We start from the raw sequence: 56,489 nt of genomic DNA on the forward strand, positions 1-56,489 counted from the left end.
GCGCCAAGCCCGCACCCTCCAGGTGATCCATGAAACGCGCCCCTCGCAGCCGTCAACGCCATGATTTATATGCGAAATATCACGATTACGACAGCGAAATCAGCGACTTACTTGGAGAATGTGGGATGAGGTGTCCTGGTGCCACGGCGAGCGCCCGGCCTTGCCGCCTTTCTTGATGAACAGCTCCTCGCCGACGAACCAGACGTGCTCGGTATCCCACAGGGACGCGACGAACTCGGCGAGACCAAGGTCCTTGATCGCCGCCAGATGGACATCGCGGTTGGCCGGATTGCCATAGTCGTTGAAGTGCTCATCCGGCGTGCCGGCATAGGCCAGGCCGTGCTGGGGGCTGGGATGCGTGACCCCATGGTCGAACGCCTGACGCATCCTCCTCAGGCGTTCGCCTGAAAACAGGCCGCGGACGACGATCGCGCCGTCTTCCGCCAGGTCACGCTTCTGCTGCTCGGTCGCGAACATGGTCACCCTCACGAATTAAAAGAACGATTGTTATGCATAATGGCGTCCAAGGGCGGCGTCCATCCTTTCTGCAGGGGCGCAGCGCCTTACGAAGGTTTGAGGTCGAGAACGCAGAGGCTCATGCCCGCCGTCGCCTCGGGATCGCTGTCGCGGCCGATAACGCCGCGCTCCACCAGGGCGTCATGCACGTCATGATCAATCCATCGATCAAGCCGTTTGAAGCCGCGCGAGAGGTAGGCCTGCTCGCTCTGGCCACCCATGTAGCGCGAGACCCGTTTGTCGGCAGGCACGGCCTTGGCGACGATCGCCTCGAAGCGTTGCGATCGCGCCCAGGCGATCAGCTCGTCGAGCAGGGCCAGACCGAGGCCATGCCCCTGATAGCGAGCGTCACGCGCCATTCCGTCCGTCAACTGGCCGACGTGATAGCAATAGACGCAGAGCGTCTGCACCGGGAGATTCGGGGCCCGGCCCTCGAAGTCGCCCCAATAGTCCGGACTGAACATTCCAGTGGCGGAACGCTGGTTCGGCTGGTGGCGCCTGAACTGCAGCTGAGCGACATGCTGGGCGCCGTCGAAGGCGAGGATCGCAGCCGCCCCAAGAGCGCCTAGCCGCCCGAGCAGCTCGGTCGGCCGGCCGTGGCAGTCGAGCGGCACCGTTCCCAGGTCATCGACCGTCATCGGCCGAAAGCTGATCGGGTTCAGGCCGACGGACTTGTGGCCATCTTGGACGCAGCACTGCATCGGCAAGCTCCGGTGAGCATGGGGGCCTGAAGAGCCCATCGGCCTGGTTCAGAGTTCGAGGTATTCCTCGAGCGGCTTAGATCGGACGCGCAGGAGGAAGCCCGGCGCCTCGTCGCGGAGCGGCGGCGAGTGAAAGCCCAGCATCGCCTGAACCTGGCGGGGATAGGTCCGAACTTCGTCCACGGTGATGATGAACGGCCAAGCTTCCTCGGACACCAGGAACCCGATGGAGAAGGCGGTCGAGATGACGCGCCGCGGCCGGTCCTTGGTGACATTGGCGCCGCCGCCGTGGCTCACGCGCCCGGTAAAGAAGAGAAAGTCGCCCGCCTTCATTGTCGCGGGAATTGTCTGCCCCGGCTGCCCGACATCGCCAAAATCGTCCCACAGGTGACTTCCCGGGATCACACGGGTCGCGCCCATCTCCTCGGTCACGTCGGTCAGGGCCAGAAGCGTATTGCAGACCAGTTCGACGCCGCGCGGCGAGTTGATGCCCAGGGAGTCGGCATAGGCGCCGCCGTCGCGGTGCAGCGGCTGGGCCGCTTCGCCCGGCCAGATTTCGATGGCCTGCGACGAGAACATGGAGTGCGAGCCCAGCCGTCCCGGCAGGATGGCGGCCACGTATTGCGCGAGCAGCGGATGAGCCAGGAAGGCGTCGCGATAGGTGGCGCTGTATTTCACGCAATGCTGGAGGCGCTTGGTGCTTCGGCCGTAGAAATCCTGGATGTAGTTTCCCTCGCCCTCTCCGAAGGTCCCCTGGGGCATCGGCCCCATCTCGGCGTCCAGTTCCGCATTGACCGCCGCGACCTGCTCGCCGGTCAGCGCGCCGGTCAGGATCACGCCGCCGTCACGCTGCAGGACCTTGAGCACCTCTGCCGGATCGGCGCCGAACGGCAGCCTTTGGAAATCGATCGCCTGGGACTGAAGGGTTTGAGCGGTCATGTCGACGCGTCCTTGCGCGAGAAAGGGAGGGATCGCGCCCACGACTGCCGAGCGCCCCTGGACGGAGAGCGAGCGACGACGGGCTGGCCGAGCAGCGCCCCGTCGCCCCCTCGTGGCTTAGTGGCGCCCCAGCAACTCAACGAGCTTGGCGTGGGGCTTGAGGTCGTCGCGCCTGGCCTTGACCGCTGCGAACGCTTCGTCGGTCACGCTCAGGGTGGCGGCGATGTCGTCCAGGGTGTGGGCGCTGGAGACGAACATGTTGTGGTAGGGGTGAAGGAAGACCCCGCGCTTGATCGCCTCCGCCGTCCAGCCATAGCCCAGGCGGAAGTCCGGATCGTCCTCGAAGAAGATCTGCGCCATCTGCACCGGGCCGGTCTGGCGCAGCGTGAAGCCATGACTGGCCGCCTGCTGCTGCAACCCGTCACGCAGCCGCTGGCCGCTCGCGACAAGGCGCTCCAGGTAGTCGGTTTCGCGGATCTGCTTCAGCGTTTCCAGCGCCGCGGCCATCGCCGTGGCGCCGTACCAGAACGACCCAGTCACGAAGATTTCCTCGGCGCCCTTGCGCGTCGAGGCGGAGCCCAGCACCGCAGAGATCGAATAGCCGTTGGCGAAGCACTTGCCCCAAGTCGAGAGGTCCGGGGCCACGCCATAGGCCGCCCAGGTGCAATGGCGGCATCAGCCCCAAGATTGACCGCCGCGCCGCCAAGCCCCCTGATGACATCTGCCTGCCGCTCCCAGACTCCCTCGTCGCCGGCGCACAGTATCAACGCCTCGGCCTGGCCGATCTCGGCCGGGTAGCGTTGCAGCGTGCCGCTGAAGAAACGCCCGCCGACAGCCTCGACCGCCCCCTTCAAGGCGCGAACCTGACGCGGACTCCCGGTCACCAGATTGATGAAATCCACTCTGGCGAGTCGAGCGCCCGAGGCGCCTACGGCGGCCTCGACCTCCGCTGTCGAGGCGGTGATGGCGATCACGACGTCGGCGGCGGCGAACAGAGCCGCTGGCGTCTCCACCCATTCGGCCCCAGCGTCGACAAGCGGCGCGGCCCTGGCGGCCGTGCGGTTCCAGACCACGACCGGGCTTCGCATTTCCAGAAGGCGCGCCGCAATGGCCGAGCCCATGAGGCCAAGCCCCATCACACCGATCGTCTTCGTCATGGTTGCGATTTCCCCAAGCAGGCCGCCAGCAGCGCGGTCGGCCCCTTTGAGCCAGGCGCCGGTCAGGGCATCGCGACGTGAACAGCATCGAGGCGCATCGTCAACGAAATATGATATTTATCGTGTAATTTTGCGCACAAGTCGCGCACCCGACCTGCATTCAGGAAAATTGCCTGTTCTAGATGGATAATTGTCGCCCTACAGTCAGCGTGCCGACCGCTGCGCGACCAGTCGCAACCACCATAGAGCGCCTAAGCCGAAGGACTGCCGCCGTCATGACCGATCCGTTCCGACTGGACGCAGCAGCCGGCCAGTTGCTTCGCGCCGGCAAGCCCGCCGAGGCCCTCGCCCTGCTCCGCTCCCGACCTGCGCCGACCCAGGCGTTCGGATTGTCGAGCGCACTGGAACTCGAAGCGCTGATCGCGCTTGGACGTCGCCGGGAGGCCAGAGCGGCCCTCGACGCCGCCCTGACCGTCAAAGAACCGACACCGGACGCTCTGGACGCCCTCGCCTTCTTCGCACGTCAACTGGAACTGCACGACGTCTCCAACCGGCTCTACCAGCGCACGGTCGAGCTCGCCCCGCTCGATCCCAGATACTGGTTCAACCTCGCCACCAGCGAGCGCAGCCTTGGACGCCTGGAAGCGGCGGCGGACGCCTGCAACCGCGCCCTGGCGCTCGACCCCGATCATCGCGCAGCCCTATTGCTGCGCTCGGAAGTGTCGCGCGCCACAGCGAGCGCCAATCATGTGGACGACCTGAAGGCCCGGCTGGAGCGACGGCTCCCGCCGGGCGACGAGATCGTTTTCGCCTACGCCCTCGGCAAGGAACTCCATGAGCTCGGGCGCTACGATGAGGCCTTCGGAGCTTTCGCCCGCGGCGCGGCCGCCCGGCGCCGCGCTCTCCAGTACGACGTGCGGCAGGACGAGTTGAAGCTGCAGCGCATTGCAGCAGCGTTTTCGCACGCGCCGCCCCAGCCCCCCCCACTGCCCCCCGGCCGGCACATCTTCATCGTCGGCCTGCCACGGTCGGGGACGACCCTGACGGAACGGATTCTGGGCGGCCTGCCGAACGTCCGCTCGAACAACGAGACGGACAACGTCTCGACCGCGTTGATGCGCTGGACGCCTCAAGGACCGGACGACGTGTTCGAGCGCGCCGCCAGGGCCGATTTCGTTCGCATGGGGCAAGACTATGAAGCCTTGGCGGACCTCGACGACTTCAAAGGCAAGATCATCGAGAAGCTGCCGTTCAACTTTCTCTATGTCGGGGCGATCCTGCGGGCGCTGCCCGACGCCTCGGTGGTCTGGTTGCGCCGCCACCCGATCGACAGCTGTTTTGCAATGTTCCGCACACTGTTCGGCGCAGCCTACCCGTTCAGCTACGACTTCGAGGAGCTGGCGAGGTACTTCGCAGCCTACGAACGGCTGATGGCGCATTGGGTGAACCTCCACCCCCACCGCATACTGCCGGTCGAATACGAGCAGTTGGTCGCCGCGCCGGAGGCGATCGCGCCGCAGCTTGCCAAGCACTGCGGGCTGCCATGGGACGCCTCAGCGCTTGAGATCAGCCGCAATCGCTCGGCGTCGTTGACGGCAAGCGCGGCCCAGGTGCGCGGGGGCATCTATCAGTCTTCGTCGGGCATTTGGCGGAGCTACGGAGCGCACCTCCAGCCGCTGGCCGATCTATTGGCGAGGCAGGGCGTCACGCTCTGACCGCGCCGCCATCGCCGATAAGAAAAGCGGCCCGGAACGTGTCCGGACCGCAAGGGCGACGTCGACAATCGACGCGGGGAGAAAGAGGTTCGCCGTGGGCGACCAGAGGCGTTCAGGCCACGCATGATCTGACGCTGGGCGCCCATGAACTGCGAGCCGCTTGAGGTCACCACCAGGTTTGGCACCTGGCGCGACAGATCCTCTACAGTGGCCACGCCGGTGCGCGCGACCTGCGCCGCAGCGACCGCGGTGATGTTGTAGGGGATTTCCGTAACGTCCTGCGCGCGGCGAGCGGCGGTGACGACGACTTCATCGACGGTCGCGCCTTGTCCCGGCGCGGCTTCCGTCTGGGCGGCGGCGTGACCGCTCGCAATGACCATGAACAGGCCGCTCAGCGCCGACGCGCCGAGGAGCTGCCTCATTCGACTTTTGCTGTACTCCCGCACGTTTCCCTCCCGAAACCTACGGCGCTACCGAGTTCGCCCTCGTGGCGGAACCCGCTTTCGCAGCGCCAAGCGACCGCATCGCTAAGCGATTTTTATCAGTTTCACAAAAGATAAATCGAACAAAGATCGATAAAATTTCGCTTTGTGGCGTAGGCGCCTCGCGCACCGCCACTTGCGCGGCACATCGGCGGCGATTTGCACGCAAACTCCTCAGCCAGGAGGGAAAAGGGCAAAATTCCGTGTTTTTCGAGAAAATTCCACTCCAAAAGGTTCGATTGGCCGGGCGCGAGCCGGTGACAGCCGCCCCTTAACCGCTCTTGACGCAGATTTCCGTCAAGGCGATGGTCACGATTGAAATCGAATTTTTTGCAATATGTAACCGATATCGATTGAATCTAGTGCGGTCGACCGCGACCGCCGGATCGCGACACCAAAGGCACCGCCGGCGCGCCCGCGCCGTCCTGGCTCAAAAGACAAGGGGACCAAAACCAATGGCCGATCGAGACACCACGGTCCGGCAAATTCCTGCGCCGCTGCAAGGCAAGACCGCGCTCGTCACCGGCGGCACGCGCGGCATCGGACGGGGGATCGCGCTGTCGATGGCGGCCGCCGGGGCCTATGTGATCATTTCGGGGCGCGACGAAGCGAACGCCCAGTCCGCGGTCGCTGAAATCCGCGACGCGGGCGGCCGGGCCGACTATCTGGTGGCCGACCTCTTCGACGAGGCGGCTGTCGACGCCCTGGTGCCGCGGACGATTTCCGAGTTCGGCGGCCTGGACGTCCTGGTCAACAACGCCGGCATCGACGCGGACGCCCCGGCGCGCGCCTATCCGCTGTCCAGCTGGAAGCGGGTTATGTTCATGAACCTGGAGGCCCCGTTCCGCCTCTGCATGGCGGCCGGCGAACACTTCTTCGAACGGGGCGGCGGCGCGATCGTAAACATCGCCTCCGTTCTCGGTTCGGTCGCGACGGTGGAAGCCGTGGCCTATACGAGCGCCAAGCACGGCTTGCTCGGCCTGACCAAGAACCTCGCCATCGAATGGGCGCGCCATGGAATTCGCGTCAATGCGGTGGCGCCTGGCCTTATCCAGACCGACATGACCAAGGGCCTGTGGGAAAGTCCGGCCGGGGACGGCTATGTCGCCTCCCGCATTCCCGCCGGCCGGATCGGACAGCCGAAGGACATCGGGGCCGCGGTCGTCTTCCTCGCCTCCGACGCCGCCGACTTCATTCATGGCGAGAGCATCACCGTCGACGGCGGCTTCCTGGCCACCTGACTGCGCCCTGGAGCCGCTCGGGTCGCCGCGGCGGCCCGGGCCAACCGTTCTGGAGGTCCCATGCAGGCGCCCGCCCCGATCCCCGAAACAAGCAGGAAGAAGCGGCGCGCCTCACCGCGCCAGCCGTCACGCGGTCGCGGGCTGGCGCGCTATGCTGCGCTTCTGGACGCGGCCCACGACCTCCTCAAGCGGGAGGCGCCCGACGCCATCGGCCTCTATCAGATCGCCGAGCGGGCCGGCGTACCGCCTGCGTCGGCCTATCACTTCTTTCCGACCAAGGAGGCCGCCTATGTCGGCCTGGCGGAACGCTATTGTGACGAGATCGTGCGCATTCACAGCGTGCCGATCCCAGCCCGCGACATTGCGAACTGGCAGGACGTGTTTCGCATCGATCTGAGGCGGGCGATGGCCTATTTCAACAGCGAGCCTTCGGCCATGAAGATCCTCTACGGCGGCTACGGCGGCGTAGAGGCGCGGAACATCGACAAGATCTTCTCTCGCAAGCTCGCCCAAGCGAACTACAGCCGCCTCGACAAAATCTTCCACATGCCGGTCATGCGCGACGCGGAGAAGAAATTCGAGCTCCGCCTGGCGATCCTCGACAGCATCTGGGAGGTGTCTGTTCGCCGGCACGGGCATATCACCGAGGACTACTTCACCGAGGCGCTGGACGCCTGCAACGCCTACATCCGACTGTTTCTGCCAGAACATCTGGAACCACGGGAGATCCTGGTGCGCGCCATGGAGCGCGACGCCGTGGTCCATCTTCATCTTCCCGGCGACCAGATCGAGATTTCACCACGGGACATCGAACTGGAGCATTGGAATGGCGATGACGGGCCGAGCCCGCCACCGCCCTTCGCCTATTCGTAGTCGATGGCGAAGCTGTACTTCGGGTCGTAGTGGGCCTCCCAATAAGACTCCCAGACCTGACGGGTGATCGGCCCGACTTGGCCGCCCCCGACCGGTTGACCGTCGAGTTCTGTGATCGGCATGACCCCGCCTGCGGTCGTGCAGATGAAAATCTCGTCGGCATGGTAGAGCGCGTCCACCGGCACATAGGTCAGCTCGGCCTTGATCCCCTTGGCGGCGGCGATTTCCAGGACCGTGCGGCGGGTGACCCCTTCGAGCACGCCACGCGAAGGCGTCGTGAGCGCCCCGTCCCTGACCACGAAGATGTTGTATCCGCCGCCCTCGGTGATGTTTCCGTCCCCGTCCGGAAGCAGGGAATAGACCGCACCGCGATCCATGGCCTCAAGCCAGCCGCGTACGAAGTCGCCCCACTGCAGGTTCTTGATCGTCGGGTCCATAGCGCCCGGCGGCGTGCGGCGGACCGTCCGCGTGACGACCGCCTTGCCGCCCGTCGGATGAAGCTGCGGCGGCATCGCCCAGACGTAGGGCATGACCATCAGGTACAGGCTGTTTTCATAGCTTTGATACTCGCGAATGAACTTCAGGCCGCGCGTGACGATGAGCTCGACATAGGCGTCGCGGATGCCGCTCTTGACCACCATCTCGATGAGGGTCTTGCGGACGCTCTGGCGATCCAGCGGGATGCGAAGCCGCATCTTTTCGCAGCTTGCTTCGAGGCGATCGAGGTGATCGTCGAGGCGGAAGAAGCGCCCGTCCCAAACCGCGGGAACATCGTAGGTCAGGTCCGAGCGCAGGAAGCCCTGATCAAGGATCGGGATTCGCGCCTCCGCCAGCGGGTAGAGTTCCCCCTGGATCCAGGCCACGCCCCCGGCCAGCGGATTCTCAGACACCTCGAGCGCGCTCCGGCGCGCCTCGTGCGCTCCAAGCACCTTCTCCATCGAGTACATGGCCTTCTCCCGATCGCCCAGAAAATAGTCGTCAAATATCTACGATTATGACGAACGATGGCCAATCAAGGAGAAAATTTCAACACTAAAGTCGTCAATTATCGAATAATTTGGGACTGGCAGCGGGCTGCACCGGCTGCGGGCGCATTCCCTCCCGCAGCCAGCCAACAATCATTGGCTTGCGGGGGTCTGAACGGGCGCGGCCTGACGGCCAGCGGGCAGCGCCAGGCTGCAGATGGCGGCCGGCAGGTAGACAAGCGCCACAAAGACCAGGAAGCCGGAGGGGCCCAGATGGTCGAAGCTCCAGCCCGCGAGGCTTCCGCCCGCCGCGTAGCCGGCCTGCAAGGCGAAGTACCATCCGCCATAGGTCACGGGAAACACCGCGTCCCCGAACTGGCGTCGGGTGAGCGTGATCCAGAGGACCTCGCCGGCGCCGAAGGCGAAGCCGAGAGCGAGCGCGCCGGCCCCTGCGAGGATCACGCTCCGGCTCTCAGGGGCGAGCGCCAGGGCAAAGACGCCAAAGCTGATCGCCGCCACGATCGCCAGCGCGCTCCACCTCGCGTTGAAGCGGTCGAGCATCCAGCCGATCGCGACCGAGCCCGTCGTGCTCCCGCCGGCGGTCATCCCCAGCAGAGTCGCCGCAGCAGCCGGCGAGAAGTGCGCGCGCCGCAACAGCGCCAGCTCCTGGGTCAGGACGGCGATCGAAGCCATGCCGGCGCCGATCACCGCGACGAACATGCAGCCAGCCACCCACGGATTGATGGCTTTCACGTCGCCGGACTGGGTATTGCCCGACTCGCCGCGCGCCGTCCGCGCGCCGTCGATCTCGCGCGCGGCGATCGGGTCGCCGTCCAGGCCCAGCCCCATCTCCGTCGGCGACGATGGACCGCGCGACAGGAGCGAGATGGCCACGGCGACCGCCAGAAGGCCGCCGGCGACGACCAGCGTCGCCGGCCGCCATCCCAGCGTCAGAACCAGCGCCTCAGTGGCCGGTGAGAGGGCCAGTCCGCCGGTCGAACCCCCGGCCCAAACCAGGGCCATGGCTGTGGCAAACCGCCTGGAGAACCAGCGGGCCGTCAGCATCGGGACAGCCGCGATCGCGAGGACCTTGCCGAAACCCATGACGATGCGCAGCAGATAGAGCTGCCAGAATTCCGTGACGAAGATCAGGGAGGCCAGCACCAGCGCTTCGGCGCAGAGACCGAACAGGATCAGGCCCCATGGGCTGAAACGCCGCGTCAACGGGCCATAGAACAGCGCCAATGGAGCGACCAGCCACATCGCCGAAACGAGGCCGCCGGTTTGCGCCGCGCTCCACCCGTGCTCCTGAGCTAGGGGCTGGGCGACCACGATGAACGAATAAATGCTGGAGCCGAAGATCGCGAACGTACAGAGGAAGAGCGCCAGAACGACGCGCCATCCGAAGTAGACGCCACGCCCCAAGGACATCGACGCCGCCGCCGGCGGATATTCCGTCATGCCGCTTTCCTCCCTCAGGGTCGTTCGCCCCGTTTGCGCGACTAGTATCGTCGCGCCACACAGAAAGTCGACAAAATTTGGCTTATTCCGGACATTCGCAGATATTTTGAGCGAATTTGCGCATATATGTCGATTTTTATACAGACCAGGTGCAACCTGGACGAAGGCCTCGCCATGCAGCCCTGACCGCCCCAGGCCCGCATCCTCGGACCCCCAAGGGTTGCCGGGGAACGGCGATGCCGTTTAGCTCAGGCGCGAGGAGAGGAGACCTTGATGCCGAGTCCGACCACCGCTGACGACGGCGCCTCCAAGCGCAAGCGCCGCGAAGGGCCGCGGACGCCGTCGCGCGGCCGAGGGGTCGCGCGGTACGGGGCGCTGCTGGACGCTACGGAGGCCCTGCTTCAGGTCGAGAACCCCGACACCATCGGTCTGTATCAAATCGCCGAACAGGCGGGCGTTCCACCTGCTTCGGTTTACCACTTCTTTCCCACAAAGGAGGCGGCGTATGTCGCCTTGGCTGAGCGCTACCTCGAAGGCCTGATGGAGGTTCACCGCGCGCCGATCGAGGCCCGTCTGCTAGGCGGATGGCAGGACCTGCTGCGGATCGATTTCCGGCGGGCGATGGAGTTCTACAACGCCCGGCCGCCCATGAATAAGATTCTCTATGGCGGCTACGGGGGAATTGAGGCGCGCAACATCGACAAGCTGTTCTCCCTGAAACTGGCGAACGCGCACTACGATCGGCTGGACCGCATCTTCCATATGCCCTTCATGCGCAATCCCGGCGCCTTCTTCGAGAACCGCCTTGGAATCCTGGACGCGCTCTGGTCGATTTCGGTGCGTCGCTACGGCAGCATCACCGAGGAGTATCTCCTCGAAGCGCAGAGAGCCTGCAGCGCCTATACGCTGGTCTACCTCCCGCAATATCTCGAACCGCGCGAGTTGCTGGTCGAGGCCGCCGCGCGCGGCGAGGCGTTGACCCTGGCGTTCGACCTGCCGGCGCAGGACGAACCCGCGGCCTGAACCTGCCGCCAGGATGACTTGCACGTCGCCGCTGTGAGAGGGCGCCCGTCCCCGACGTCGCTCATTCGCCAAACCGCACAAGATGCTGCACGCCAGCGCAATGAGGCCTGCGTGGCCGCATTCAAATTCGATTTATTTCGATTAAATATCGACCTTCACCGCGAAAACCTATTGATGGAGATGAAAAAATAAAATTTCATCGACAAAACTCGGTGCGCCTCGGGGGTCATGGCTGTGCAGCAATCTGTCGATCTGGCCCAGGAGACCGCCCCGTCGCAGCGATCGGTGGACGCGCCGTCCGCCGTCGTTGCAGCGGCATACCTCATCGCCCTCAACCAACTGGTCGCGAACATCCAACCGCTGCTGCTGGGTGCGCTTGCGACGGATTATGGCTTGAGCGACCGACAGCTCGGCCATGTGAGCGCATTCTACGTCGGCGCAGTCACCCTGTGCACCTTGTCGGCTCCATTGTGGATCCGCCGGATCAACTGGCGCCTGGCCACGCTCGTATCCGTCGCAGGCTGCGTCGCGGCCTTCGCCTGGGGCGCGACGCTGAACGGCGTGGGGATGTTCCTCTTGCTGTTCGCCATCCTGGGCTTTGCGAAGGGCTTCTTCGGCGCCCCCGCGTTCGCCAGCCTCGGCGACGGTTCGAATCCTGACCGCGGCTACGGGCTGTCCACCGTGCTGCAAAGCCTGATCGCCGCGGGCGCGGCGGCTCCAGTGGCGAGCTACATCATTCCGACCTACGGTGTCAGGGGCCTCTTCATTTCACTCGCCCTCGTCTACGCTACCGGGATCGTGGCCGCGCGGTGGATGCCAGTCGGCGCGCGCTCGCCGCGTGCGGCAAGCCTGAGCCCCGCCGAACCCGGAGAAGCATTGCTGTCTTGGGCGGCCATTCCGCCCCTGGTCGCGGGGTTCGCCGTCGCGCTGTTCGCCGGAGGGATTCTGGCTTTCTGGTATTTCGTCGAACGGATCGGCGTCGCGCGCGGCGTGCCCGCACAGACCATCGGCCTGACCATCAGCCTGGCCGCTTTCGCTTCAATTCTCACCTCGGCGATCAACACCTGGCTGGGGGGCCGCGTACCGAGCCTTGCGTTCGTCGCCGCCGGGACGGCGCTGCTCCTGGCCTCCTACGCGGTTCTGCTCGTCCCGGGCGATCTGGCCTTTGTCGCCTGCAACCTGCTGTTCGCCCTCGGCTGGGGGTTTGCGCAGCCGGCCTACTGGACGATCGTCCGCAGGGTCGATCATACGGGGCGGCTGTTTGTGGCGGCTCCCGCCGCCTCTGGCGCCGCCGGCGTCGCCATCGGAATCTTCGCCGGGCCGGTGATCGAGTCGGGCGGATACTCCGGACTGATAGGCCTCAGCTCGGCGCTGATCGCGGCGGCCATCCTCTGCATCGTCGGCGTGCTGCGCTTTGCGGCGGCTCGCTGATCGGGTTCGCCGATCAGCGCCGTCGAGGCAGCCTGGCTAGTTCAGCAAAGTGATCGGGTCGACCATCTGCCCGTCCACCTCGACCCAGCCCATGTGATTGACGCCTGACGACCAGCCGAGCAGGCGCTGAATTGTCTCCGGATAGCTGGCCACGACGTCGCGCGACAGCGCCAGGTACATGTTCTCCTCCTGGCGGACATTGGCCGCATCGATCGTGATCGTCAGGCCGGTCCTTAGCTGGTCGGAGGTCGTGTTGGTCCCGCCGGCGTGATAACAGCTGCCGACGAACAGCAGCGCCGACCCGGACTTCATGATCGTGGGGCGGGCCTCCGACATTTTCGGGACGCGCTCGTCATCCCAAAGGTGGCTGCCCGGAATAACCAGCGTGCCGCCGTTCTCGGCGGTGAAGTCGGATATCGCCACCATGACCTGGAGGCGCGCCTCGCGGCCATAGGTCGGATGTCGCCAAAGGAAGGCCGTATCGTCCCGATGCAGCGGCTGGGCTCCCTGGCCGGGCCCGATCTGAATGAGCTGGGTCACGCCGATCCGAATGCCGGGATAGAACTCCCGCCTCTGGTCTCCCGCCCCGTAGACCACCGGCCGATTGATCAGCGCTTCGGCTACCGGAAGATATAGGGGGTGCGTGGCGACGTCGGCCATGCGACGCGAGTGGGCGAAGAGCGCGCTCATCCGCTTGGTCTGAGCGCCCGAAAAGGGATCCCCGCCCGTCGATTTCGCCGCCAGCTTCGGCAGCAGATCCGCTTTCAGTTCGGAGATCGTTTCCGCGGGGAGAAAGTCCTCGATGATGACTCCTCCATCGCGCTCGAGGATCGCCAGGACGTCCTGGGCGGTCGACGCCGCGGTCACCCTCTCGACTTCAGCCATGACAGTTCACTCCCCTACGGGCGGGCCGGCCAGACACGCCAATCAAACATCGTTAGTCGCGCTACCGCGACACATCAGACCGTTTCCGAGGATGCGCGCAGGACCTGCGCAGCAGCCTGGCCGTCATATCGGAAGGCGGGACCGTCCAGGTCGATCGCCGGAAAGGCTTCCTTGTCGGCCAGATAGTCCTGGCTATGGCGCCATTCGGGATGATCCAGGCTGCGCGGAAGTTGCGGTAGCGCGCGGGTCAGGTAGCCCGGATTGAAGTTCTCGGGGTCGATCCACGGTCGCCGCGGCAGACGATCGACGTCCGACGGCGGCGAGACCTCCACCCAATTGGCGCCCCGCGCATCGAGGTGCTCCAGCAGCCGGATCACGAACTGGGCCAACAGGTCCGAACGGAGCGTCCAGCTGGATCGGAAATAGCCGAACACCCAGGCGAGGTTCGGCAGGCCGCTGAACATCATGCCGCGATAGCCGACGCTGCTCGCGATATCGAAAGGCGCCCCGTCGACCGTAAAGGCGATGTCGCCGAAGACATTCATGTTGAAGCCGGTGGCCGCGATCACGACGTCCGCCGCCAGGGTCCGGCCTGACTTCAACAGCACTCCGTCGGGAACGAACCGCTCGATCTCGTCGGTGACCATGGCGGCGCGCCCGGCGCGGATCGCGTGCAGCATGTCGGCGTTCGGCAGGAAGGCCAGGCGCTGGCGCCAGGGCCGGTAGCTGGGCGAGAAGTGCGCCCGCGTGATCTCCGGCCCTACGATGGCTTCGACCGCCGCCAGCAGCTCGGCGCGGACCTCGTCGGGCGTATCGCGGCAACTGTCCGCGAGCGCAGCCTCCTGGGCGAGGATGTCGCGCCGTACGATTTCGTGGATCCAGGCCTCGTCGACTTTCAGCGCCCGCAGCCGATCGGCGAGCTCATTGCTGTTGTCGGCATAGGCGAAATAGGTCGGCGAGCGCTGCAGCAAGGTGGTTTCCGCGCAGGTCTCGGCGATGTTCGGAACGATGGTCGCCGCTGTCGCGCCCGACCCCACCACCACGACCTTCTTGCCGGCCAGATCGAGGTCGTCGGGCCACTCCTGGGCGTGCACCAGCCGGCCCGCGAAGTCGGCTTTACCTGGCCAATCGGGCATATGGCCTTCGCGATGGCGAAAGTATCCCTGGCACATGAACAGGAAGCGGCCGGTGAATACGCGGACGCCGCCATCCGCGGTCTCGGCGATCACCGTCCAGAGGCCCGCCTCGCTGCTCCATCGCGCGTCCGCTACGCGGTGGCCGAAGCGCATGTGGCGGCGCAGATCGTTCTCGTCCACCGCTTCGCTCAGATAGTTCAGGATCTCCGCCCCTGTGGCGATCGGAGGGCCCGACCACGGCTTGAACCCGTAGCCGAAGGTGTAGAGGTCGCTGTCCGACCGGATCCCCGGGAAACGGTTGGTGCGCCAGGTTCCCCCGAACGAGGCCTCCGCATCCAGGATAACGAAGCTCCGTTGCGGCGCATCGCGTCGCAGGTGATAGGCCGCGGCGATCCCGGAGATCCCCGCCCCGACGATCAGGACCTCAAAGTGCTCCGGCTTGGCCGCATCGGCGATCTGCGCGCTCATATTCGACAATTGTCCGCAATGCTGACGAAGCGGCGGCGCCGGCCTGAAAAAAGCCCGCAGGCGCCGCTGCGAGAAGGGTTCTCAGGCGCGCCTACAGCGCCAGATGCTCTTCCAGAGGCCGCGTATGGGCTCGCCACAGGAAGCCGGGCTGCTCGCCCTTGTAGGAGATCGAGCGGAACCCGAGGTAGGACTGCAGGCGCTGCGGGTAGGTCCGCGCCTCGTCCGCCGTGATGACATGCGGCCACGCCTCTTCACCCAGGATGATCCCGGGGCTGAACGCGGTCGACAGCACCCGGCGTCGCCGATCCTTCGTGACGTTGGCGCCGCCGCCGTGCAGCACCTTGCCGCTGATGCAGAGCACGTCGCCGGGGAACATGGTCGCCGGAATGGTCTGGGACTGTTCTCCCGGCGTCTCGTAAGATTCCCAGTGGTTGCTGCCGGGGATCACGCGGGTCGCGCCCATTTCCTCGGTGACGTCGGTCAAGGCCAGCAGGAAGTTGACCTGGAGATTCGGACCGCCGGGGCCGCCGACGCCGAGGACCTCCATCAGGCCGCCGCCATCGCGGTGCAGTTCCTGGGGCCGCTCGCCGGGATAGATCTCGATCCCGTGGCTCGCATACATCGTATGGCTCCCCGCCGGCCCCGGCATCATCGCAGCCAGATACTCCCGGATGATCGGTGCGTCGTAAAAGGCCTCCCGCAGGGTGCGGCTGTATTTGACGCAGTGGGCCAGGCGCTTGGTCTTGTGGCCCATGAAGTCGCCGACGAAGGTCTGTCCGCCATCCGAGAAATTGCCGCCCGCCAACCGATCGAACTCGCGGTCGAGATCGGCGTTGATCGCGGCCACCTCGGCCGCCGAGAGGGCGGCGGTCAGGATGACGCCTCCCTCCAGTTCGACGACGGCGGCGACCTCTTCGGCCGGCGCCCCGAACGGCAGGCGGCGCATGGTGGCCGAGGGGCGCGCGGAGACGGCGTTCTGGGACATGTCATTCAAACTCCATTGGAGATCAGATGGGGGCATGGAGATCGCGCACCGCGCCCGGCACTCGACAAAAATCGTATGGGGAAGCACTCGGCTTCTGACTCGAAAGCCCACGCCGGTCGGGCCGCCCCTTCACGGCCGCGCCGGGGAATCTCACCGTCATAATATTGATCCCAGGGGACAAAATGCCCACCGTCGACGGCCTTTTCATCTCGCGCGTATGGCCGGGACTGCAAGACGCCATGTGAGACCCTCAGCGAGTTTCTCCCGCTCCTGAAACTGATAGAAAATCAATTTAAATCGAATTTCAAGCGGTTCTTGAGCTTTTCAAAGAATAGCGAGCCGCGCCCACGCTCAGCGCCGGGGCGCGGCCCCACGCGGCGCCCAGCGCACGCCGCAGCCAATCCGCCTCACGAAGCACGAGCCGACAGCCCGCAGACGCGACCCAAGGCCTGAATTCTTGCCAAGTTGACGACTTTCCGCCATCTCAGACCGCAGGATAGTTGAATAATATCGAGTGGAGAGACTTGCAGGATGGGGACATCGGACGCCGCCGCGGGGAAGGAGACAAAGCCTCGCCGACGCGAAGGTCCGCGCACGCCGTCCCGCGGCCGGGGCCTGCTTCGGTTCAACGCGCTGCTGGACGCGACTGAGAGCCTGCTGCAGTCGACCAACCCGGACGAGATCGGTCTCTACCAGATCGCCGAGCGAGCCAACGTTCCGCCGCCGTCCGCTTACCACTTCTTTCCGACCAAGGAGGCGGCCTACGACGCCCTGGCCCAGCGCTTCATAGTGCAGTTGCTGGACGTCCACAGGACGCCTATCGAAGCGCGCCGCCTGAACAACTGGACCGACCTGTTCCTGATCGACATCGACCGCGGCCGCGCCTTCTACAATCGCCACCCGCCGGCGCTGAAGATCTTCTACGGCGGCTATGGCGGCGTGAACGCCAAGAACATCGACCGGATCGCGGCCGACAAGATCTCGACCTCGAACTACGACCGCATGAACCGCGTCTTCCACATGCCGATCCTTAGCGACACCCATCGCCTGTTCGAAGTGCGCCTGGGAATCCTCGACGCCATATGGACCCTGTCGGTGCGTCGCCACGGCTACATCACCCAGGACTATCAGGATGAAGCTGTGGAGGCGTGCCTGGCCTATAGCCGCGTCTACCTGCCGGCCCGGATCGAACGACGCGGCTCGTTGATCCAGGCCGCAGAGCGCGGGGAGAGCGTTACACTGCCCTTCGAGCCGAGCGCCGACGAACTGGAAGCCTAACTGCGCCGCACCGCTCATCGCCCATGGGTGAACATCTGAGCGTGGGCCGGCGGGGGCCGGCGCGCTTCGGCCAGCAGATAGGCGCGCAGATCTTCGACATCGGTTTCGTTGAAGTAGCGCCGGAACGAAGCCATGCCCTGGGTCGAGAGCGCGCCCTCCAGGACGATCGCGCGGAACCCTTCAGGCTCCAGAATCGCCGAGGAACGCGCCAGGACCGGGAAGAACTGTTCGGCTCCGTGACACGTCACGCAGAACTGGTCGGCCAGCGCCTTGCCATGCGCGGGGTCCCCCTTCGACGGCGTGGCGGAACTGACGTCGAGGCGCGGCGCCACGAAGGGTTCAGGCAAGGCGGGCGGGCGGCCGTCTCCGCCAAGCTTGAAGACCAGAAGGCGTCCTTGCCTGCGCGGCTCTGGGCCGCCGATCGCGGCCGCGCCTCCATAGCCGACCATCAGAGCGACGAACTGCTCGCGGCCGACCGCGTATGAGATCGGCGGAGCGATGGCGGCCGCGCCCACGTCGACGCGCCACAGCTTTGCGCCGCTCGCCGCATCAAAGGCGATCAGGTCGTGGCCCGCGGCGTGAAACACCAGATCGCCCGCCGTCGCCAGCACCCCGCTGCGCCACGGCTCGGGAAAGTTCACGGTCCAGCGCGCGCGTTGCAGCACCGGATCCCAGGCGACGAGCGCGCCGCTCACGGGAGGTTCCCTGCCGTCCGCCGGCGGCGTCGCCGCCCCCTGCCCCATGTTCCATGCGCCAGGGACATAGGTGAAGCGGGCCGGGTCGCTGTAGCTCATGTGGAGGATCTGCGCCGGGATGTAGACGAGACGCCCCTTCGGATTGAAGGCCATCGGCTGCCAGTTGTGGCCGCCCAGCGCGCCTGGGGTCTGCAGGTTTTCCCTCAGATATCGCGCGTTCGCCGTCTCGACCGGCCGGCCGGTCCGGAGGTCGATGCGTTCGGCCCAATCGGCCGGGACATACTTCTCCGCCGAGAGCAGTCGCCCCGAGGCGGCGTCGAGAACGTAGAAGAAGCCGTTCTTGGGCGCCTGCATGACCACGCGGCGCTCGCGCCCGTCGATCGGCAGGTCCGCCACCATGATGTGCTGGGTCGCCGTGAAGTCCCAGCTTTCGCCCGGCGTGGTCTGGTAGTGCCAGACGTACTGTCCGGTGTCCGGCTTCAGCGCCACGATCGACGAAAGGAAGAGGTTGTCGCCGCGCCCGCCGGACCGGATCTTGTGGTTCCAGGGCGAACCGTTGCCGACGCCGACGAACAGAAGATCGAGCTTCGGATCGTAGGTGATAGCGTCCCACACCGTGCCGCCGCCGCCCGTCTGGCGCCACGCGCCCTCGCTCCAGGTCGAACCGGCTTTCTCGCGCAGGACGGCGTCAGAGGCCGCGCCATCGGCGCGCCCCTGGGGGTTGGGCGTGGTGTAGAAGCGCCAGACGAGCTTACCGCTCGCCGCGTCATAGGCCGAGACGTAGCCGCGGACGCCATACTCCGCGCCGCCGTTGCCGATGATGATCAGGCCCTTCACCGCCCGCGGCGCGCCGGTGATCGTGTAGGGCTGGCCGGTCGGCGTCGTCTGGACGCTCCAGGCCGGCGCGCCGGTCCGGGCGTCGAGCGCGATCAGCCGCCCGTCGAGGGTTCCGACATAGACACGCCCCTTCCACAGCGCCACGCCTCGGTTTACCGCGTCGCAACAGGCGTCGAAGCCCTTGGCGCCCAGGACTTTCGGATCGAAGGCCCAGAGCCGCTTGCCGGTCTTGGCGTCGAACGCCAGCACCTTGGACCAGGCCGTGGTCGTATAGAGGACCCCGTCCGCGACGAGCGGCGTGGCCTCCTGCCCCCGGTCCGTATCGAGATCGGCCCACCAGGCGACGCCCAGACGGACGACGTTGTCGCGCTTGATCGCATCGAGCGGCGAAAACCGCTGCTCGGCGTAGTCGCGGCCATAACTCAACCATTCGCCGGCCTTAGCCGCTTCGATGCGCCTGGCGTCAACGCCCTGACTGCAGGCGCAGAGCAACGACAGCGCCATGAGCGCCGCGCCGCCGATCAACCGTCGGACCTTCAGATTTCCCACCATCGCCAGCCCGATCAGTGCTGGCTTTGCGGAAGACGCACGACCAGGCCGTCCAGCGCATCGACGATCCGGATCTGGCATGAGAGCCGCGAGTTCTCTTCGACGCCCTCGGCGAACTCCAGCATGCTCTCCTCCATGGCCGTGCGGCCGCCGACCTTCGTGAGCCAGGCCGGCTCCACATAGACGTGGCACGTCGCGCAGGCGCAGGCGCCGCCGCAGTCGGCGTCGATGCCGGGGACGTTGTTCTTCACGGCCGCGTCCATGACCGTCAGGCCGGCGTTGGCCTCGACGACGTGCGCATCGCCACTGTGCTCGATGTAGGTGATTTTCGGCATGGAGCGTTTCGCCGCCCTCCAGGGGCGCGCCTCTTCAGTATCTGCAGGAGGTTGAATGGTTGCGGAAGGCGCCTCCCGGCGCCCTCCTGCGGTTCAGGGGCGGCCCGAGGCGAGACGGCGCCCCAGCACCATGAACGCGGCGAGGCTGACCGCCGCCGCGCCCGCGAACAGGGCGTAGAGCGGCATGAAGCCGTGCGCGCCGGTCAGCAGCGAGCCTGCCAGCATCGGCCCGAGCGCGCCGCCGACGGCGAGCGCAGCCGGCATCAGCACCGCCACATTGCCGCGGCCGTCCGACGAGGCGATCATCCCCATCTGATAGGCCATGGGGAAGTTCCACAGCCCCCCGGCCAGCACGACGCCGGCCAGATAGGCGCCGAGGCCCTGGCCCCACTGAAGCGCCGCAACACCGGCGATCGCCAGCAGCATCCCCACCGCCAGAGGCTTCGCACGCCCGAGCTTGTCTCCCAGGAAGGCGGCCGCGAGGCCCGCCACGCCGCTGACCACCAGGGTGGCGGTCAGGACGCCGTCGGCGGCCTGCGGGCTGACGCCGAACGTCGGGGCGAGTTCGGAGATGAACGCCCAGAGCGCGGCCAGGCCTGCGAAGGCGACGAACAGCGCCGACAGCCCGAGCCAAGGCGCCCAATCGCGCAGGACCGGCGAGCGGCCGCCGGCCAGACGCTGCATCGCAAAGCGTCGCTCGGGCGGGGTGAGCGCGCGGCCGGCCGGCATTCCGCGAAGTCCGCAGAGCGTCGCCACGCCAACCATGCCGGCCAGGGTCAGGACCGCGCCGGAGAACCCCCATCGCGCGGTGACGAACGTCGTCAGGGCCAGCAGGGCGACGATGGCGAGCCCCACCTCGCCTGCGAGCTTGAAGCCGAACGCCTGGTCAGGCCGATGATGTTCCGAGACCACGGCGATGCAGACGGTGTAGAGCACCCCCAGGCCGGCCCCGGCGATCACCAGGGCCGCCAGCAGCACCGCGTAGGATCCTACCGCCGCGCAACTCGCCAGGCCCGCCACAGATAGGGCCGAGGCGCCCGCCACCAGGCGGCGCCAGTTGAACCGGTCGATCCATAGGTTCGAGGTCGTTGCGACGAGCGCGAAACCCGCCAGGTAGCTGGAGCCGACCAGTCCGATCTGGTTCTCATGAAGACCGAAGCGGGCCGCAGCGGCGACCAGCAGCGCCGGCATCAGGTTGAAGAGCAGCGCCGCGGCCGCCGATACCGCCGTGGCCGAGGCCAGGACCGTCTTGGACTGCCGATAGAGCGTCGGCCGCTCGACCGGCGGCGGCGCTTCGGCCGGCGCCGAGCGGGCTGGCAGCGCGCTCGAAGCCGGAATGCGGACCGGGAGGCTGGTGTAGCCTTTGACGAATGGCGTGGCCGGGCGAACGGGCTCGCCCATGACCTCGATCACCGGGTAGCGTTTGAGAATCTCTTCCCAGACGATGCGCAACTGCATCTCGGCAAGGCGGTTGCCCACGCAGCGATGGATGCCGAAGCCGAACGACATGTGCTGGCGCGGTCGCTCGCGGTCGATGATGTAGCGGTCGGGGTTCTCGATCACCGTCTCGTCACGGTTGCCCGAGACGTACCACATGACCACCTTGTCGCCCTTCTTGATGGTCTTGCCGCCGAGTTCGGTGTCCCGCGTCGCCGTTCGCCGCATGTGCGCGAGCGGCGTCTGCCAGCGAACCGTCTCGGAGACCATGGACGGGATCAGCTCGGGATGATCGCGCAGCTTCTGGTACTGATCGGGGTTCTGGTTCAGCGCCAGGACGCTGCCGGTCATGGTGTTCCGGGTCGTGTCGTTGCCGCCGACGATCAGGAGAATGACATTCCCCAGATACTCCATCGGCGACATGTTCCGGGTGGCCTCGCCGTGCGCCAGCATGGAGATCAGGTTGAAGGCCGGCTCGGCGTTGACCCGTTCGTTCCACAGGCGGACGAAGTAATCGAGGCACTCCATCAGGACTGCGGTCTGCTCCTCGACCGTCTCCACCAGCGCCCCGGGCGCCGGCAGGGTCGTGGCGACGTCGGACCAGTAGGTGAGCTTGCGTCGGTCCTCGAACGGAAAATCGAACAGGGTTCGCCAGCATCTGGGTCGTCAGCTCGATGGAGACCCTGTCGACCCAGTCAAACGTCTCGCCGATGGGCAGCTCGTCCAGGATCTTCGCTGCGCGTGACCGGATCAGATCTTCCATCCGCGCGAGATTGGCCGGGGCCACGATGGGCGCGACCACCTTGCGCTGGTGATCGTGCTTGGGCGGGTCCATGGCGATGAACATCGGCAAGGCGTCCTTCGACAGGTCGTCGAGGATGGCGATGCCGCCGTAGCGGATGTCGGATGAGAACGCCTCGTGGTTGGTGTCGACCGCCATGATGTCGTTGAACTTCGTCACCGACCAATAAGGACCGAACTGGCTCTTCGGGCAGAAGTGAACCGGGTCCTCGGCCCGCAGCCGCGCGAAGTAGGGCCAGTGGCTGTCGGTCCGCCAAAGCTCCGGATTACTGACGTCGATGTCCTCGAGCGCGATTGCAGCCGCATCCAGGCTCTCGCGGGCGACAGCGCCATCGTCTGCCATGGGTCATGCTCCCTGCTGGCCGGTTATATCCGGCTGCATTGCCTAGGTCATTCGTCCTAGATTGAGTAGGACGACCGTCCTAGACTGTCAAGGAAGTCCTGCTATAGGCTGCCCGAATGAGCGACATCGATTTGGCGAAGGCGAATCCGCGAGCGCGGAGGAGCCATGAGGCGGCGGCGGATTCACGGAGCGTGAGCGAGAAGATCCTCGACAGCGCCGAGATCGTTCTGCGGCGCCACGGCTATGCGGGCTTCTCGACCCGGCGCGTCGCGCAGGAGGCGGCGATTGCGTTGGGCAACCTCACCTATCACTATCCGACCAAGCCTGAGCTCGTCCAAGCGCTGATCAGCCGGCTGATCACGCGCTATCTGGATCGCTTTCAACAAGTCCTCAGGACGCCTGGGCGCGGTGTGGAGGATCTGGTTCGCTGGCTGCTGGAAGAGGCCGTCGCAGAAGAAGCGATGTGGCTGTTTCGCGAACTCTGGGCCATGGCCCTGCATGACGAGATCGTGCGCGAAGCGATCGACGACCTCTACGATGAGCTGATGGGCAAGGTCGCCGCGACGCTGGAGGCCGCCTACCCCTCGGCGGACCCGCAGGCCGTGCGGGACCTCGTCCAATTCATCGCCCTGATCTCGGAGGGCAGCACGGTGCTCTACGGGACGAGACGATCCAGGGTCACGCCTCGCCAACGGATGATCGACCTCGCCGTGCGCCTCACCTCCGTGATCGCGCCCGAACTGGCGCCGGGCGGCGCGTCGTGAGAAAGCGTCGATAGAGACTCGCCGACCCCAAACTGCGCGCACCGCCAGCGCAAAGCCTTATCTGTGTTGGCGCAGGTTTGAACTGGCCACTTCGAAGCTTAAAGCTGGCCCTGGCGGAACCTAGTCCAGCCGCGAATCAGCGTGCGATCTCAATCCGTTAGCCAGGCCTAGAGCCACCGTCCTCGCGAGTTCAACGCAGGTCTCGCGGAGGTTGGCGAAGCCTGGGGCGCAACGCTCGGGCAGCTCGGCCCTATTCGCCCGACAAGTGGGAATTCGGAGCGCCGACCCGCGCCCTTCTCCAGGGACTTGGCGGGAATTCCCGCGCCCGTCTCCGACCGGGAAAGCTGCACCCCGGTTTCCCTGCTTATCAGGGAAGAACAGGGAGTTTCTCAAGGGCACGAAGGATGGCGCTGGCGCGCCGCGCCCGCGACGCCCTAAGCCCTCGCCTCCTTCCGCGGATGCATGGTCTCCATCAGGCGTCGTAGAAGCCCGATCGATTGCTGGACGTCGCCGACGCCGGGCTCCAGCACAGTGGAGATCGACAGGCCCCGGATCGCCCAGACGACCAGCCGCATCTCGGCCACGCTGCTTGCGAACTCGGGCGGGAACCACTTGGTCAGGCTTCGCGCCGCTTTCTTCGAGACCCGCTCGAGCACCGGCGCCAGCCGCGCCGCCATGGCCGGGTCGCTGCGCGAGCCCTGCAGGATCTCCAGCACCGCGACGCCGGCCGGGCGACTGAGAACCTCCCAGACCACCTCGGGGATGGCGTAGACCCGCTCCAACGGATCGGGGATGGCGGCGTAACGCGCGTCGTAGAGCGCCATCTCCTCCTCTGCGACGGCCTCCATCACCGCGGCCATCAGGTCGGCGCGAGTCGGGAACTGGTGCAGCATCGCCCCGCGGCTGCCCGAACGGTCGGCGACCAGCGAGGTGGTCGTCGCCGCATAGCCCAGAGTGTGCAGGCTGGTGATCGCCGTCTCGATCACCCGCGCCCGGGTCCGCGCGCTGCGCTCGGCCTGGGTCAGTCTGGGCGGTCGTTCGGTCATCTGCGATTCCTGGCCGGCTGCCCGATATATCCACGCAGCGCGCAGGCCTTCGCAAGGCTGCGCCGACGACCTCAGATACATGCGGTATTGACCGGATGTAAATTGCCGATCTAGTTTGCGCCCGACTCCGGGGCATCGGGGCGCTTCAGAATTCGAGACAGCCGCCGCGGGCGCGCCGCTTTGCGCCCGCCCCAGTACCCGTTCCTTTCGGCTCCGCCTCCCATTCCGAAGCGCGTCGGCGCGTCATGATATCGATTACACAACCAGGCGGTGAAAAGGCCGCCGAAACAGGGGGAAAGATGAGCATTTCCATTCGCGGGCTGTTGCTGGCCACTTCGGGCCTGGCCCTCGCGGCACTGGCCGCGCCGGCCGCCGCGCAGACCACGCCCGACAATATGTTGGCCGAGCTGGTGGTCACCGCCCAGAAGCGGGCCGAGAACGTCCAGGACATTCCCAAGCCCGTCCAGGTCGTCGGGTCCAACGAACTGGCCCAGAGCAACGTCACCGAGATCTCGGACCTGAAGAAGCTGGTGCCGGCGATTTCCGGGACCGGGCTCAGCATCCGCGGCGTGGCGACCTCGGCCTCCAGCATCGGGGCCGAGAACAAGGTCGGCGTCACGCTGGACGATGTGCCCCAGCCCTCGCGCGCCACCCTCGCCAACAACCTGATCGACATCGAGCGGGTCGAGGTGCTGCCCGGGCCGCAAGGCACCCTGTCGGGTCGCAACGCCACCGGCGGCCTGATCAACCTGGTCACCCGCGCGCCGTCCAAGACCTGGACCGGCTTCGCCACCGCCATGGTCACCGACGACCACGAACGCCAGTTCGGCGCCTATGTCTCGGGCCCGGTCACCGACTGGGCCGCCTTCAGCCTGTCGGCCTATTCGCGCCACACCCGCGGCCTGTTGACCAACCTCACCACCGGCACGGACACCTATTCCGAGGTCAGCGGCCTGCGCGGCAAGCTGGAGCTGACCCCGACCGACGACCTGACCGTCACCCTCACCGCCTTCCATCAGCAGCGCAACGCGGTGGAACAGGGCCTGGGCGCCTTCATCCTCGCCTATTCGTCGATCCCGACCTCGCAGATCTTCACGCCCTACGACTTCAACGGCCCGCGTCGGCCGTTCTCGGAGCTGCGCCCGGCCGCCGTCGGTCCCGGCCAGAACGGCTTCTCCTCGCCGCGCGACTCCAAGAGCCGCACCATGAACGACGGCGGCGTGATCCGGATCGACTACGACCTGGGTGAAAGCACCCTGACCTCGATCACCTCGTACCTGCGCGAGACCAATCCCTCGCGCACCGACCTGACCGCCTCGACCCTGGTCAACATGGCCATGCGGCCGGACTTCGACGGCTTCGCCCACATCTTCAACAAGACCAACTACATGACCCAGGAGGTGCGGCTGACCTCGCCGACCACTACCGCCTTCCAGTACGTGGTCGGCGCCTTCTATTCGAAGACCGAGAACACCTACGACTACACTCGCTTCCTGCTGCCGGTGGACTGGCACCGAGTGTTCGGCCAGGAGGCGGTCGCGATCTTCGCCCACGCCTCCTACGACGTCACCGACAAGCTGACCCTGGCCGGCGGCCTGCGCTACGAGAAGGACGAGATCGACTACGACTGGACCTTCAAGCCGATCGGCGCAACCAGCCGGCGGCTTGAGAACGGCATCACAATCCCCTTCCCGAAGATCAACGACCTGATCGTCAGCCGCGGCTCGGCCTCGGGCGACTATGTCAACTACGACATCTCGGCCCAGTATCACCTTACCGACGCGATCATGGCCTATGTCACCTATGGCAAGGCCTCGCAGGGGCCGGTCTACGACGCCGAGGACAACACCGTGGCCATGGTGCGCCCGCTCACGGCGCTCGAGCCTGAGAAGGTGAAGGCCGTCGAGGCGGGCCTGAAGACCGAATGGTTCGACCGTCGCCTAGTGCTGAACGCCAACTATTTCGACAGCCGCTACGACAACTACCAGCTCCAGACGATCCTTTACGACGCCACCATGGCCAACACGATCCCGGTGCTGAAGCTGGCCTCGGTCGGCCAGGTGCGCACTCGCGGCGTGGAGCTGTCGGCCGCGGCCGTGGTGACCAGCGACTTCCGCCTGAACGCGGCGGTCTCCTACACCGACGCCAAGATCGAATCCTTCCCCTACGCTCCCTGCTACACCGGCCAGACCGTGGCGCTGGGCTGCGAGACCATCGTGGTTCCGGGCGAGACGGCCGCGCGGCCGGTGCAGCGCGACCTGGCGGGCCGCTCGCTGGCCAGCGCGCCCAAGTGGCGGGGCACGTTCAGCGGCGCCTACACCTTCCGCCAGCTCGTCGGCGATTACGACCTGATCCTGAGCGGCACGGTCCGCGCCCAGAGCAAGTCCAACACCGATCTCCTCGGCGACCCAGCCAAGAACCTTGCGGCCACCACCTTCGTCGACGCCGCCGCCAGCCTCACCAACGGGACCTATCGGTTCGATCTGCTGGCCAACAACCTCTTCGAGGAGAGCGCCGAGACCTACGGCACGACCATGGGCATCTATCAGCCGCCCGCCGGCACGGTGATCCGCACCCGCACCGGGATGAGCCGCGACAACACCCGCTACTTCGGGCTGCGCGTCACCGCGACCTACTGATCCCAGATCGGAGCCCCGGCGGACCTTCCTCCGCTGAGGTTTCACAGGGCGGCGAGGTGTTCCCCGCTTCGCCGCCCGCACCTTTCCCGGAGGCTTCCATGTCCCCTGCCCGCTTCGCTCTAGCCGCCTCCTGCGCAGCGGCCGCCCTGGCCCTCGGCCCCCCGGCCTTCGCCACCCCCACGCTCATGCCGCTGCCGCAGACGCTGAATCTCGGGGAGGGCGCGCTGCCGATCGCCGGCGCCTTCGTGGTCGCGTGGGACAAAGGTTGCCGCGACGCCTTTCTCGACCGTGCGCTGACGAGGTTCCAGGCCGATCTGGAGCGTCTCACCGGCGTCGAGCTCAAGCCTGGCGCCGGCCCGCGGCTGGAGATCGCGTGCCGCCCCGATCCAGCGCGGGCGGGGCTGGAGGCGCGAGAAGCCTACCGTTTGTCGATCACGCCGCAGGGCGTGCGCCTGGAGGCCGACGGCCCTCTCGGCGTGCTCCGCGGTCTGGCCACCCTGCGCCAGATCGTCGAGACCTCTCCCGTCGGCGTCAGCGCTCCAACCATGACCGTCGACGACCGGCCTCGTTTCGTCTGGCGCGGGGTGATGATCGACACCGCCCGCCATTTCATGGCCCTGCCGACCCTCAAGCGGCAGATCGACGCCATGGAAGCGGTGAAGCTAAACGTCCTGCATCTGCACCTCAGCGACAACGAGGGCTTCCGCGTCGAGAGCCGCCGATACCCGCGTCTGCACGAGGTCGCCAGCGGCGGCCGCTACTACACCCAGGATCAGATCCGCGAACTGGTCGCCTACGCAGCCGACCGCGGCGTTCGGATCGTTCCCGAGTTCGACGTGCCCGGCCACACCAAGGCGCTGATCGAGGCGTATCCCGAACTCGGCGCCCGGCCGGCCAAGGCCGCCGGCCCGATGGCGATCGGCGGGCCAGCCCTGAGCCCCGCTTGCGAGACGACCTACCGCTTCCTCGACCGGTTGTTCGGCGAGATGGCCGACCTGTTTCCCGACGCCTATTTCCATGCCGGCGGCGACGAGGTGAACGCCGCCTCCTGGGCCGGGGATCCGCAGATCGACGCGCTCAAGGCCAAGCACGGCCTAGCCGACAAGGCAGCCGTCGAGGCCTATTTCCACGGTCGCATTCGCGAAATCCTACGCCGGCACGGCAAGACCATGATCGGCTGGGAAGAGGTCGCCGCCAGCGGCGCCCTGCCCCGCGACGTCGTCGTCCAGGCCTGGCAGACCTCCAACGCCACGGCGCATGCGACGGCCAAGGGCCACCGCACCATCGTCTCGGCCGGCTACTATCTCGATCTGCTGGACCCGGCCGCCCACCACTACGCCATCGACCCGCTGGACACCTCGGCCGCGGGCCTCACGCCGGCCGAGGCCCAGGCCGGTCGTAAGCTGCACCCGCTGGTCGGCCTCATCCTCACCGACGCCCTCGTCGCCAATCCGCTGCCGGCGCTGACGCAGGAACAGGAGGCGCTGGTCCTGGGCGGCGAGGCGCCGGTGTGGGCCGAGTTGGTCACCGACGAGATGCTCGACGCGCGCCTTTGGCCGCGCGCGGCGACCCTGGCCGAGCGCTTCTGGTCGCGCCGCGACGTCCGCGATCCGGCCGACATGTACCGCCGCCTGGCCGTGCAGCAGGACCGCCTGCGGGCCGCCGGTCTGCAGGACCGTGCCAATCGCGCGCGCATGGCCTCGCGCCTGGCGCCGGGGGCGTCCGAGCCGCTGCTCACCCTGCTCGACCTGGTCGGCTCGGTCCGTCACATGGCCCACGACAAGCGGGTCGCGGCCATCCTGCGCGGCGAAAAGGTCGTCCAACACCTCAACGCCGCGGCCGACGCCGCGCCGGTCGACAGCCTGGTCGCCCGCGGCTTCGTCGACCGCGCCCGCCGCTACGCCGGCGGCGAGCGCAGTCTCGCACCCTCCCTGCGCGCCGACTTCGACCTCTGGGACGTCAACCACCGCCGTATGACGGCCATGTCAGCCCAATATCCGTCGCTCGCCGAGGTCCTGCCCGTCTCGGCCGACATCGCCGAGCTCGCCGCCATCGGAACGCTGGCGCTGGACGCCATCGAGACCGGTCGCCCGCTGACGCCGGAGGCGGCGGCCCGCGGCCAGGCGATCCTGGCGCGATGCGAGGCCTTCGAAGAGGCTTCCGCCCGGCCGATCTTTGCTTTCTTCGGCAAGCAGCCGCCCGGCGACCTAATCGTCATGGTCACGCCGGGCGTGCGCGCGCTCCTTGAGAAGGCGGCCGGCCTCAGCGCTAGCGCGGCGATCCCGGGGTGAGGCCGGCCAGGTAGCGCGGTGGTCTTAATATCCTGATCGGACAGCGAGGCCGCGGTAGTATTCATCGCCTCGGTCGGATCTGGCCGCTCGCCGCGTTTGAAGGCCACAAGCTGTGCGACCCAGATAGGCCTCACCTTGCCCAGCCAGGCGCGGGCCGACCGACCGGCCCACGAAGCCCTCGCCATGGCAGCCGGCGCAGGCGTCGGTGGCGACCTGCGCCTTGCCCTCGGGCTTCAGCTACGCATCGACCGCGACCGTATCGTTCGGATCAGGCGTCTGCCGCTCGAAATAGCCGGCCGGAGACTTGATCTGAGGCTCGCTCCAGGCGGTGAGGACAGCAGCCGACTTCCGCGGCCCGTAGGCGCTGCAGTTTGACAAGCCCGCCTTGCGCGCCCCGTCTGAGAACCAGTTGCCGAAGCCCTTGGCGGTGAAGCCCCGAGCTTCCACACGGCTCGGCGGCGCGCCGGGGTAGTGGCGCTTCTGGTCCGCGCCAACAGGAGACGAAGGCTTCTAACCGAAGAGCAGACTCAGTTCGCGGCGAGACCGACCAGCTAAACGCGACGGCGCGCGGCGAAGGCTTCAATGCGAGCGCGGGAGTCTGGACCAACGCCTTCGCAGCGATGAACTTCGTGCGCGAGACCAACGGCGAGCGGCAAGCCGTCCGTGTCCGCCAGCAGGCGTTTATTGGCGGCGTGGCTGAATGGCGAATTCGCTGCGATCTCGGCGCAAAGCGCCGCGACAGCGTCTTCGAAACCAGCGTCCGGCGCCCAGGTGTCGGCCAACCCCATCTCGACGGCCTGACGCCCGTCATAGGTACGGCAGGTGAACATCATCTCGCGCGCCTTGGGCAACCCAGCCTGCAACCCTCCCGACTGACGCACGACGGCCTTCTTCGCGTTGGGGATGGTTCGGCCGTTCGATTGAGACGCTAGGGATTCCGATCTTCTTCGACGGTTCTGGAAACCTCTTGGCCTCGACCTCGTCGCGAAACCTCGTGGCCCTAGATCGTCAGTCGACAGCCGCGACCGCAGCATCCGGCCGGCGGCTGTCGGCGCCGCCTTCGAACACGCCCGCCTCGATGACGATCGACTGGGTCGACCCCATGGTGAGGCTGGATCTGGCCTTGTGGCCCTTGGCCTCCATCAACTTCAGCATATCGATGGGGAAGCCGGGCTCGAACTCCACGGGCGTGTCGCTGGCGGCCTGGAAGATGCGCGGCCGGCTGGTGGCCTCGGCGATGTTGAGCCTGTGATCGACCACATTGCTGATCAGCTGAGCCATCGCGCCGATGACGCGCGTCCCGCCGGGGGTGCCCGACGCCAACCAGGGCTTGCCGTCCTTGAAGGCGATGATCGGGGTGATGGTCGAGATCACCCGCTTGCCCGGCGCCGGCGCATTGGCCGGTTCTGCACCGCTCCACGCGAAGTTGGCCATGGCGTCATTGAGGAAGAAGCCGGTGCCGGGCGCCATCACGTGCGCCCCGAACGAGGATCCCAGGGTGAAGGTGTTGCTGACGACGTTCCCTTCGGCGTCGGCGACGGAATAGTGGGTGGTGTCGCGGCTCTCGAAGGTCAGCGGATCGCCTGGGGCCACGGCCTTGTCCATCGCCTTGTCGAGGTCGATCAGCTTGGCCCGTTCGGCCGCATAGGCCTTGCTGGACAGCCCCCCCACCGGCGGCGTGTACTGGGGCCAGCCGCCCATGAAGCGCGCGCGGTCGGCGAAGACCAGCTTCATCGCCTCGGCCGTGACGTGCAGCGACTGGACGCTGTTCTGGCCGTAGTCCGCCATGGGATAGCGTTCGACGATGTTCATCAGCTCGCAAAGCAGCACGCCGGCGGCCGGCGGCGGCATGTATGCGACCGGGACGCCCCGATAGTCGCACCATAGCGGTTGCTCGATGCGGATCTGGTAGTCGGCCAAGTCCTGCTGCGTCAGCACGCCGCCGCCGGCCTGCACGCCGGCCACGACCCGACGCCCGAGCTCGCCGCGATAGAAGGCGTCGGCGCCGCCATCCCGGATCTGACGCAGCGACCAGGCGAGGTCGGGCTGCTTCAGCCGGTCGCCGGGCGCGTAGGCGCCGCCGCCTGGCCTGTAGAGCGCCTTGGCCGACGGCGCATCGGCGAGCAGCGCCTCGCTGTACACCTGGGTCGCATAGACCATGTCGTCGGTCAGAACGACGCCGCCCGCGGCCAGGTCCAGGGCCGGCTGCACAAGGTCGCGCCATGGCAGGCGGCCGTATTGCCGATGCACTTCGTAGAAGCCTTTCACCGTCCCAGGAACGGCGACGGCGCGGTGGGAGTAGCGCTTGGCTGGGTCGAGCTTGCCGTTGACGCCGACGAGCAGGTCGCCGCGAGTCGCGGCTGGAGCCTGGCCATAGTAGTCGACGGCGAGCGTCTTCTGCGCCTTGGCCAGATGGACGAGCATGAAACCGCCGCCGCCCAGATTGCCGGCCCGCGGCAGGGTGACGGCCAGGGCCAGGCCCGTGGCGACCGCCGCATCCACCGCATTGCCGCCCCTGCGCAGGATGTCCGCGCCGATGCGCGAGGCGATCTCGCTCTGGCTGACCACCATGCCCTTCCGCCCCATCACCGGATGATGGATCGCGTCATAGTCGAGGATGTACTCTGCGGCGCCCTTGGCTGGCGCTTGCGCGAAGGCAAGGTGCGGCGCCGTCAGGCTGGCGGCGGCGAGAAGGGCGGCCAGGGTCGCGGGAAGGCGCATGAAAACTCCGGGAAGGACACGGCCCGCGAGCGGCGATGCGGCGGCTCGCGGGCCTGGTAAAGGCTCTCAGATCAGAAGCTCTTGCTGACCTGCGCGAACCAGTAGCGCCCACGATTGCTGTAGAGCTTGGTGAAATAGCCGAACGTCTCGTCGGCCAGCGGCGGGTCCTTGTCGGCGATATTGTTCACGCCGACCCGGAAGGCGACGCCGGCCAAGGCCCCCTCTTCCGGCGCATAGCCGACGGCCGCGTTGAAGGTCAGCCAATCGTCGCCTTTGTAGAGCAGGGCCGAGGAGTCCTTCACCGCCCCGACATAGCGGGCGTAGCCGGACACTTCCCACGGACCAGACGACCAGGTGACATAGGCTTGGCCGCGGGTGCGGGGATTGTCGTCCTGCTCGATCAGCGAGCCGCCTGCGCTGGCCGGCAGGCCGGCGGCCAGAAGCGCGGCCGCCTCGGCCGAGGGCGTCTGGTCGAACTTCTGCAGCAGGGCGACATCGAGGCCCAGGCGGAAGTCGCCGAAGTCCGTACCGTCGATGCGCCAGGTCGCGCCCAGGTCGATGCCCTCGATGGTGCGGGAGTCGAGATTGAGGAACTGGTTGGCGATGCGGACCGGCTCGCCCAGCGCATTGCGGGTGAGAGCCGGGTTCGGCCCCGAACCGCCGAGCCGGCCGATGGCGTCGAGGTTCAGGTGGTCCTGCGACTCGAACACCCCGACCACGCCCTCCTGCTCGATGCGCCACCAGTCGACGGAGAACAGGAGGTCAGGCGTCGGCGTAAAGACGATGCCGGCGCTGAAGTTTTCGCTGGTCTCGGACTTGAGCGCCCGGTTGCCGGCCCGCACGTCCTCGACATTGAACCGATAGGTCGAACAGGCGGAGCGGTTGAGGTTGGCGAACTGCGTAACGCCCTGGGCCACCGCGCAGGCGTAGTAGTCGGTGAGGTTCTCCTGCACGCGACGGATCTCGGACGCGTTCACCGTCTCGAGGTTCGGCGCGCGGAAGCCCTGGGAATAAGCGGCCCGCACCAGGAGATAGTCGTTCAGCCGCCAACCCAGCGCCGCCTTCGGGCGGACGATCTGCTCGTCGATGTCGGAATAGTCCTCGAAGCGTGCGGCCAGCTGCAGGTCCAGGCTGCGGACGAACGGGATGTCGGCCTCTTCGGGGATCAGCTTTGTCTGAAGTTCCGCATACGCCGAGAACACCTTGCGCGAGCCGGACGTATCGGGCGTCGGGCTGGACCCCATCGCGTCGCTCGTCGGCCCGCCGGAGGTCGCGAAAGTGATCGTGCCATCGATCCGCGGGTCGCGGTCGTCCTTGAAGGTCTCGCGCCGCCATTCAGCGCCGAAGGCCAGACCGACGTCGCGGCCGGCGAGGGTGAAGGCCTGGGGATTGCTGATCTTGGCGTCCCACAGCGCCAGGCTGGTGGTCCCATCGCGGGTGATGCTGACCCGCAGCGGATCGACCACCGCGGCCGGGTTCAGGGTCGCGTCGAAGCCGCCCGGATTGGCCAGGTTCCCGCCGTTGAAGGGATTGTAGGCGCGTGCGGGGTCGCTGCTGTTCAACGCCGCCTGGAGGGCGGTGTTGCTGACGCGGTTGCTTTCGACGTCCTTGGTGCGAGCGTGCGAGTAGAGCAGCGCGCTCTCCCACGCCCAGCCGCCCAGCTTGCCGCGCACGCCGCTCAGCAGGCGGTAGGCGTCGGAGTCCACGTCGATCCGGCGGCGACCGACATCGTCGACGCGCAACCCGACCACGGTGATGGCCTGGGCCGGCCCCGTATATCCCGCCAGTCGCCCAGGGCCGGAGCCGAACGGATTGTAGGGGTTGTTCGCCCCGATGCTCAGCGGCGCGGAGGTCAGATTCGTAGTGCCGCCGCGGACAGAGCTCGACGTCGCGCCATAGTAGAGCGCCTGGCCGAACCACTCGACACCGCCGAAGTCATGGCTGGCCACCGCCATCAGGCTGTAGCGGTCGGAGCTGGGCGACATGGTGCGCTCAGGCCCCTCGTCGGTGCGCAGGGTTCCGTCCAGGGTTGTGGAGCCACCGTCGATACAGACGCTCCCGCCAAGCTGAGCGTCGGAACCGGTGTAGGAACAGGGCTGGATATGAAACGCCGTGAACGACGGTCCAAAGCCGGTCACGGCGGTCCCGACCCGGCCAGTCAGCCAAGGCGTGAGGCTCGATCGGTTGTCGAAGCTGCCGGCGTACTGCGCTGAAACACGGCTGCTGAGGTTGTCGGTCGCCGCATAGTCGCGATCGCTGGCGGGCATGTCGGTGCGGCTGAAGTACTCCCCGAACAGCGCGACGTGCGTGGCGCCGTCGTTGAAGCGTGCGCCCCACTTGGCGCCGAGCGAGGCCTCGGTGAGGTTCGTGCCCTCCGATCCGCCATAACGGGCGACGACCTCGGCGCCGACATAGCCGTCGTCCAGAACGTTGTTCAGCACGCCGGCGACAGCGTCGGAGCCGTAGAGCGCCGCCCCGCCGTCCCGCAGGACCTCCAGGCGCTTCAGGGCCGTGGCCGGGATGGTGTTGAGGTTGACCACCTGGACCGGGACCGAGCCTTCCTGCTGGGTGCCGGGGTGAGCGACCATGCGCCGCCCGTCCAACAGCACCAGCGTGTTGCCAGAACCGAGCCCGCGCAGGTTCGCCGACGCCACGTCGCCGCGAGCCTGATTGGGGCCCTGCTGCTCGTTGTTGAACGCCTGCCCGCCAGACTGCGGCAGAGCGGCGATCATTTCACCCGCCGTGACCGCCCCGCTCATCTCGAGTTCGCTACGATCCACCACCGAGACCGGCAACAGGCCCCGCTCGGTGACGCCGGCGATGTTCGAGCCGACCACCACGATCTCCTCGATCTCGGCGGGCGCGACGTTCTCCACCGTCCCGGAAGGTGCGACCGGCGCAGCCGCTGTCGACACCTTGCTGACCGTAGCCGGCGCCGGCGCGCGTTCGATGACGATGGTGCGGCCGCTTTCGCGCGAGCGAAGAGGCTGGCCGGCCAGCAGCCGTTGGACCGCCGCGGAAACGGCCAGGTCCCCTTGAATCGCCGGCGCACGCCGCCCATCGACCAGGGCAGGATCGAACAGCACCTCGCGTCCGGCCTGTACGCCAAGCGTGCGCAGAGCCGCGCCGAGGTCCTGGGCGGGAATGTCGAACTGCGCGCGCACGGGCGCTTGGGCCCAAGCCGCCGATCCGACCAGCGCGACAGCCGCCGAGCTGGCCAAGGCCATGGTCCTGAGATGATGAACTTGCATGCCGCGCCCCCTTTGATCCCTTCCCGCGCGATGCGGGTGTCCAGGCGAAGACGCCAAGGGGCCTTGGCCCCTCATCGCGGTGATGAAGTTTTTTTGTCGTGCGCGGCGCCGATCCGGACCGCGTCGGCGCCGGTCTCCACCGACACCGGATGCGTCAGCGGCAAGGCGCTCAGGAAGCCGCTGGTCTCCCCGGCATAGAAGACGCCGCTGACCTTCATGCGCGCCACCGCCGGGTCGGTGACGACGATCGGGGTCCGCCGATAGCGGTTCATCTCGGCCACTGCCTCGGCAAGCGTCGCGGAGGCGAATTCGATGCGCCCCTCGCGCCAGTCGCCCGCAACCGGGCCCGCGGGCCGCAGGATGGCGCTGCGACCGGAGACGTCGATGCGCTCGCCGGCCCGGACCTCCGAGATCCGCCCCTGGCCGGCGGCCTCCACCGCGACGCGGCCTTCGACGACGGCCACGCGCAGTCCCGTCTTCTCCAACCGCACATCGAAGGAGGTGCCGACCGCCGTCACCGTGTGCCGACCGGCCGCGACCACGAAAGGCCGGGAGGAGTCCTTGGCGACATCGAACCACGCCTCGCCGGAGACGAGCTGAAGACCGCGCCGTCGGGCGGAATAGTCGACCTTGACCTCGGTGGCGGTGTTGAGCAGCAGGCGCGAGCCGTCGGCCAGGCTTACCGTCGCCCGTTCTCCCACGCCGGTCTTGTAGGTCTGAGGCGATCCTTCGCCGAAGCCTCTGTCGCGCAGCGCCATCAGGCCGAGGCCGCCCCCCGCCACGACCAGCGCCAGGGTCGCGGCGATCGCCGCCCAACGCCGCGTCGCGCCCTGGGGCCGGGCTGCGAGGGCCTCGGCCCGAAGCATCCTGAGAGTCTCCGAACCCGCCGCCTCGCCTGAAGCGGCCCACATTCGCTCCACGCTCTCGAACGCCTCGCGATGAGCAGGCGAGGCCTCCAGCCACGCTTCCAGGTCGTGGGCGTCGGCCACGCCCCAGTTGGCCGAGCGCCGCGCGAGGAAGAGCCGCGAGGCGGCTTCATAGGGATCGATCGCGGTCGTGGTGCGGCTCATCCCTGGCTCCCGCGCCTGGCCAGATGGGCCAGGGCCTTGATCATGTGCTTCTCGATTGCGCTTACCGAGACTTGCAGCCTGCGCGCGATCTGGGCGTAGCTCATCTCCTCGAACCTGTGGAGCGTGAAGACCACGCGCGTGCGCTCGGGCAACTCGTGCAAAGCCCGCTCGACCACCCGCAATTGCTCCTGACCGAGGAACATGCGCTCCGGCGAGAAGTCGGCCTCGGCGTGCAGCCGCTCGTCGAACAGCGCGTGGGTTCCCCCGCGGCGTGCGGCCCGGCGGAAGCTGTCGTTCAGCACGCTGGCCGCAACCGTGAAGAGATAGTTCTCCGGCGCCTCCAGCGTCGCGCCCTTGCGGGCGGCGAGCCGCAGGAACACTTCCTGCACCATGTCGTCGATGTCGGCGGCCGAGCGGACACGCGCACGAAAATAGCGCGCGAGCGGCGCGGCGTACCGGCGCGCCATCTCGTCCACGTTCGCATCGCCCTTCGGCGCCATGTCCTCGGCTCCAACCGCCATTGTAGACGGCGCCCGCGCGCCTTCCCTCAGCGGACACTCGAAAAAAGTAGACGCTTGTCGATCAGCCGACCCAAGACTTCAGCGGAGGAAGGCGGGCGATCCTCCCCTCGCGGAACCTCGCGAGCATCGCTAGGGTGGAGAACAGTTCGCGCCAAACCGCGGGACCCGCCAGGGGTCGTGTCGGCCCGCGACCGACTTCAGTGACCCGAGGCAGGCCCGCCATGATTCAGCCAGGTGCGACGTTCAAGGAAAACCTTCAGCAAATCCCCTCGGTGGACGGCGTGCGGCGCATCGACCTCGTGGACCGCAACGGGGACGTGGTCGGCTGCATTGAGAACCAACCAGGCAAGCAGGGCTCGCTAGCCGTATACCAGTACCTCAAGCAGACCTTCGGCGCCCTGGACGGAACCGCGGCCGAGCATGGCCTGGCCGTGTTCGCTGAACATACGGCTGACGCGCGCAACCGCCCGGGCGCGCACCCGAACGTCGACCGTCTTCTGGAGATCGCCGCCGGCGGGGACCCGCTGCAGGTCGAGATCGTCGCCGACAGCCGCTGATCCGGCGGTCTAAGTGCCAGCGAGGAAGACCCCGCTCGCGCTGCACTGATCCCTTTTCGATCATGGCGGCCGGCTGTTCGTCACGCGCGCGTCATGCACAGCTTGCCTTCACCTTCTCAATCTAGGATCAGGACCACCCGAGCAAAGATCGACCGAACGGAACCGCCTTGCGTACCGCCATTGTCCATCCCGGAGCCGACAACCTCCGCTACGAAATCCGCCAGATCGTCGAAGTCGCCAAGGCCATCGCGGCCGCAGGCCAGCCGATCCGCTGGGAGAACATCGGCGACCCGGTCGCTAAGGGCGAGCGGCCGCCGGCCTGGATCAAGGAGATCGTCGGCGAGGTGGCTCGGGACGACCTGAGCTTCGCCTATTCGCCGACTAAGGGCCTCGACGAGACCCGCGCCTACATCGCGAACGAGCGGAACCTGGAGGGCGGCATCCAGATCACCGCCGAGGACATCCTGTTCTTCAACGGCCTGGGCGACGCCATCTCAACCATCTACGGCGCGCTGCATCCGACCGCCCGGGTGATCGGGCCGAACCCGGCCTATCCGACCCACTCGTCCGCCGAGGCCGCTCACGCGGGCCTGCCGCACATCACCTATCGCCTGGATCCGCAAGCCGGCTGGAGGCCGGACCTGGAGGACCTGGAGACCAAGGTCGCCGCCAATCCGCAGATCGCGGCGATCCTGATCATCAACCCCGACAATCCGACCGGCTTCGTCTATCCGCAGGAGACCCTGGCGGCGATCGTCGATATCGCCCGCCGCTACGGCCTGTTCCTGATCTCGGACGAGATCTACTCGAACCTAGCCTACGCCGGCTCCGGCATGCACAAGCTGGCCTCGGTGATCGGCGAGGTGCCGGCCATCGCCATGCGCGGCATCTCCAAGGAATTCCCCTGGCCCGGCGCGCGCTGCGGCTGGATCGAGATTTATAATCGCGACCAGGACGCCGACTTCGACCGCTTCGCCCGTTCGCTGCTTGAGACCAAGATGCTGGAGGTCTGCGCCACAACCCTGCCCCAGCGGGTGCTGCCGAAGGTGATGGGCGATCCGCGCTACTATCCGTATCTGGAAGAGCGCGTAGCGGCCTACGACCGTCGCGCCAAGCGTGCGGCCGAAGTGCTGTCGGCCATTCCGGAGATCGCCATCCACCCGGCCCGCGGCGCCTTCTACATGACTGCGGTCTTCCGTCACGGCGCGCTGAACCTGGATCAGTCGCTGCCGGCGACTCCCAGCGCCTCGGCGATCATCGCCCCACATCTCAGCCCGGCGCTCGACCAGAGGTTCGTGCTGCACCTGCTGGCGAACACCGGAATCTGCGTGGTGCCGCTCTCGACTGGCTTCAACTCTGACCTCCAGGGCTTCCGCTTCACCCTGCTCGAGGCCGACGAGGCGAAGTTCGAAATCCTGCTGACCGATCTGGCCGCCGCCTTGCGCGCCTACCTGGCGAGCGCCGCCTCGACGGGGAACGTCACGCGGCCGAACGTCACGGCCGCGTAGCGTTCCCAGCGCCTCAGGCGCCGAGCGCCTTGAAGACGTCGATCCGCACCGAGCCGAGACGCTGCGCCGACAGGGCCAGATCCGTGCGCGCCGCGACCAGGTCCCGCTGGGCCGTGAGCAGTTGCAGGAACGAAATCTCGCCCACCCGGTAGCGATGGTCCGCCAGCTGATAGGCGGCTTCGGCCCGCCTCGACGCCTCGGCGAGCGCCAGATTGCGGTCGGACTCAGCGCCATAAAGGGCGAGCGACCGCTCTACGTCCTTCAGCGCGCCCAGCACCGCACCGTCGAACAGGGCCAGCGAGACCTGGTTCTGCGCGCGGGCCTGGGCCAGCCGCGCTCGGGCCGCGACGATGTTGGGGAAGTTCCAGGACACCACCGGCCCAACCGAGAACGTCGTCCCCCTTGCACTGGCCAGCTCGCCTCCAGCGTCCTCAAGCCCCGCCCCCAGCGAGATGCGCGGATAGAGGTCGGCGGTCGCCACGCCGATGCGGGCGGCGTCGGCGGCCAGCCGCCGCTCGGCTTCGCGCACGTCCGGACGACGGCGCAGCAGGCCGGCGCCGTCACCGACCGGCAAGACCGCCTGCGTCCGGGGCGGACGGACGCAGGCGGTCGCCTCGGCCGGCGCCTCGGCAGGGGGAACGCCGATCAGGGCGGCCAGGCCGAAGAGGGAGGCCTTGCGCTGGGCCTCGATGGGAGCGACGAGCGCCCGGGCGTTGGCGACGTCGGTGGCGGCCTGCTCGACCTCCAGCCGCGACGCCGCGCCGGCGCTTTCCTGGGCGGTGACGAGCTTCAGGCTGTCTTGCGCGACCGCCAGGGCCGAACGCGACGCCGCGGCGGCGTCCGCAAAGGCGCAGGCGTCGGCATAGGCGCGCGCGGTCTCCGCCGCGACGGTGACGCGAACCTGATCACGAACCGCCGCCACTGCGTCCGCATCGGCCTTGGCCGCGGCGATGGTCGACGAGAGGCGACCGAAGAGATCGACCTCCCAGTTCATCGAGAACCCGGCGCTCCGGACCCAGTCCTCGCGGCCCTGGCCTTGTGGATCGCCATTGCCATAGCGCGCCTGGGCCGACACCGTGGTCAGCGGCGGCCGCTCGCCCCGCGCTCCGCGCAGAACGGCCTGCGCACGCAGGAGGTTGGCGTTGGCTGCGCGCAAATCCGTGTTGGCCGCCAACGCCCGCTCGATCAGGGCCTCCAGCACCGGGTCGTGGTAGAGCCGCCACCAGTCGGCGACGGGCTCGGCCCCGGTGGTGTCGGCCGGCATGGTCTGGAAGGGACCGGTCGCCGCGGCGACCGGCGCCTGGACGCTCCGCCCGCCTGCCGAGGCGCAGGCGCTGGTCAGCAGGGCCAACGTCAGGACGATCAGCTTACGCATGGGCGGCCTCCGACAGCGCCTTGGCTCGCTCGCTTTGGGCTTCATGGCCATGGTCCTTGGCGATCAGGCTGTAGACGGTGGGCAGCACGAACAGGGTGAAGAGCGTGCCGACCAGCATGCCCATCACCACCACGATGCCGATGGCGAAGCGGCTGGCCGCGCCCGCCCCTGCCGCGAACAGCAGCGGCACCAGACCCGCCACCATGGCCGCGGTGGTCATCAGCACCGGCCGCATCCGCACGGCCGCGGCCTTGCGGATCGCCTCGGCGCGTCCCACCCCCTCGTGGCGCTGCATTTCGTTGGCGAAGCTCACCATCAGGATGCCGTGCTTGGAGATCAGGCCGATCAGCGTCACCAGTCCGATCTGGGTGTAGATATTGAGGGTCGCGAAGCCGAGATAGAGCGGGACCAGGGCGCCGCAGATCGCCAGCGGCACGGTGACCAGGATCACCAGCGGATCGCGCACGCTCTCGAACTGCGCGGCCAGCACCAGGAAGATGACGACCAGGGCGAAGGCGAACGAGACGGTCAGGCGATCACCCTCGGTCACGTACTGGCGACTGTCGGACAGCCAGTCGATCGAGGCGCCCGGCGGCAGGGGCTGAGCCTTCAGGAACTCCACCGCCTGCCCCATGGTGACGTTGGGCGCCAGTACTGCCGACAGCGTCGCCGAGTTCATCTGGTTGAACTGCGGCAGGCTGTTGGCCTGGGGATGCACCTCGATCCGCGCCACGGTCGCCAGCGGCACGAGGTCGCCGCTGGCGGTCTTCACGTAGTACTGGGCGAGGTCTTCAGGCGAGACGCGCCGCTCGCGCGGGACCTGGGTGATCACGTCGTAGGAGCGGTCGCGCCAGTTGAAGCGGTTGACGTAGTTCTCGCCCACCAGCAGGGCCAGGGTGTCGGCGATGGCCTCCATGCTGACCCCCATCTCGCCGGCCTTGGCCCGATCGATGGTGATGCGGGCCTCGGGGCTGTCGAAGGCCAGGTCGCTGTCGACGAAGGCGAACAGGCCGCTGCCCCACGCCGCGCCTTTCACCTTCTCCATCGCCGCATAGATCGCGGCGAAGTCCTCGGGCGAACGAATGACCATCTGCACCGGCAGTCCGCCGCTGCCGGCGGGCAGCGGCGCCGGCTGAAAGGCGGCGACATAGACGCCCGTGACGCCGGCGCCCCGCGCGTTGAGCTGAGCCTGTACATCGTCCGCGCTGCGCTCGCGCTCGCCCCATTCCTTGAGGATCACCCCGCCGAAGCCGTTGTTGGCCCCGCCGGTTCCGCTCTCGAACCAGCTGCTCACGTATTCCGGCAGGTCGCGGAACATGTGCTCGACCTGATCGGCGTAGCGGGCGGTGTAATCGACGTTGGCGTACTGCGGCGCCTTGGTCTGGACGAAGACGAAGCCCTGGTCCTCCTGAGGCGCCAGTTCGCGACGGGCGCCGGCGAACAGCACGACGATCGCCACCAGCACCATGCCGCCGACCAGCAGCACCGCGCCGCGGGCCTGCAGCGTGCGGCCGAGCAGGCGCTCGTAGCCGGCGGTCAGCGCGCCCATGCGGTGCTCGATGATCTTGGCAAAGCGGCCTTCCGACACGCGGTCGTTCAGCAGCCACGAACTCATCATCGGCGAAAGGGTCAGGGCGACGACGCCGGAAACCACCACCGACCCGGCCAGAGTGAACGCGAACTCGCGGAACAGCGCGCCGGTCAGGCCGCCCATCAGGCCGATGGGGGCGTAGACCGCCGCCAGGGTGATGGTCATGGCGATGACCGGACCGACGATCTCGCGCGCGCCGACCAGCGCCGCGTGGACCGGCGAAAGGCCCTCCTCGATGTGGCGGTGGATGTTCTCGACCACCACGATGGCGTCGTCGACTACGAGGCCGATGGCCAGCACCATGGCGAGCAGGGTCAGGAGATTCAGCGAGAAGCCGAAGGCCAGCATCAGGGCCGCCGTGCCGACCAGCGACAGCGGGATGGTGATCACCGGGATCGCCACCGCGCGGAACGAGCCGAGGAACAGGAAGATCACGACCACCACGATGACGACAGCCTCGACCAGGGTGTGCACTACCTCGGCGATGGAGGCGTTGACGAAGTGGGCCACGTCGAACTGGTTGAAGATCTTCATGCCGGGCGGGGCGACGCGCTGGATGTCGGGCAGCAGGTCCTTAACCGCCTTGACGATCTCCAGGGGATTGCCGTCGGGGGTCGGCGAGATGCCGATCCAGACCGAGCGGCGTCCGTCGGTCATCGCCTGGGTGTCGTAGTTCTGGCCGCCCAGTTCCACGGTCGCGACGTCAGACAGCCGGATCATGCCGCCCGGGCCGCTGCGGATCACCATGTTGCGGAACTCGTCGATACCGGTCAGGTCGGTGGCGGCGGTGATATTGATCAGGGTGTCGGCGCCCTTCAGCCGGCCGGGCGCGGCCTGCACGTTGTTGGCGCGCAGGGCGGCGGCGACCTCGCCGGCGGTCAGGCCGCGGGCGGCCAGCCGCGTGGGATCCAGCCAGACGCGCATGGCCAAGGATTGGGCCCCGCCGATCTCGACCGAGGCGACGCCCGGCACGGCGGTCACCAGCGGCTGGGCGACGCGGGTGACGAAGTCGGTGATCTGCGGAACAGTCAGGCTGTCGCTGACGAAGGCGACGTACTGAACCGCGGCGGCCCCATCGGTGATCTTGGTGATGACCGGATCGGTGGCGCCCGGCGGCAGGCGGTACTTCACCTGCTGGATCTTGGCCAGGATCTCCGTCATCGACCGGTCGGCGTCGGCGTTGAGGACCAGCTTGGCCTTGATCTGGCTGCGGCCCTGGCTGGAGGTCGAGGTCAGGTACTCGATGCCGTTGGCGGTCGCGATCGCCTGGGCGATCGGCGTGGTCACGAAACCCTGCATGACGGTCTGGGTCGCGCCGGGGAAGCTGGTGTCGACCACGATGGTCGCGCTTTCCATGCGCGGATATTCGCGCACCGGCAGCGAGAACAGCGCCGCCCCGCCGCTGAGCAGGATCAGCAGGCTGACCACCACGGCCAGGATCGGCCGGCGGATGAAGAGGTCGGTGAACTTCATGATCAGCCCTTCGCCGCCAGCAGCTTCGAGACCTGCACCGGCGCGCCAGGCTGCACGCGCAGCTGGCCTTCGGTGATCACCACGTCGCCCGGCTTCAGGCCGCGGACCACGGCTACGCGGTCGCCGATGCGCCGGCCCGGCGTCACCGGCACGATCTCGGCCTTGCCGCCCTTGGCCGCGTTGGCGCCGCGGATGACGGTCACGCTCTCGCCTGCCGCCGAGGTCTGGATCGCCGTCGCCGGCACGAGCAGCGCGCCCTTCTCGGGCGGCAGTTCCAGGGCGACGGCCACGTACATGCCAGGCCGCAGGATTCGCCCGGCGTTGGGCAGCCTGGCCTGCACCGCGACGTTGCGGGTGTTCTCGCTGACCCGCGGCTCGACCGCGTTGACCGTGGCGACGAAGACCTTGCCCGGCCAGGCGTCGGCGGTCAGCCGGACTTGGCCGCCGATCTTCAGCCGCGCCAGCTCCTGCTGAGGCACGGTGAAGTCGACATAGAGGGTGTCGAGGTCGGTCAGGGTGGCGATCGGATCACCGGGGTTCAGGTACTGTCCCAGATCGACCTTGCGCACGCCCAACTCGCCGGCGAACGGCGCGGAGATCCGCTTCTGGGCGATGCGCGCGTCCAGCTGGCGCACGTTCGCGCGGGCCTGGTCGAGGTCGGCGCGGCGCTCCTCCAGCCGGTCGCGGGGCTCGGCCCCGGTCGGCATCAGGCTCACCGAACGTTCGTGCCGCAGCCGCGCCAGCTCGGCGCGGGCCTGAGCCGCGGCGCGGTCGGCGCGTTCGGGCTCGTCATAGAGCTGCACGAGCGGCGCGCCGGCCCCGACCCGCGTCCCGGCGTCGAAGTGGATGGCCACGACCCGCCCGGCGGTTTCCGGGCTGAGCACCACCTGGCGCACCGCGCGCAAGCTGCCCACCGCCTCGAGCGCAGCCGGCGCGTCGCTGGCGGTCACCACGGTGGCGACCACCGGCAGGGCCTGCGCGGGGGGCGGAGCGGCTGGCGCGGCGCGCACCGTGCGCCAGCCATAGAGCCCGCCCAGCAGGACGGCCGTCGCCAGTCCGGCGACGATCATGGGTTTGGACGCGCCGCCCGGCCGGCGCGGCGCGCCATCAGGAACGTTGCGAGACGTCGGCATGGGAGCCCCCTTGTCGGAGAGAAAATCGACTTAGAGTCGATATTGTTGCGAATAGCTATTAATTCAAGGGGCGACGTCAAGTCGCTCGCGCCGGCGCGGCGAAGGGGGCTAGAAAAGACCGATGATGAGGAAGGACATCGGGCGCGTGCGCCGCCGCGGCCGCCCGCCGGTCAGGACCGTCGGAGCCCCAGCCCGTCCGAGGTCTTCCGAGACGCGCCGCGCCCACCTGCTTGACGCAGCGGCGAAGCTCTTCGTCGAGCGCGACGCCGCCGAGGTGACCATCGACGACATCGCCGCCGAGGCCGGCGTCGCCAAGGGCACGTTCTACCACTACTTCGCGACCAAGGCGGACCTGCTGGGCGGGCTGCAGCACCGCTTCATCGACGCCTTCGACCGGCGGCTGGAGACGGCGGTCGGCGCTCACGCGCCGGGCGACTGGAACGGCAAGCTCGCCGCCTGGGTCGAGGCGACGATCACCGCCCTCTTCGAGATGCAGGCGCTGCACGACGTGGCCTTCCACCAGGCGCCCTCGCACGGAGCGCCGCAGTTCGCGCAGTTGCCCTTCGTAACACGTCTGGCCGAATTGCTGGCGGGCGGGGAAGACGCCGGCGCCTGGCGGGTCGGCGATCCCCTGGCGGTGGCTCTGATGGTGTTCCACGGCCTGCACGGCGTGGCCGATGAGACCGCCATCGCCCGGAGCATGGACGCGCAGAGCCTGCGCGCGCTGTGCGTGCAACTCGTCTGCGGCATGGTCGGATCGGCGCCGGCCGAACGATAGACAGGGCGAAACCGGGGCCACCGAAACACTCCCATGATGTCAGGGAGCAGCTTCGTAAAACCTCAAGCACACTTGAGGTAAAGCGGAATTTTTTTCGGATGGCCCTGGAAGACGCCGGACTAGGAGAACGCGCCCTGCTCGAGCAGGTCCGCCGCATGGTTGGCGGTGCGTGCCGAGAGCGCCATGTAGGTGAGCGAGGGGTTCATCGAGGCGCTGGAGGTCATCACCGAGCCGTCGGAGCAGAAGAGGTTCGGGACCTCATGCGCCTGGCCCCAGCCGTTGAAGACCGAGGTCGCCGGATCGCGGCCCATGCGGGCCGTGCCCATCTCGTGGATGCGATCGCCCGGCGGGGTCAGCTTGGCGCCGGCCTCCTCCCACGGCGAGATGTCGACGCAGCCGGCGGCGGCGAGCATCTCGGCTGCGTCGCGGGCGGCCTCGCGCATCATCGCCTTCTCGTTCGGGCCATGCTCGGCGGCGATGTGAGGGAGAGGCACGCCCCAGGAATCGACTCGCGCCGACAGGGTGACGCGGTTGTCGGGATTGGGCAGGACCTCGCCGAACGGCGCCAGGGACATGACCCATACGCGCCGCGGCTTGCCGCTGTCGTCGAGTTCGCCGCCAGGCCGGCGGAACCGGCTGGCGCCGCCCTGAATGCCGAAGCCGCGCAGGTAAGGCTTGTCGGTCTCGGTGATGTTCGAATAGCGCGGGATGTAGATGCCGGTCGGACGATCGGCCTGGTAGGGCTGATCCTCGAACCCGTTATAGGTCCCGAGCAGCGGCGCGCAGCCGACGTGATCCATGAGGTTGCGGCCGACCTGGTCGCTGCCGTTGGCCAGGCCCCGGGGGAACGCCTCGGAGCGCGAGTTCAGCAGCAGGGCGGCGGTGTTGATGGTCGAGGCGTTGAGGAACACCAGGCGCGCCTCATAGGTCACGCCCTGCTTGCTCAGGCGGTCGACCGTGCGCACGCCGGTGGCGCGGTTCGTCACCGGATCGTAGGTCACGCTCTCGACGATGGCGTCTGTGATGACGGTCAGGTTGCCGGTCGCCCGGGCGGCCGGCAACGTCGCGGCCAGCGAGGAGAAATAGGCGCCGAGCGGGCAGCCGTGGGCGCAGCGGACATAGCCCTCGCAGCGCTTTCGCCCCAGGTCCATCTGCGGCTTGGCCACCCGGCTGAGGTTGGCGGTGCGCCCCATGAGGAAGCGCCGGGTCGGGAACGCCGCCTCGATGCGCGCCTTGGCGTCCTCCTCCACGCAGTTGAAGGGGAACGGCGGCAGGAAGTCGCCGTCGGGAAGCTGGGGGACCTCGTCGTAGTCGCCGCTGACGCCGGCGAAGGCCTCGACGTGGTCGTACCAGGGCTCCAGGTCCTCGTAGCGGATCGGCCAGTCGACGCCGTGCCCGTCCTTCAGATTGGATTCGAAGTCGTCCGGCGCCCAGCGGTAGGACTGCCGCGCCCAGGTCAGGGAGCGGCCGCCCAGGTGATAGCCGCGGATCCAGCGATAGGGCTTTCCGGGCTCGGTCTCGTAGGGATGGTCGTGGTCGCTGACCCAGAACTTCTTGTTCGAGTTGAACATCGCGTAGCTGACCCCCTCGTAATAGGGGTAGTGCAGCTGGCGCTCCTCGAGCAGGATCTGGTCCTCGAACCGGCGCAGGCGGCCGGCGATCTCGTGGCTGTAGTCGGGCCCGTGCTCGATGTTCGGGCCACGCTCCAGCATCAGCACCTTCAGGCCCCGCTCGCACAGCTCCTTGGCGACCCAGCCGCCGCTGATGCCTGACCCCACCACGATCGCGTCGAACTGCATCGTCAACCTTGCGCCTCGCGACCGTCCGCCTCGAACAGCGCGACGGCCTGCCTGAGCGCGGCGATGGGCTCGCCGCGCGGAATGAACTCGTGGCCGACCCAGCGGTCGTAGCCCAGATGGCGGAGCAGACCGGCGATGGCGCGCCAGTTGATCTCCTGCCGGTCGTCCAGGTCGCGCCGCCCCGGCGCGCCGGCCGTGTGGACATGGCCGATCAGCTCGAGGTTGGCCTTGATGGTGCGGCTGAGATCGCCCTCCATCAACTGCATATGGTAGCCGTCATAGAGCAGCCGGAGCGTCGGGGAGCCGACCCCGCGCACCACCGCCGCGCCGAAGGCGGTGCGGTCGCACTGCTGGCCCGGATGGTCGACCTTGCTGTTGAGCAGCTCGATGAGCAGCCGAACCCCGGCGCCCTCAGCGTGCGACACCACCGGGGCCAGGCCCTCGACGCAGGCGGCGATGGCGCGTGCATCGTCGCCGTCGCCGAAGCGGTTTCCGGCGAAGACGATCACCGCCTCGACGCCGCCCTGGACGGCCGCGTCGATCTGGCGGCGCACCTCGGCTTGCAGCGCGGCATGGCGCGAGGGGTCGTTGAACCCCTCCTCCAGCTTGTGGCCGCTGGTGTTGACGAGCGTCAGGCCCACGTCGCGGGCGATGGGCCGCAGGTCCTGCGGCAGCATCTCGACGCCCTGGACGCCGGCGGCGGCGGCCTGGCGCAGGAACGGCGCGGGCTCGATCTCGCGCCCCATGGCGAACGACCACCAGGTAAAGCTCTGCCGCATCGCTACGCGCCCGCTCCCCTTCCCGGTGTCTGCTTCGATCATGGTTTCCGCCCTGCGGCCGCCCGTCCAGGGGCGACCGTCGCTTGTTGCGCCTCAATGGCCATACAATCGATTACACGGCAAGGTGCGGCGGAACTTTGGCGGCGGGGGTCGGCGCCTGGCCTTGGACGCTCGGCGCTACGCCAAGCCGAGAGAGAGGCAGGCGGCGGGCCGGCGCGCGACGTCGGAGGGCGCGGGACTGGCCAAGGGCCGATCGCGGGCTTCGGTCCGTTGTGCACACCGCGATGTCCGTTTCAGGCGCGCACGTGCCGCCGCGCCTCACGCGATAGCCGCGAGTAGAGGACGTTCCGCCGGTCGATCTGGCGAAGATGTTCAAGGAAGCATGTGGAGACTGCGTTTGCGAGTTGGTCATCAACAGCGACAGCCTGCTCGACAAACTCCGCCAGACCTTCGATCTGATCTTGAGTCGCCTCCTCCGCGCCGAACGCGGCGGAAAACTCCAGCACAATCCCGTGCAGGCTCCGATCGCCGCCTTGCACTTCCCTCGTGAGTTCATCATCGCCGAACATCGGAAAGAGGGACTGAAGGCGCGTCAGAAGATGGCTTGGTTTTGTGGGGCGCTGCTCGTAGGTCCTGGGCAAGATACGGCTCCCGCGAAGTGGCTGGAACGCTTTACGTCGAGCGTGCTGGGCTCACGTGGTTTGCACCATTCTACCAGTTCGGTTCGTACTGCTTCACAAGCCGCCGGCTTGAAGAGACGCTGATCGGCTGTCGGTCGGGCAACGCTCGATGGCCGCGCCCTCCCCTTTAGCGGACAATCAATCCCTAGGCGCGAAGCATGAGCGCCAGCGAAACTCTGGTCAGGGCGGATCGATGAAGAGGGGCAAGAAGAGCGCCGCGGGTCTTCGAGCCATCCGGACGCTCGCCGAGATCAGCACGAGCTACGAGCTCGATGCTTCTCAGCCTCGGTTCACTTCCGTCGCTGCGCGTGACGTGGATGACGACACCCTGCTGCATCGGGCGGTGTTCGGCGAGAACCGAAGGGACGTAGAAGACCTGCTGCGCCTCGGCGCCGACGTGAACGCCCATGGGGACATGGGACATACGCCGCTGCACTACGCGGCGATGCAGGGACACCTGAATCTGGTCGAAATTCTCCTCGCTGCGGGCGCCAGTCCTTCGGCGCTGAACGAGTGGGGGCAGACCCCGGCGGTAACCGCCGAGCTGGGGGGACATGTCGAAGTCGCCCGCCTGCTGCGGTCGCCGCGAGGGCGGCAGAGGGGCCCACCTCGGGCCTTGGGGAGCTCGGTCGTCATGGACCTGCGCCGAGACAGCTACGGGCGCACCGCCGTCATTGGCTCGCCGGCGCTCGCCGGACGGCCATCAGGCAGAAGATCGCCGCCGCGATGAGACCGACGCCGCCCATCATCACAGCGCCGCCAAGCACGCCGGGCAAGTCAGCCCAGGTTCGCTCCGTGTTGGGGACAATCATCTCGCCGTTCACGACGTAGCGCCGGCTTGGATCGGGCGGCCATAGCCCGGCGACCAGGAAGGGGACCGCCCCCAGCGAAAATCCGATGGCCAGCGCAGACCAGCCGTTCAGCCATCGCCAGCGGTATCGGCTGAACCCGACCAGGATCGGCGTGATGACCACCGCTTCGACGGCGAGGCACACGCCGCCTCCCATCACGAGGAGCAGCACCCATAAATCAATGGCGCTCGACGCATCGAAGTCTTCTGCAGGAGGCGAAAGGACCGCTGACATCGCAACGAATAGCCAAAACGCGGTCAGCGCGACGACCGGGGCCACGATGTACGCGAGGCCGATCACCCACCACCGGCGAAGTTCGAGAGCGCTCCTGGACATTCAGCAGCTTTGCCATGGGGGCGCATTGCTGTCGAACTTGCGCCGCTCTCGTCCGCCGCCAGGCGCGTTGCGGGGACTCCCCTACGCCACCACGCTGATCGGCTTGTGGGTGAGGTAGCGGTCGACGGCGGCGTCGTCGAGGTCGACGCCCCAGCCGGGGCCGGTGGGGACGTGGCCGAAGCCGTCCTGGTAGGTGATGCGGTCCAGGATCAGGTCGTCCTCCAGCATCAGGTGCCCCTGCAGCTCGGTCGCGTGGCGGATGTTGCGCGCGCGGGCGGCGTGCATGTGCAGGATCACGGCGCTGCCGACGCCCGAGGGCTGGTTGTGCAGGACCACATCGAGGCCGCGCGCCGCGGCGTAGTCGATGGCGCGCAGGGCGCGGCTCATGCCGCCCGGGCGCTCGGCGTTGAGGCCGAAGGTGCGCACGGCGTCCATCTCGGCCAGGGTGTGCAGGTCGCGCAGGCCGAAGGCGCCCTCGTGCGCCATCAGCGGAATGCGGGTCTGGGCCTGGAGCTTGGCCATGCCGGCGAAGTCGTCGGCGCGCACCGGCTGTTCGGCGAAGTCGATCCCGTAGGGGGCGATGGCGTCGAGCACGGCCAGGGCCTGGTTGGGGCCATAGGCCTGGTTGAAGTCGACCCGCAGAGCGACGTCGGGGCCGACCAGCTCGCGCATGGCCGACATGATCGCCACGTCCTGCGTCAGGCCGTCGCCGAGCTTGCAGCGGAAGGCGCGCACGCCCATGGCGAGGCCCTGGCGGGCCAGGGCGCAGATGACGTCCACCGAGGCCAGCGGCAGCACCATGCAGAGCGGAACCTTGTCGAGCTGGGCGCCGCCGCAGAGGTCATGGACCGGCCGCCCGATGCTGCGCGCGGCGACGTCGTGCAGGGCGAGGTCGAGCACGCCCTTGGCCATTTCGTTGCGGGCGACGTTGTCGTCGAACTTGGCGTTGATCGCCTCGATGTCGAAGGCCGAGCGGCCGAGCACGAAGCGCGCGAGGTGGTCGCGGATGAGGTCGGCCATCAGGATCGGCGAGACGCCGCTCTCGACCAGCCAGACGAAGGCCTCGCCGACGCCGGCGACGCCGCCCTCGGTGGTCATGCGGCAGATCAGGAAATCGCCGCCCAGCCAGTGGTCGTCGACATTGAGGCTCATGGCGACCTTGCCGCTGCCGCCCTGGAGCGCGGCGCGGACCTCCTCGCGGAACGGCACGTGCAGCGGATAGAGGTCGATGCGGACGATCGGGTCGCGCGGGCTCATCGGGTCAGCCTTTCTTCGAGATCGGGGGCGGCCAGGCCGCTCAGAGCTTGGGCGAAGACCTGGCGGCCGCGCGCCAGGACGGCTTCGCGCCAGGCGGGATCGGCGGGATAGAAGGCGGCCAGCAGCCGCGCCTTGATCGCCCTGCCCCGCTCGCCGGCCAGGTCGCCGTGATGGACCAGCCAATTGTCCTCGATCATGGCGCCCAGCACGGCCTCCCCCGGCTCGGTGCCGTATTCGAGCGTCATGGGCACGACGCGCACGCCGGCAAGCTGCGTCTCCATCGCCCCGTTCATGTAGCCGCCGAGGATGGTGTCGGCCGCCGAGCGCGGCCGCGGGGTGACGAACATCGGGCCGAACCACTGGGCGGTCAGGGCCTTGTGCGGCTCGTCGTCGCCAGCGGCCATCATCAGCATGCCGACGCCGCTTTCGCCGAGGCCGCTGTGCAGGTCGATCTGAACGACCACGCGGCGGCCGGCGAGGCGCCGGGCCCAGAGCTCCTCCACCGCCCGCCGCGACCAGCTGGGGCCCGCGCCGCCGTACTGGACGCCGCGCGGGAAGGCGTACTGGCCGCCTGAGACGGCCTTCATCATGGTCAGGTAGTCGCTCTGGGCTCGCATCCGGTCGAGCTCGGCGGCGATGGCGGCGAGCGCGCCGTCCGGCAGCTCCTCCGGGTTCAACAGGGCGTCGATAGCGGCGTAGGCCTCGTTCGCAGGGGCGCCGGCGGCGAAGTCGATGAAGTTGCGGTTGAGGTCGACATTGTCCTCGTTCACCCGGCGCAGGTGCGAGAAGCCGTAGGGATTGACCGCATGGACCAGCATCAGGGCGGTGTCCGGCGGCAGGTCCGGGGCGTCCTGGACGAACTGGAGCTGAAGGGCCGAGCCGCAGAAGCCCTCCACGCCGTGGACGCCGCTGGAGATGGTCAGCACGCGGCCGGCGTCCTGCGGACCGCGCCAGAGCACGTCCATGTAAAGCGGCGCGCCGTCGGCGCCGGCCTGCGGGTGGTCGAGCGCCTCGTGCGTCCAGCCGCCGGCGGCGTCCGCGGCCGCGAGCAGGCGGTTGCGCGCCTCGCGATAGTCTTGCGAATAACAGGTCATGCGGCGGCGTCCGTCTGGATGAAGGCGCCGGCGATCATGGTGCGCAGCACCGCGATCTGGCCGATGCGCTCGGGCGGGACGTCCAGGGGGCTGGCGCTGAGGACCACCAGGTCGGCGACCTTGCCGGCCTCGAGCGTCCCCTTCTCGGCCTCCTCGAACTGGATGAAGGCGGCGTTGCGGGTGAACATCGCCACCGCCTGCTCGGGGGTCACGCCCTGTTCGGGATGGAAGCCGCCGCGATTGACCGCATAGTCGATGGCCGCGATCACGTCGGGCCGCTCGATGGGCGCGTCAGACGAGCCGGCGAGCGCGATCCCGGCGGCCAGGAAGTCGCGGAACGGATAGACGTGCGGCGTCCGCTCCGGCCCCAGCCGGGCGGGCAGCCAGTCCTTCTCCGAGCGGATGAACAGCGGCTGGGTGCAGACCTGCAAGCCGATGCGGGCGATCCGCGCGATCATCCGGGGATCGGCGATGGAGGCGTGCTCGATGCGATGGCGATGGTCGTCGCGCGGATGCTCGGCCAACAGGCGCTCGAACAGCCGCACGCAGTTGGCGACGCCCTGATCGCCGATGGCGTGGATGCAGACCTGGTAGCCGGCCAGGTGGGCGGCCTCCATCCGGCGATAGATCTCGTCGTCCGGCAGGGTCATGTAGCCATGGGTGCAGGCTTTGTCGGCGTAGGGCTCGCTCATGCAGGCGGTGCAGGAACCGAAGGTGCCGTCGGCGAAGATCTTGATCGCCCGCGCTCGGGTGCGTTTGGCGGGATCGTTCAGCGGTGAGTCGATGACCGCGCGCACGCCGTCCAGGGTCTTGCCGATGACGATGGCGTAGATGGATTGCGGCATGCGGTCCCGCACCATCTGGACGACCATGCTTTCCATCCGGGCCGAGGCGCCGCCCGGCCCTTCCTCGTCACTCTGCATCATGGCCCCGATGGAGGTGACGCCGCCGGCGGCCAGGGCGGCGAAGCAGGCGCGGCTGGCCTCGAACATCCGTGCAGGATCGGGACCGGGCATGTGGCCGAGCGGCAGGCCGGTCGCAGCCTCGTAGAATATCCCATCGAGCCGGCCCCGCGCGTCGCGGCCGAGCGAGCCGCCCGGCGGGGCCTCGACGTCTTCGCCGACACCCGCCGCAGCCAGCGCCGCGGAGTTGACGATCACCGCGTGACCGTCGCGGGTGTAGACCAGGGCCGGACGATCAGGGAACCAGACGTCCAGTACGGCGCGGTCCAGCCGCTCGGCGGGCGGCAGGCGCTTGGCCTCGAACTGAACGCCGATCAGCCACTCGGCGTCGGTCAGCCGCGGTTCGAGCGCATCGAGACTGGCGCGGACCTGGGCCAGCGAGGTCGCGTCTTCCAGATCCGCATTGGCGGCGAAGAACATCATCGGCAGCGGATGCAGGTGGGGGTCGATGAAGCCCGGCAGCAGGGCGCGGCCGGCCAGGTCGATCTCTTCCGGCGCAGCGCCTACTTCGCGCGCCTGCGCGCGCGCCGCATCCAGGTCGCCGACGAAGGTGATGCGGTCGCCTGTGGTGAGCAGCGCCTGCGCGCCGGGCGCGCCATCGGCCATGGTGACGATCGGGCCGCCGTGAAACAGAAATGAGCTCGCCACGGCTGTCCGTCTCTCCCGCAAATCGCAATATAGTAATTACTAGGTTCCAGCCTGTGCGGGGTCAATTGGCGGTGTGACGCGGCAAGGCCTCAAAAGCTCGCCGCGGAGGCGCGGCCTGTTGCGGACCGCCGCCGCTCGCCGCACGCTCACCTCCATGCGACGGGGCCGGGGCGACGGGCCATGCCAAAGCGCCTGTCCAACCGCGACGGAGACCCTCCTTGTTCACCTGTGTCATCCGCTATCATGTCGATCTCGAAGAGCTGCAGGCGTTCCGAGAATACGCGCGGGCCTGGATCGGGCTGATCCGCAAGTACGGCGGAATCCACCACGGCTACTTCGTACCCGGAACCGGCGACGAGGTTCTGCCGGCGACGACCTTCAGCTTTCCCGGACTGGGAACCGCCGCCCCGGCGGATGTGGCGTTCGCGCTCTTCAGCTTTCCCGACATCGCGGCCTACGAACGCTATCGCGTAGCGGTGGCCGAGGACGAGGCCTGCAAGGCGGCCACAGCGAAGTTCAACGAAACGCCGTGCTTTTCGGGCTACGAGCGCTCATTCCTCATCCCCATGTTCGATTGAGCGTCAGAAGAGGTCGAGCACAGCGGCGAGGGCTGTGGCGGTGCGGTCGAGGACTTCCGCCTCGCCGGCGAAGTCGGTCTCGAACAGCATCTCGACGGCGGCATAGCCGAGATGCAACGCCAGCCCCGCGCGCACTCTCAGCGTCTCGCCGTCAGAGGCCAGGCCCTGTTCGGCGAAGTAGTCGACCAACAGGACGGCCATGCGCTCCTGGTGTCTCAAGCGCACGTCGCGCAGTTCGGGAATGGCGCGAAGGGCGACGAGCAGTTCGAAGCCGCCGGTGAAGGCGCGGCTCATTCGCAGCGACTCGCTGAGCATGTCGCGGCAGATGGCGCGCAGGTCGTCCGGCGTGCGGACGCGTCGTCCGGTGTCGGTGCGGATCGCGGTGCTCTGGGCGCTCAGCATACGTTCGCCCAGCTCGCGCAGCAGCGCATGCTTGTTGGGGAAGTAGTGATAGAAGGTCGGCGGGGTCAGGCCTGCTCGTTCGGCCACGGCGTTGGAATTGACGCCCTCAACCCCTGTCTCGGCGAGCAGCGCCTGGGCGGCCGTAACGAGGCGCTCGATGCCGCTGGGCTTCGCACCGGGACGCGCTTTTTGCTTCGAGCTCATAGGTCGATCTAGGGGCGCCGCCCCAGGCGGGCAAGACGCGCCCCTGCGATCGTCCTCGCCGCGCGCCGGGCCCATTTAAGATACTTTCGAGTTGACATATTATCCCCTCCCAAAATAACGCTGTGCGCCACAGCCGGACGCCCACGCGCCCAAGGGCCGCGCAGGGCGCAGATTTCAGGGGGGAATGATATGATCCACACAGCTCTCACGCGCTCGGCCTTGAAGCGCGCGCTGTTCGCCGGCGCGGCCGCGGGCCTCACGCTGGGCGCGGCCTCGGCGGCGGGCGCCCAGGCGGCGGACGACACGACCACGCTCGGCGAGCTGGTCGTCACCGCCCAGAAGCGCTCCGAGCGCCTGCAGGACGTGCCGGTCTCGGTGAACGTCGTCTCTGCCCAGGCCCTGGCCGACAGCCACGTCTCGGGCCTGCAGCAGCTTCAGCAGCTCTCGCCGTCGCTGGGCTTCACCCCCTCGGCCAACACCCGCGGCCAGGGGCTGTCGGTGCGTGGTCTCGGCACGCTCAACTTCTCGGACGGCGTGGAGCCGACTGTTTCGGTCGTGCTGGACGGCGTCGTCATCGGCCGCAGCGCCGGCTCGTTCTTCGACTTCAACGACGTCGAGCGGATCGAGGTGCTGCGCGGGCCGCAGGGCATGCTGTTCGGCAAGAACGCCGCTGCCGGCGTCATCAACATCGTCACCGCCCGCCCCAACCTGACGGAAGTCGAGGCCGACGCCTCGATCAGCTATGCGACCTTCGATGAAGTTCGCGCCAAGGGCTCGGTCTCGGTGCCGATCAAGAGCGGCGAACTGGCCGCACGGATCTCGGGTTTCTACAATGAATCCGAGGGCTTCATCACCAACCGCTTCGACGGCAAGAAATATAACGGCCTCAATTCCTACGGCCTGCGCGGCAAGCTGGTCTGGAGCCCGACCGACAGCTTCGACCTCTACGCCACCCTCGACTACAGCCGCGCCGACCAGGACTGCTGCGTCAGCACGGTGCGGTCGATCCTGCCGACCACCCGTTATCTGGGTCCCACCGGCCCGACCCGCGCCTCGCTCTTCACCGGCGTCAATGTCGGCCCTTTCAGCCGTGAGGCGAACTTCGACGGCCGCGCCTTCAACGACCAGAACACCTGGGGCGCCTCGGTCGAGATGAACAAGGAGTTCGAGGCCTTCACCCTGACCTCGATCACCGCCTACCGGGCCTTCGAGGTCGAGGACAACAACGACGCCGACGGCGGCCGCCTGGCCCTGCTGAACGTCAACAGCGCCCACCAGAAGCAGGACCAGTTCACCCAGGAACTGCGCATCACCTCCCCGACCGGCCAGCGGCTGGAGTACGTGGCGGGCCTGTTCTACTTCGACCAGGACGTCTCCACGACGACCGAGGTGCGCGGCAATTTCGGCCAGGTCCTGCCGGCCGGCGCCTACCTCCAGAATTTCATCGACCGGGCGATCAGCACCCGCAACTACGCCGTCTTCGGCCAGGCGACCTTCAACGTCACCGACGAGCTGAGGCTGATCGGCGGCCTGCGCTACACCAACGAAGAGCTGAAGGCCCGCTTCCTGCGCACCATCCCGACCGGCGCCTTGGGCGCGGTCCCGGGCCTGGGCGGCCCCGCGCTCAACGCCCCGAACCTGCACGCCAAGGACGACGACCTCTCGGGCAAGCTTGGCGTGCAGTACAAGTTCAACAGCGACGTCATGGCCTACGCGACCTACTCGCGCGGCTACAAGGGCCAGGCGATCAACCTGCTGAACAACCTCAGCGCCGCCACCGTGAACTCGGGCCAATACGTCCTCGCGCCCGAGCGGGTGAACAACTACGAGGTCGGCCTGCGCACCACGCCGTTCGACCGCCAGGTGATCTTCAACGTCACGCTGTTCCAGACCGAGATCGAGAACTTCCAGGCTCAGACCTTCGATGC

The 56,489-nt window shown here is 67.7% G+C and carries 48 protein-coding genes and 1 pseudogene (1 of these 49 running past the window's edge); 15 read left to right on the forward strand and 34 right to left on the reverse strand.

Annotation, left to right across the window (positions count from 1 at the left end; translation table 11 throughout):
• Positions 1-99: 99 nt before the first annotated feature.
• The 5 genes from ACE3T2_RS08860 to ACE3T2_RS08880 all read right to left on the reverse strand — a co-directional run bounded on the left by ACE3T2_RS08860 (position 100) and on the right by ACE3T2_RS08880 (position 3,313).
• The gene (locus tag ACE3T2_RS08860) at positions 100-477 is read right to left on the reverse strand and encodes a hypothetical protein (RefSeq protein WP_374656760.1); all 378 of its coding nucleotides are present in this window, start codon (positions 475-477) and stop codon (positions 100-102) included.
• A gap of 86 nt (positions 478-563) precedes the next feature.
• Positions 564-1,217 carry an N-acetyltransferase family protein gene (locus ACE3T2_RS08865; protein WP_374656761.1) on the reverse strand — a complete coding sequence of 218 codons (654 nt, stop codon included), beginning with the start codon at positions 1,215-1,217 and terminating at the stop codon, positions 564-566.
• 48 nt (positions 1,218-1,265) lie between these two features.
• On the reverse strand, positions 1,266-2,156 hold the full coding sequence (locus tag ACE3T2_RS08870) for a phytanoyl-CoA dioxygenase family protein (protein WP_374656762.1): 891 nt from the start codon (positions 2,154-2,156) through the stop codon (positions 1,266-1,268).
• Between the two features lie 117 nt (positions 2,157-2,273).
• On the reverse strand, positions 2,274-2,801 hold the full coding sequence (locus tag ACE3T2_RS08875) for an aminotransferase class III-fold pyridoxal phosphate-dependent enzyme (RefSeq protein WP_374656763.1): 528 nt from the start codon (positions 2,799-2,801) through the stop codon (positions 2,274-2,276).
• Positions 2,693-3,313: an NAD(P)-binding domain-containing protein gene (locus ACE3T2_RS08880; protein ID WP_374656764.1), complete on the reverse strand. Its 621-nt coding sequence runs from the start codon at positions 3,311-3,313 to the stop codon at positions 2,693-2,695. Before ACE3T2_RS08880 ends, ACE3T2_RS08875 begins: the two co-directional genes overlap by 109 nt.
• A 275-nt stretch (positions 3,314-3,588) precedes the next feature.
• On the opposite strand from ACE3T2_RS08880, the gene ACE3T2_RS08885 reads away from it, so the two are divergent.
• Entirely contained in the window at positions 3,589-5,028 is a 1,440-nt protein-coding gene (locus ACE3T2_RS08885) for a sulfotransferase (protein ID WP_374656765.1), read from the forward strand.
• On the opposite strand, the gene ACE3T2_RS08890 is transcribed toward ACE3T2_RS08885, so the two are convergent.
• Positions 4,968-5,474: a TonB-dependent receptor plug domain-containing protein gene (locus ACE3T2_RS08890; RefSeq protein WP_374656766.1), complete on the reverse strand. Its 507-nt coding sequence runs from the start codon at positions 5,472-5,474 to the stop codon at positions 4,968-4,970. The two genes, ACE3T2_RS08885 and ACE3T2_RS08890, sit on opposite strands and share 61 nt — an antisense overlap.
• 491 nt (positions 5,475-5,965) lie before the next feature.
• Here ACE3T2_RS08890 and ACE3T2_RS08895 point away from each other — a divergent pair, with 491 nt between their 5' ends.
• Positions 5,966-6,751, forward strand: coding sequence for an SDR family NAD(P)-dependent oxidoreductase (locus tag ACE3T2_RS08895; protein ID WP_374656767.1), 786 nt, complete (start codon positions 5,966-5,968; stop codon positions 6,749-6,751).
• Between the two features lie 60 nt (positions 6,752-6,811).
• Positions 6,812-7,624, forward strand: coding sequence for a TetR/AcrR family transcriptional regulator (locus tag ACE3T2_RS08900; RefSeq protein ID WP_374656768.1), 813 nt, complete (start codon positions 6,812-6,814; stop codon positions 7,622-7,624).
• Here the strand turns inward: ACE3T2_RS08900 and ACE3T2_RS08905 are convergent.
• Positions 7,615-8,571: an aminotransferase class IV gene (locus ACE3T2_RS08905; RefSeq protein ID WP_374656769.1), complete on the reverse strand. Its 957-nt coding sequence runs from the start codon at positions 8,569-8,571 to the stop codon at positions 7,615-7,617. The genes ACE3T2_RS08900 and ACE3T2_RS08905 overlap by 10 nt on opposite strands.
• 171 nt (positions 8,572-8,742) lie before the next feature.
• A complete protein-coding gene (locus tag ACE3T2_RS08910; protein ID WP_374656770.1) occupies positions 8,743-10,050 on the reverse strand; it encodes an MFS transporter in 1,308 nt (435 codons plus the stop codon).
• Positions 10,051-10,323: 273 nt separating this feature from the next.
• Here ACE3T2_RS08910 and ACE3T2_RS08915 point away from each other — a divergent pair, with 273 nt between their 5' ends.
• Together ACE3T2_RS08915 and ACE3T2_RS08920 are read left to right on the forward strand one after the other, a co-directional pair.
• Positions 10,324-11,073: a TetR/AcrR family transcriptional regulator gene (locus tag ACE3T2_RS08915; RefSeq protein WP_374656771.1), complete on the forward strand. Its 750-nt coding sequence runs from the start codon at positions 10,324-10,326 to the stop codon at positions 11,071-11,073.
• A 228-nt stretch (positions 11,074-11,301) separates the two neighbouring features.
• Entirely contained in the window at positions 11,302-12,504 is a 1,203-nt protein-coding gene (locus ACE3T2_RS08920) for an MFS transporter (RefSeq protein WP_374656772.1), read from the forward strand.
• Positions 12,505-12,540: 36 nt separating this feature from the next.
• Here the strand turns inward: ACE3T2_RS08920 and ACE3T2_RS08925 are convergent, their stop codons facing one another.
• The 3 genes from ACE3T2_RS08925 to ACE3T2_RS08935 all read right to left on the reverse strand — a co-directional run bounded on the left by ACE3T2_RS08925 (position 12,541) and on the right by ACE3T2_RS08935 (position 15,978).
• Positions 12,541-13,389, reverse strand: a complete 849-nt coding sequence (locus tag ACE3T2_RS08925; RefSeq protein ID WP_374656773.1) for a phytanoyl-CoA dioxygenase family protein — start codon at positions 13,387-13,389, stop codon at positions 12,541-12,543.
• Between the two features lie 74 nt (positions 13,390-13,463).
• Positions 13,464-14,993, reverse strand: coding sequence for a flavin-containing monooxygenase (locus tag ACE3T2_RS08930; protein WP_374656774.1), 1,530 nt, complete (start codon positions 14,991-14,993; stop codon positions 13,464-13,466).
• Between the two features lie 91 nt (positions 14,994-15,084).
• On the reverse strand, positions 15,085-15,978 hold the full coding sequence (locus tag ACE3T2_RS08935; RefSeq protein ID WP_374656775.1) for a phytanoyl-CoA dioxygenase family protein: 894 nt from the start codon (positions 15,976-15,978) through the stop codon (positions 15,085-15,087).
• 531 nt (positions 15,979-16,509) lie between these two features.
• Here ACE3T2_RS08935 and ACE3T2_RS08940 point away from each other — a divergent pair.
• On the forward strand, positions 16,510-17,256 hold the full coding sequence (locus ACE3T2_RS08940; protein WP_374656776.1) for a TetR/AcrR family transcriptional regulator: 747 nt from the start codon (positions 16,510-16,512) through the stop codon (positions 17,254-17,256).
• A gap of 14 nt (positions 17,257-17,270) precedes the next feature.
• Here ACE3T2_RS08940 and ACE3T2_RS08945 read toward each other — a convergent pair whose 3' ends face one another.
• The 4 genes and pseudogenes from ACE3T2_RS08945 to ACE3T2_RS08960 form a co-directional block, all read right to left on the reverse strand.
• Positions 17,271-19,340 (reverse strand): PQQ-dependent dehydrogenase, methanol/ethanol family, encoded by a 2,070-nt coding sequence (locus ACE3T2_RS08945; protein WP_374656777.1) that lies wholly within the window; start codon positions 19,338-19,340, stop codon positions 17,271-17,273.
• A gap of 11 nt (positions 19,341-19,351) precedes the next feature.
• Positions 19,352-19,672 (reverse strand): 2Fe-2S iron-sulfur cluster-binding protein, encoded by a 321-nt coding sequence (locus tag ACE3T2_RS08950; RefSeq protein WP_374656778.1) that lies wholly within the window; start codon positions 19,670-19,672, stop codon positions 19,352-19,354.
• A 93-nt stretch (positions 19,673-19,765) separates the two neighbouring features.
• Complete coding sequence (locus ACE3T2_RS08955) at positions 19,766-21,010, reverse strand: nitrate/nitrite transporter (protein WP_374656893.1); 1,245 nt, start codon at positions 21,008-21,010, stop codon at positions 19,766-19,768.
• A pseudogene (locus tag ACE3T2_RS08960) lies at positions 21,002-22,253 on the reverse strand (cytochrome P450); the annotation flags it as partial. The pseudogene ACE3T2_RS08960 and the gene ACE3T2_RS08955, both read right to left, overlap by 9 nt.
• 116 nt (positions 22,254-22,369) lie before the next feature.
• Between ACE3T2_RS08960 and ACE3T2_RS08965 the strand changes: the two are divergent.
• Positions 22,370-23,017, forward strand: a complete 648-nt coding sequence (locus tag ACE3T2_RS08965) for a TetR/AcrR family transcriptional regulator (protein WP_374656779.1) — start codon at positions 22,370-22,372, stop codon at positions 23,015-23,017.
• Between the two features lie 434 nt (positions 23,018-23,451).
• Here ACE3T2_RS08965 and ACE3T2_RS08970 read toward each other — a convergent pair whose 3' ends face one another.
• On the reverse strand, positions 23,452-24,063 hold the full coding sequence (locus ACE3T2_RS08970; RefSeq protein WP_374656780.1) for a TetR/AcrR family transcriptional regulator: 612 nt from the start codon (positions 24,061-24,063) through the stop codon (positions 23,452-23,454).
• Between the two features lie 299 nt (positions 24,064-24,362).
• Here ACE3T2_RS08970 and ACE3T2_RS08975 point away from each other — a divergent pair, with 299 nt between their 5' ends.
• On the forward strand, positions 24,363-26,702 hold the full coding sequence (locus ACE3T2_RS08975; protein WP_374656781.1) for a TonB-dependent receptor: 2,340 nt from the start codon (positions 24,363-24,365) through the stop codon (positions 26,700-26,702).
• Positions 26,703-26,800: 98 nt separating this feature from the next.
• The gene (locus ACE3T2_RS08980) at positions 26,801-28,993 is read left to right on the forward strand and encodes a beta-N-acetylhexosaminidase (RefSeq protein WP_374656782.1); all 2,193 of its coding nucleotides are present in this window, start codon (positions 26,801-26,803) and stop codon (positions 28,991-28,993) included.
• Between the two features lie 24 nt (positions 28,994-29,017).
• On the opposite strand, the gene ACE3T2_RS08985 is transcribed toward ACE3T2_RS08980, so the two are convergent.
• The 7 genes from ACE3T2_RS08985 to ACE3T2_RS09015 form a co-directional block, all read right to left on the reverse strand.
• On the reverse strand, positions 29,018-29,230 hold the full coding sequence (locus ACE3T2_RS08985) for a cytochrome c (RefSeq protein WP_374656894.1): 213 nt from the start codon (positions 29,228-29,230) through the stop codon (positions 29,018-29,020).
• Positions 29,231-29,440 carry a hypothetical protein gene (locus ACE3T2_RS08990; RefSeq protein WP_374656783.1) on the reverse strand — a complete coding sequence of 70 codons (210 nt, stop codon included), beginning with the start codon at positions 29,438-29,440 and terminating at the stop codon, positions 29,231-29,233. It abuts the gene before it with no gap.
• Between the two features lie 104 nt (positions 29,441-29,544).
• Positions 29,545-29,874 (reverse strand): enoyl-CoA hydratase/isomerase family protein, encoded by a 330-nt coding sequence (locus ACE3T2_RS08995; protein WP_374656784.1) that lies wholly within the window; start codon positions 29,872-29,874, stop codon positions 29,545-29,547.
• Between the two features lie 127 nt (positions 29,875-30,001).
• A complete protein-coding gene (ggt, locus tag ACE3T2_RS09000) occupies positions 30,002-31,714 on the reverse strand; it encodes a gamma-glutamyltransferase (RefSeq protein ID WP_374656785.1) in 1,713 nt (570 codons plus the stop codon).
• A 71-nt stretch (positions 31,715-31,785) separates the two neighbouring features.
• Positions 31,786-34,965, reverse strand: coding sequence for a TonB-dependent receptor (locus ACE3T2_RS09005; RefSeq protein WP_374656786.1), 3,180 nt, complete (start codon positions 34,963-34,965; stop codon positions 31,786-31,788).
• 71 nt (positions 34,966-35,036) lie between these two features.
• Positions 35,037-36,035 (reverse strand): FecR domain-containing protein, encoded by a 999-nt coding sequence (locus tag ACE3T2_RS09010; RefSeq protein WP_374656787.1) that lies wholly within the window; start codon positions 36,033-36,035, stop codon positions 35,037-35,039.
• Complete coding sequence (locus ACE3T2_RS09015; protein ID WP_374656788.1) at positions 36,032-36,535, reverse strand: RNA polymerase sigma factor; 504 nt, start codon at positions 36,533-36,535, stop codon at positions 36,032-36,034. The genes ACE3T2_RS09010 and ACE3T2_RS09015 overlap by 4 nt, the downstream gene beginning before the upstream one ends.
• A 242-nt stretch (positions 36,536-36,777) precedes the next feature.
• Here ACE3T2_RS09015 and ACE3T2_RS09020 point away from each other — a divergent pair, with 242 nt between their 5' ends.
• Positions 36,778-37,113, forward strand: coding sequence for a DUF2322 family protein (locus ACE3T2_RS09020; protein ID WP_374656789.1), 336 nt, complete (start codon positions 36,778-36,780; stop codon positions 37,111-37,113).
• 167 nt (positions 37,114-37,280) lie between these two features.
• The gene (locus ACE3T2_RS09025) at positions 37,281-38,621 is read left to right on the forward strand and encodes a pyridoxal phosphate-dependent aminotransferase (protein ID WP_374656790.1); all 1,341 of its coding nucleotides are present in this window, start codon (positions 37,281-37,283) and stop codon (positions 38,619-38,621) included.
• A 13-nt stretch (positions 38,622-38,634) separates the two neighbouring features.
• On the opposite strand, the gene ACE3T2_RS09030 is transcribed toward ACE3T2_RS09025, so the two are convergent.
• Genes ACE3T2_RS09030 through ACE3T2_RS09040 form a run of 3 tightly spaced genes read right to left on the reverse strand, consistent with a single transcriptional unit; the run spans position 38,635 to position 44,193 of the window.
• Entirely contained in the window at positions 38,635-39,996 is a 1,362-nt protein-coding gene (locus ACE3T2_RS09030; RefSeq protein WP_374656791.1) for an efflux transporter outer membrane subunit, read from the reverse strand.
• Positions 39,989-43,060, reverse strand: a complete 3,072-nt coding sequence (locus ACE3T2_RS09035) for an efflux RND transporter permease subunit (protein WP_374656792.1) — start codon at positions 43,058-43,060, stop codon at positions 39,989-39,991. The genes ACE3T2_RS09030 and ACE3T2_RS09035 overlap by 8 nt, the downstream gene beginning before the upstream one ends.
• 2 nt (positions 43,061-43,062) lie before the next feature.
• Positions 43,063-44,193, reverse strand: coding sequence for an efflux RND transporter periplasmic adaptor subunit (locus ACE3T2_RS09040; RefSeq protein WP_374656793.1), 1,131 nt, complete (start codon positions 44,191-44,193; stop codon positions 43,063-43,065).
• Between the two features lie 121 nt (positions 44,194-44,314).
• Between ACE3T2_RS09040 and ACE3T2_RS09045 the strand changes: the two genes are divergently transcribed.
• Entirely contained in the window at positions 44,315-44,971 is a 657-nt protein-coding gene (locus ACE3T2_RS09045) for a TetR/AcrR family transcriptional regulator (protein ID WP_374656794.1), read from the forward strand.
• A gap of 119 nt (positions 44,972-45,090) precedes the next feature.
• On the opposite strand, the gene ACE3T2_RS09050 is transcribed toward ACE3T2_RS09045, so the two are convergent.
• From ACE3T2_RS09050 to ACE3T2_RS09060, 3 genes are all read right to left on the reverse strand, one after another.
• Positions 45,091-46,770, reverse strand: a complete 1,680-nt coding sequence (locus ACE3T2_RS09050) for a GMC family oxidoreductase (RefSeq protein WP_374656795.1) — start codon at positions 46,768-46,770, stop codon at positions 45,091-45,093.
• Between the two features lie 2 nt (positions 46,771-46,772).
• Positions 46,773-47,591, reverse strand: a complete 819-nt coding sequence (locus tag ACE3T2_RS09055; protein WP_374656796.1) for a hydroxypyruvate isomerase family protein — start codon at positions 47,589-47,591, stop codon at positions 46,773-46,775.
• A gap of 251 nt (positions 47,592-47,842) precedes the next feature.
• Positions 47,843-48,190 (reverse strand): hypothetical protein, encoded by a 348-nt coding sequence (locus tag ACE3T2_RS09060; protein WP_374656797.1) that lies wholly within the window; start codon positions 48,188-48,190, stop codon positions 47,843-47,845.
• Between the two features lie 232 nt (positions 48,191-48,422).
• On the opposite strand from ACE3T2_RS09060, the gene ACE3T2_RS09065 reads away from it, so the two are divergent.
• Positions 48,423-48,959: an ankyrin repeat domain-containing protein gene (locus tag ACE3T2_RS09065; RefSeq protein ID WP_374656798.1), complete on the forward strand. Its 537-nt coding sequence runs from the start codon at positions 48,423-48,425 to the stop codon at positions 48,957-48,959.
• On the opposite strand, the gene ACE3T2_RS09070 is transcribed toward ACE3T2_RS09065, so the two are convergent.
• From ACE3T2_RS09070 to ACE3T2_RS09085, 4 genes are all read right to left on the reverse strand, one after another.
• On the reverse strand, positions 48,901-49,416 hold the full coding sequence (locus tag ACE3T2_RS09070; protein WP_374656799.1) for a hypothetical protein: 516 nt from the start codon (positions 49,414-49,416) through the stop codon (positions 48,901-48,903). The two genes, ACE3T2_RS09065 and ACE3T2_RS09070, sit on opposite strands and share 59 nt — an antisense overlap.
• Before the next feature lie 81 nt (positions 49,417-49,497).
• Positions 49,498-50,673 (reverse strand): mandelate racemase/muconate lactonizing enzyme family protein, encoded by a 1,176-nt coding sequence (locus ACE3T2_RS09075; protein ID WP_374656800.1) that lies wholly within the window; start codon positions 50,671-50,673, stop codon positions 49,498-49,500.
• Positions 50,670-51,767 carry a DUF2817 domain-containing protein gene (locus ACE3T2_RS09080; RefSeq protein ID WP_374656801.1) on the reverse strand — a complete coding sequence of 366 codons (1,098 nt, stop codon included), beginning with the start codon at positions 51,765-51,767 and terminating at the stop codon, positions 50,670-50,672. Before ACE3T2_RS09080 ends, ACE3T2_RS09075 begins: the two co-directional genes overlap by 4 nt.
• Positions 51,764-53,377 (reverse strand): amidohydrolase, encoded by a 1,614-nt coding sequence (locus ACE3T2_RS09085; RefSeq protein WP_374656802.1) that lies wholly within the window; start codon positions 53,375-53,377, stop codon positions 51,764-51,766. The genes ACE3T2_RS09080 and ACE3T2_RS09085 overlap by 4 nt, the downstream gene beginning before the upstream one ends.
• Before the next feature lie 218 nt (positions 53,378-53,595).
• Between ACE3T2_RS09085 and ACE3T2_RS09090 the strand changes: the two genes are divergently transcribed.
• Positions 53,596-53,955 (forward strand): NIPSNAP family protein, encoded by a 360-nt coding sequence (locus ACE3T2_RS09090; protein ID WP_374656803.1) that lies wholly within the window; start codon positions 53,596-53,598, stop codon positions 53,953-53,955.
• A 3-nt stretch (positions 53,956-53,958) separates the two neighbouring features.
• On the opposite strand, the gene ACE3T2_RS09095 is transcribed toward ACE3T2_RS09090, so the two are convergent.
• On the reverse strand, positions 53,959-54,561 hold the full coding sequence (locus ACE3T2_RS09095) for a TetR/AcrR family transcriptional regulator (RefSeq protein ID WP_374656804.1): 603 nt from the start codon (positions 54,559-54,561) through the stop codon (positions 53,959-53,961).
• 189 nt (positions 54,562-54,750) lie between these two features.
• Between ACE3T2_RS09095 and ACE3T2_RS09100 the strand changes: the two genes are divergently transcribed.
• On the forward strand, positions 54,751-56,489 hold the 5' portion of the coding sequence (locus tag ACE3T2_RS09100) for a TonB-dependent receptor (protein WP_374656805.1). The gene runs 577 nt beyond the window's last position; only the first 1,739 of its 2,316 coding nucleotides appear in the window; its start codon is at positions 54,751-54,753; the stop codon falls past the right edge of the window.

Source organism: Phenylobacterium sp. (assembly GCF_041919955.1).
Classification (GTDB): Bacteria; Pseudomonadota; Alphaproteobacteria; order Caulobacterales; family Caulobacteraceae; genus Phenylobacterium.

What these genes read in the sequence shown, in the direction of transcription:
- ACE3T2_RS09055 (WP_374656796.1), bottom strand. Translation starts at nt 47,591, where the DNA reads ATGATCGAAGCAGACACCGGGAAGGGGAGCGGGCGCGTAGCGATGCGG.
- ACE3T2_RS09035 (WP_374656792.1), bottom strand. Translation starts at nt 43,060, where the DNA reads ATGAAGTTCACCGACCTCTTCATCCGCCGGCCGATCCTGGCCGTGGTG.
- ACE3T2_RS08905 (WP_374656769.1), bottom strand. Translation starts at nt 8,571, where the DNA reads ATGTACTCGATGGAGAAGGTGCTTGGAGCGCACGAGGCGCGCCGGAGC.
- ACE3T2_RS09010 (WP_374656787.1), bottom strand. Translation starts at nt 36,035, where the DNA reads ATGAGCCGCACCACGACCGCGATCGATCCCTATGAAGCCGCCTCGCGG.
- ACE3T2_RS09075 (WP_374656800.1), bottom strand. Translation starts at nt 50,673, where the DNA reads ATGAGCCCGCGCGACCCGATCGTCCGCATCGACCTCTATCCGCTGCAC.
- ACE3T2_RS09005 (WP_374656786.1), bottom strand. Translation starts at nt 34,965, where the DNA reads ATGCAAGTTCATCATCTCAGGACCATGGCCTTGGCCAGCTCGGCGGCT.
- ACE3T2_RS08920 (WP_374656772.1), top strand. Translation starts at nt 11,302, where the DNA reads ATGGCTGTGCAGCAATCTGTCGATCTGGCCCAGGAGACCGCCCCGTCG.
- ACE3T2_RS09050 (WP_374656795.1), bottom strand. Translation starts at nt 46,770, where the DNA reads ATGCAGTTCGACGCGATCGTGGTGGGGTCAGGCATCAGCGGCGGCTGG.
- ACE3T2_RS08860 (WP_374656760.1), bottom strand. Translation starts at nt 477, where the DNA reads ATGTTCGCGACCGAGCAGCAGAAGCGTGACCTGGCGGAAGACGGCGCG.
- ACE3T2_RS08925 (WP_374656773.1), bottom strand. Translation starts at nt 13,389, where the DNA reads ATGGCTGAAGTCGAGAGGGTGACCGCGGCGTCGACCGCCCAGGACGTC.
- ACE3T2_RS09070 (WP_374656799.1), bottom strand. Translation starts at nt 49,416, where the DNA reads ATGTCCAGGAGCGCTCTCGAACTTCGCCGGTGGTGGGTGATCGGCCTC.
- ACE3T2_RS09065 (WP_374656798.1), top strand. Translation starts at nt 48,423, where the DNA reads ATGAAGAGGGGCAAGAAGAGCGCCGCGGGTCTTCGAGCCATCCGGACG.
- ACE3T2_RS08975 (WP_374656781.1), top strand. Translation starts at nt 24,363, where the DNA reads ATGAGCATTTCCATTCGCGGGCTGTTGCTGGCCACTTCGGGCCTGGCC.
- ACE3T2_RS09015 (WP_374656788.1), bottom strand. Translation starts at nt 36,535, where the DNA reads ATGGCGCCGAAGGGCGATGCGAACGTGGACGAGATGGCGCGCCGGTAC.
- ACE3T2_RS08900 (WP_374656768.1), top strand. Translation starts at nt 6,812, where the DNA reads ATGCAGGCGCCCGCCCCGATCCCCGAAACAAGCAGGAAGAAGCGGCGC.
- ACE3T2_RS08945 (WP_374656777.1), bottom strand. Translation starts at nt 19,340, where the DNA reads ATGGTGGGAAATCTGAAGGTCCGACGGTTGATCGGCGGCGCGGCGCTC.
- ACE3T2_RS08880 (WP_374656764.1), bottom strand. Translation starts at nt 3,313, where the DNA reads ATGACGAAGACGATCGGTGTGATGGGGCTTGGCCTCATGGGCTCGGCC.
- ACE3T2_RS09045 (WP_374656794.1), top strand. Translation starts at nt 44,315, where the DNA reads ATGATGAGGAAGGACATCGGGCGCGTGCGCCGCCGCGGCCGCCCGCCG.
- ACE3T2_RS08895 (WP_374656767.1), top strand. Translation starts at nt 5,966, where the DNA reads ATGGCCGATCGAGACACCACGGTCCGGCAAATTCCTGCGCCGCTGCAA.
- ACE3T2_RS08930 (WP_374656774.1), bottom strand. Translation starts at nt 14,993, where the DNA reads ATGAGCGCGCAGATCGCCGATGCGGCCAAGCCGGAGCACTTTGAGGTC.
- ACE3T2_RS08910 (WP_374656770.1), bottom strand. Translation starts at nt 10,050, where the DNA reads ATGACGGAATATCCGCCGGCGGCGGCGTCGATGTCCTTGGGGCGTGGC.
- ACE3T2_RS09080 (WP_374656801.1), bottom strand. Translation starts at nt 51,767, where the DNA reads ATGACCTGTTATTCGCAAGACTATCGCGAGGCGCGCAACCGCCTGCTC.
- ACE3T2_RS08915 (WP_374656771.1), top strand. Translation starts at nt 10,324, where the DNA reads ATGCCGAGTCCGACCACCGCTGACGACGGCGCCTCCAAGCGCAAGCGC.
- ACE3T2_RS08935 (WP_374656775.1), bottom strand. Translation starts at nt 15,978, where the DNA reads ATGTCCCAGAACGCCGTCTCCGCGCGCCCCTCGGCCACCATGCGCCGC.
- ACE3T2_RS09040 (WP_374656793.1), bottom strand. Translation starts at nt 44,193, where the DNA reads ATGCCGACGTCTCGCAACGTTCCTGATGGCGCGCCGCGCCGGCCGGGC.
- ACE3T2_RS08940 (WP_374656776.1), top strand. Translation starts at nt 16,510, where the DNA reads ATGGGGACATCGGACGCCGCCGCGGGGAAGGAGACAAAGCCTCGCCGA.
- ACE3T2_RS08950 (WP_374656778.1), bottom strand. Translation starts at nt 19,672, where the DNA reads ATGCCGAAAATCACCTACATCGAGCACAGTGGCGATGCGCACGTCGTC.
- ACE3T2_RS08885 (WP_374656765.1), top strand. Translation starts at nt 3,589, where the DNA reads ATGACCGATCCGTTCCGACTGGACGCAGCAGCCGGCCAGTTGCTTCGC.
- ACE3T2_RS08865 (WP_374656761.1), bottom strand. Translation starts at nt 1,217, where the DNA reads ATGCAGTGCTGCGTCCAAGATGGCCACAAGTCCGTCGGCCTGAACCCG.
- ACE3T2_RS08970 (WP_374656780.1), bottom strand. Translation starts at nt 24,063, where the DNA reads ATGACCGAACGACCGCCCAGACTGACCCAGGCCGAGCGCAGCGCGCGG.
- ACE3T2_RS08965 (WP_374656779.1), top strand. Translation starts at nt 22,370, where the DNA reads ATGAGCGACATCGATTTGGCGAAGGCGAATCCGCGAGCGCGGAGGAGC.
- ACE3T2_RS09020 (WP_374656789.1), top strand. Translation starts at nt 36,778, where the DNA reads ATGATTCAGCCAGGTGCGACGTTCAAGGAAAACCTTCAGCAAATCCCC.
- ggt (WP_374656785.1), bottom strand. Translation starts at nt 31,714, where the DNA reads ATGCGCCTTCCCGCGACCCTGGCCGCCCTTCTCGCCGCCGCCAGCCTG.
- ACE3T2_RS08980 (WP_374656782.1), top strand. Translation starts at nt 26,801, where the DNA reads ATGTCCCCTGCCCGCTTCGCTCTAGCCGCCTCCTGCGCAGCGGCCGCC.
- ACE3T2_RS09030 (WP_374656791.1), bottom strand. Translation starts at nt 39,996, where the DNA reads ATGCGTAAGCTGATCGTCCTGACGTTGGCCCTGCTGACCAGCGCCTGC.
- ACE3T2_RS09095 (WP_374656804.1), bottom strand. Translation starts at nt 54,561, where the DNA reads ATGAGCTCGAAGCAAAAAGCGCGTCCCGGTGCGAAGCCCAGCGGCATC.
- ACE3T2_RS08870 (WP_374656762.1), bottom strand. Translation starts at nt 2,156, where the DNA reads ATGACCGCTCAAACCCTTCAGTCCCAGGCGATCGATTTCCAAAGGCTG.